The following is a 57,671-nucleotide window of genomic DNA, read 5'->3' on the forward strand; positions in this document are numbered from 1 at the left end:
TGTAGTCGATCCGGTAGACCCCGGAGTTGTCGTTGTTGCCGCCGAAGCCGCTGCCCCACTCGATCATGTAGAGCGCACCGTCGGGGCCGAACTCGAAGTCCATCGGACGGATGAAGCTCATCCCGTCCAGCAGGCGGTTGATGTCCACCAGGGACTTGCCGTCCGCGGTGAGCTGCATGGTGTACATCCGCGACTGGTTCCACTCACCGAGCAGCGCCTTGCCGTCGAAGTACGCCGGCCACTTGCGGTCGGAGTTCAGGTCGGCGTCGTACCGGTAGACCGGGCCGCCCATCGGTGCGCCGCCGCCACCGATCTCGGGGAACAGCGGGTTGGCGGCGTAGCCGTAGTCGACAGTGGCCGAGACGGCCGGCGGCAGGTTGGTCAGGCCGGTGTTGTTGGGCGAGTCGTTTACCAGGTTCGCGCAGTCGAACTTGGCACCGCTCGGCCCGGACGGGAACTGGTAGTCGTTGTACGCCTTGTTCGCGCCGTGGCAGTACGGCCAGCCGAAGTTGCCCGGCTTGTCGATGATGTTCCACTCGACGAGACCCTCCGGGCCCCGGTTCGGGTTGGCGGAGTTGGCGTCGGGCCCGTAGTCGGCCACGTAGAGCACGTTCGTGGCGAGGTCGATGCCGATCCGGAACGGGTTACGGAAGCCCATCGCGTAGATCTCGGGACGGGTCTTCTCGGTGCCCGGCGGGAAGAGGTTGCCCTCCGGGATGGTGTACGTCCCGTCGTCCTCCGGGTGGATCCGGATCACCTTGCCGCGCAGGTCGTTGGTGTTGCCGGAGCTGCGCTGCGCGTCGTAGTCGGCGCGGCCGGGCCGCTCGTCGATCGGCGTGTAGGCGTCGGAGGAGAACGGGTTGGTGTTGTCCCCGGTGGCCAGGTAGAGGTTGCCGTCCGAGTCGAAGACCATCGTCCCGCCCGCGTGGCAGCAGGTGTTGCGCTGCGTGTCGACGCGCAGGACCTGCTTCTCGCTGGCCGGGTCGATCGAGTCGCCGGTGACGGTGAACCGGGACAGCAGGTTGCGCGCGATCCCGTCGTTCGGGGCGTAGTAGAGATACACCCAGTTGTTCGTGGCGAAGTTCGGGTCGAGCCGGATGCCGATCAGGCCGTCCTCGTTGCCGGTGAAGACGTCGAGGTCGAGGGCGGTGACGGTGCTACCGGTGTCCGGCTTGATGATCTGGACCCGGCCGTCGCGCTCGATGTAGAAGACCCGGCCGTCGGGGGCGATGTCCAGCTCCATCGGGTTGCTGGTGTTGCTGTCCAGCGTGACCTTCTCGAAGCTCGACGTCAGCGTGGCGCGGCAGTCGGCGCTGCTGACCCCGGCCGCGGTGCGGATGCCGCCGAGCAGATGCTGGAGGAACTCCGGCTCGGCGTACGACTCGCGGGTGTGGCCGCCGCCGGTGTACCAGGTCCGGCCGCCGTCGTAGTCCCGGCACCAGGCGATCGGGTGGTCGTGACCCATCGCGCCCGCGCCGGGGGAGTAGCTGCGCTCGTCGAGCGTGGCCAGCACGTGCACCTTGCCGCGCGGGTTGGTCCGGAAGTTGTACCACTCGTCGTAGCGGGACCAGCGCTCCGGCAGGTGGGCGGTGGACTCGTGGGCCGGGTCCTCCACCTTGACGGTGGCCGTCTGGTTGGCCGGGTGGTTGGCGAAGTACGCGCCCACCAGCTCGCCGTACCAGGGCCAGTTGTATTCGGTGTCGGAGGCGGCGTGGATGCCGGCGTAGCCGCCGCCGGCCTGGATGTAGCGCTCGAACGCCTCCTGCTGCTCGGCGTTGAGCACGTCGCCGGTGGTGGAGAGCCAGATCACCGCCTCGTAGCGGGCCAGGTTCTCATCGGTGAACGCGGCGCCGTCCTCGGTGGTGTCGACGGTGAACCCGTTTGTGGCACCGAGCTGCTGGATCGCGGCGATGCCGGTCGGGATCGAGTCGTGCCGGAAGCCGGCGGTCTTGGAGAAGACCAGGACCGAGAAGTCCTCGGCTGCGGCGTTCGCGGCGGGCGCGGCCTGCTTGACGGGGGCGCTCTGCGCGACGGCCTTTACGCTCGGCGCGGCCTGTGCGGCAGGAACGCCGACGAGGCCGGTCGCGGCGATGCCGAGGGTGAGAAGTGTGGCGGTGATGGGTACGCGGGCACGGGGTGGTCGGGACACTCCGGTCTCCTCTGTCCTTGCTGGACGGGGTCGCGGGGGCCGGCTCGCCGAAGACCGTCCCAGATGGAGCAGGTCCGGACACCTCGCCGGTGGTGTCCGTTCCAGCATTATGTCGATTCGCTGAACAAATTAGCCCCGCTGAAACGGTTTATGGCAACACTTCGATTGATAACGTTTCGGTAACTGCGCGTGACATTCCTGGTCAGTTCGCTCAAAGGCCGTATCTCCGACATGGAGCGGCCGGCCCGTACCTCCGGGTGGAGGTACGGGCCGGCCCCTGGCTGTCGGCTACCCGGGCGTGAGCCGGAAGTAGTCGAACGCCGCCGTCTTCGAGGCGGTCTGGTTGCCGCTGAGGGTGAACAGGCCCACCTTCGGAGTCGTGCCGACCGCGGTGCTCGTCAACGAGCCCAGGGTCGTCCAAGTCGTGCCGTCCGCCGAGTACGCAGCGGTGTAGGTGCTGCCGCTACGCGTCAGCCGCAGGTGCCAGATCCCCTGCGTCAGGCCGGTCGCCTGCGGTTGGGTGCTCTGCACCACCCCGCCGACCTCGCTGCGGAACTCGATCCGCCGCGAGATCGTCTGACCCGCCGCGTTGTCCGTGACGTAGTCGTACTTCAGGTAGTTGTCGTCGTCGGCGTACACCAGCAGACCGGCCTGCTGGTACTGCTCGTTGAGCAGGCTGCCGTCGACCCGGGTCTGGATCGTCCAGTTCCCGGCCGGGCTGTTCTGGAGGATGAAGTTGGTCGGACCGGTGTTGGTGGTGCCGTAGATGTCACCGTTCGGCACGTCGATGCGCAGCGCGCCGTCGGTGACCCGGTAGCGGGTCGCGTCCTCCCGCACGATGGCGTTCCACCGGCACTTCTCCAGGCTGCTGCCGGTGAACTCGTCCGAGGGCGTGGTGCTCGTGCCGGTGGTGGCCTCCGGGGTGATCCGGAACCAGTCGAACTCGGCGTTCACCACCGGCGCGGTGGTGCCGCCGTTGAGGGCGAACAGCCCGATCCGCGGGTTGGTGATACCGGCCAGGGCGGCGGACCGGCCGACCGGGGTGAAGGTCTGACCGTCGGTCGAGTAGGCCGCGGTCAGGTTCGTCCCGTCGCTCGTCAGTCGCAGATGAATGGTGTCACCGGTGGGAGCGGCGGTGGCGTCCGCGCTGTCGTTGCGCGGCGTCCCGGAGCTCTCCCGGATGAACTCCACCTTGCGGTTGCCGCCGTAGACCAGGTCCAGCTTGGCGTAGTTGTCGTCGTTGCCGTAGAGGATCAGGCCGGCCTGCTGGTAGTCGGCCCGGGCCGCGACGGTGACCCGGGTGGTCGCCTGCCAGGCCCCGCTGGGTGCGGGCTGGAGCACCAGGTTTGTCGCGTCGTTGCGGGTGCCGTACAGGTCACCCGCGGCGGTGGGCAGGCGTAGCGCACCCCCGGAGACCGAGAGCGACTGGTTGTCCCGCACCACGCCGCTCCACCGCTGACGATCCAGCGAGGTACCGGTGAACTCATCGGACCGTACTGGCCCCTGCTGCACCTGGCAGGGCTCGTTGCCCCCGGTCTCGTCGACCCGGATCGGCACCGTGGCCTGCGCCCGCGCGCCCCGGCTGTCGGTGACCGTCAGGGTGGCGGTGTAGGTGCCAGGCGTGGTGTACGTGTGGGTGGCGTTGAGCGTGGTCGCCGTCGCACCGTCGCCGAAGTCCCAGGCGTACGACAGCGGGGTGTCCCCGTCCGGGTCGGTCGCCGTACCGGTGAAGGTCACGGGCAGTGGCGCGGTCCCGCTGGTCGGGGTGCCCGTGGCGGTGACCGTCGGTGGGGCGTTGCCGCTCACACCGGGGCCGACGAAGTTCATCCAGTTGACGTTGAACAGGGTTCCGGTGCCCCGGTTGGGGTCCCGGGCGACGAAGAACAGCCCGCCCTCCGAGGAGGCGCCGTTGGGAATCTGCGCGGTGACGTCGGTGTACGTCTGCCACCCGCTGGTGCCGGCCACGGTGGCGGTGGTGATCAGTGGCCCGTCCGCGGCGCCGGCGCGTACCTCGATCCGGCCGCCGGAGGTGGCCGAGGCGACCCGGAACTGGATCGACGTGACGCCGGTCAGGCTGGCCGGGGTGACCGACCACCAGTCGCCGTCCTCGATCCAGCCGATGTTCTGCCCGCCGCCGGCGGTGTCACCGGTGGTCTCCTTCTCGACCCCGGCGGTGCCGCCGCCGGTGGCACCCGCCACCCGGCCGGTGGCCGAGAAGTACTCGGCCTCCTTGCGCTTGGGCTGGAGGATCTTCAGTGCCCGGCCGGTCTGCGGCTCGGCCCCGTCGGATCCGCCCTTGTCGGTGTAGGTCGCCTCCAGCACGGTGAAGACGTTGGCGTCCGCTCCGTGGCCGTCGGCGAGCTGGGTCTGCACCGTGCCGGTGCAGCCGGTGTGCCGCTCCAGCGGGTGGGCGTGCTCGTCGTGACCGAGCAGGACCTGGAGTTCGACGTCGGCGCAGTCGATCGTGCCGTCCTCCGGGTCGGTGACGCTGATGGTGTAGGCGACCTGGTCACCCCAGGCGAAGAAACCACCGTCCGGCGGGAACTCGATGGTGACGGTCGGTGCCGTGTTGCCGACGGTGATCGGCACGTTCGCCACCGCGGTCCGCCCCGCCGGGTTGGTGACCCGAAGCTGCGCGGTGTAACTGCCGGACCGGGTGTACGTGTGGGTCGGGTTGGCCTGGGTGGAGGTGCCACCGTCACCGAACGTCCAGGCGTAGGTGAGCGCCCCGCCGTCCGGGTCACGGGAGCCGGCGCTGGAGAAGCTCACGGCAAGTGGTGGCGCTCCCGAGGTCGGGTTCGCCGAGGCGACCGCGATCGGGGCACGGGCACCGGCGGTGTAGTCGATCCGGTAGACCCCGGAGTTGTCGTTGTTGCCGCCGAAGCCGCTGCCCCACTCGATCAGGTACAACGCGCCGTCGGGGCCGAACTCCATGTCCATCGGCCGGACGAAGGTCATCTGATCGAGGATCCGGTTGATGTCGACGAGCGTCTTGCCGTCCTTGCTCACCTGCATGGTGTACATCCGCGACTGGTTCCACTCGCCGAAGATCGACTTGCCGTCGAAGTACGCCGGCCACTGGCGGCGGGACGAGATGGTCGGGTCGAACCGGTAGACGGGGCCGGCCATTGGCGCTCCACCGCCACCGATCTCCGGGAAGCGGCTGTTGCCGCCGTAGCCGTAGTCGACAGTGGCCGGAATGGCCGCCGGCAGGTTGGTCAGGCCGGTGTTGTTGGGGGAGTTGTTCACCGGCGCGGAGCAGTTGAACTTCGCCCCGCTCGGGCCGGACGGGAACTGGTAGTCGTTGTACGCCTGGTTGTTGCCGTGGCAGTACGGCCAGCCGAAGTTGCCGGGCCGGTCGACGATGTTCCACTCGACCAGGCCCTCCGGGCCCCGGTTCGCGTTGGTGGTGGTGGCGTCCGGGCCGTAGTCGGCGACGTAGAGCACGTTGGTGACCGGGTCGACGCCGATCCGGAACGGGTTGCGCAGGCCCATCGCGTAGATCTCGGGACGGGTCCGCGCGGTGCCCGGGGCGAACAGGTTTCCGCTCGGGATGGTGTACGTCCCGTCGGCCTGCGGCCGGATCCTGAGCACCTTGCCACGCAGGTCGTTGGTGTTGCCGGCGGTGCGCTGCGCGTCGTAGTCCGACCGGCCGGAACGCTCGTCCAACGGGCTGTAGCCACTGGACTCGAAGGGGTTGGTGTTGTCCCCGGTGGCCAGGTAGAGGTTGCCGGCCGAGTCGAAGGTCATCGTCCCGCCCATGTGGCAGCAGGTGTTGCGCTGCGTGGGCACCTCCAGCACGACCCGTTCGCTCGACGCGCTGATCGTGTCACCGGTGACGGTGAACCGGGACAGGTAGTTGCGGGAGCCGCCCGCGCTCGGGGCGTAGTAGAGCCAGACCCATCCGTTGCTGGCGAAGTTGGGGTCGAGTCGGATGCCGAGCAGGCCGTCCTCGTTGCCGGCGAAGACGCTCAACCGCAGTGCGGTGACGGTCTGGCCGCTGTCCGGCTTGATGATCTGCACGCGGCCGTCGCGCTCGATGTAGAAGACCCGGCCGTCGGGCGCGATGTCCAGCTCCATCGGGTTGCTGGTGTTGCTGTCCAGCGTCACCTTCTCGAAGCTGGCGGCCCGGCCGGCGCCGCAGTCGGAGTGCACCACACCGGCCGCGGTCTGGATGCCGCCGAGCAGGTGTTGCAGGAAGGCCGCGTCGGAGAAGGACTCCTGGGTGTGCCCACCGCCGGTGTACCAGGACCGGCCACCGTCGTAGCCCTGGCACCAGGCGATCGGGTGGTCGTGCCCCATCGCCCCGCTACCGGGGCTGTAGCTGCGCTCGTCGAGCGAGGCCAGCACCTGCACCTGACGGGCGCGGGGGTTGGTGCGGAAGTTGTACCACTCGTCGTACCGGGACCACCGCTCCGGCAGGTGTCGGGTCGACTCGTGGGTGTAGTCCTCGACCTTCACGGTCGCCGTCTGGTTCGCCGGGTGGCTGTTGAAGTACGCGCCGACCAGTTGGCCGTACCAGGCCCAGTCGTATTCGGTGTCGGAGGCGGCGTGCACGCCGACGTATCCACCACCGGCGCGGATGTAGCGCTCGAAGGCCGACTGCTGGCTGGCGTTGAGCACGTCACCTGTGGTCGACAACCAGATGACCGCCTTGAACCGGGCCAGGTTGGTGTCGGTGAAGGCGCCGCCGTCCTCTGTGGTGACGACTGTGAAATTGTTCGCGGTGCCGAGTTGCTGGATCGCCCGGATGCCCGCGGGGATCGAGTCGTGGCGGAACCCGGCGGTCTTGGAGAACACCAGGACGGAGTACGGGTCAGCGGCGGCAGCGGCTGCGGTACGGCCGGCGGCCTGGGCGGCTGCGGGCCCGGCGATCGGAGCGGGCGCACCGGTCAGTACGAGTACGAGGGCGAGCAGCGCCACGGTCAGTAGACCGGGCGTTGCTCGTCGACGGCGGGTTCGGGGCACGAAAGTCTCCTCTTCCGGGTGGGACGGGTCGGAGCGGGCGGCGGTGACTACTCCGGTTCGGTCCGAGCGCTCGTACCTGACGGTGAGGGTCTGGCTGCCGAGGAACTGAGCCGATCATTCAATTTGTGTTTGTCGATCGGTGTCGGGCAAGACTCATTGATGTAACAGATTGGTAACGAGAGCTTGGGCAATTGGCATGAGTCACTGCATATCGGGGGTTTTTCCGGTCGCCGCGTCCCGGCGAGTCGGATTGACGCGGCTGCCCTCGGCCCGGCTCGTGCGGCAGGACGGGGGTTGGCGGCACAGCCGAAACAACGTACGGTGACACCCAACGAACCCACGGGAGCCCGGTGTACCGGGCTGAGAGGGGGGCTGCCAGCCCCCGACCGTCGAACCTGATCCGGGTAATGCCGGCGCAGGGAGGAGAGTTGCCGTGCCGTCCCTCGGACGACTGCATCTGATCACCGACACCCGCCCTGGGCGGGATGCGCTCGCCGTGCTCGCCGCCGCACTGCCGGTGGCCCACACCGAACTGGTCGTCCAGGTCCGGGTCGAGGACACCACCACCGACCGCGAGGCGTACGAGCTGACCCGGCAGGTGCTGGTGCTCTGCCGCCCGTACGGGGTCACCTGCCTGGTCAACGACCGGTTGCACGTGGCGCTGGCGGCCGGTGCGTCCGGCGGCCACGTCGGTGCCGACGACCTGCCGGTGGCGACGGCCCGGCGGGTGCTCGGCTCGGATGCGGTGCTGGGCGCCACCGCGCGCGAGCCGGTGTCGGCGGCCGAGGCCGTCGCCGCCGGCGCAAGCTATCTGGGCGTGGGCCCCTGCCACGCCACCACCACCAAGGACGGCCTGCCGCCGGCGATCGGCGTGGCGGGCGTCCGGGCGGTGGTCGAGGCGGTCACCGTGCCGGTGATCGCCATCGGGGGAGTGACGGCGGAGGACGTGCCTGTGTTGCGGTCCGCCGGCGTGTACGGGGTGGCGGTGGTCGGCGCGCTCTCCGGAGCCGCCGACCCCGCCCACGCCGCAGCCGAGTTCATGGATGCACTGGCGTGTTAACAAGGGGCCCTTCCTCTACCGGAGGCGTTAACAAGGGGCCCTTCCTTGCACCGCAGGTGACGGTGGTGGGGGCGGGGCCGATCGGGTTGGCGATCGCGTGGCGGTGCGCGGCACGCGGGCTGCGCGTCGTGGTGCACGATCCGGCGCCCGGCTCGGGTGCCTCGCACGTCGCTGCGGGCATGCTGGCGCCGGTGGCCGAGGCGTACTTCGGCGAACACGAGTTGACCGGGCTGCTCACCGAATCCGCCCGACGCTGGCCGGGCTTCGCCGCCGAGCTCACCGAGGTGACCGGAGTCGACATCGGATACCGGACCGAGGGCACCCTGATGGTCGGGCTCACCGCCGACGACCTGGCCGAAGCGCGCCGACTGTGGGCGTACCAGCAGGGGTTGGGTCTGCCGGTGACCCCGCTGCGCCCCTCCCAGCTGCGGGAACACGAACCGGCGCTGGCACCGCGGGTTCGCGGCGGCGCGCTCGCCGCCACCGACCACCAGGTCGATCCGCGCCGTCTGGTGCCGGCGCTGCGCCTCGCCGCCGCGCGGGCCGGCGCGATGCTGGTCACCGAGCCGGTCCGGCAGCTGTCCGAGCCGTCGGGCGGGGTGACAGTGGTCGCCGCCGGCTGCGGCGCCGCCGCCCTCACCGGGCTGCCGGTCCGTCCGGTCAAGGGCCAGGTGCTGCGGCTACGCACCCCCGACGGTGGCCCGCCGGGCTTCCGGCACGTCATCCGGGGGTACGCCGACGGCGAGCACGTCTACCTGGTCCCGCGCGAGTGCGGTGAGGTGGTCGTCGGCGCCACCGTCGAGGAACGCACCGACGTGGCGGTATCCGCCGGTGCGGTGCTGCGGCTGCTGCGGGCCGCCGTCGACCTGATGCCCGAGCTTGCCGAGTACGACCTGGTGGAGACGATCGCCGGGCTGCGTCCGGGCACCCCGGACAACGCGCCGATCCTCGGGCCGCTCCCGGGCCGACCGGACGTGCTGGCGGCCACCGGCCACCACCGGCACGGGATCGTGCTCACCCCGGTCACCGCGGATCTGATCACCGGCCTGATCACCGGGGAGGGGACGGACGACCCGCTGCTCACCCCGTTTCGGGCCGACCGGTTCCACCCGGACAGCAAGGAGGACGACCTGTGGAGTTGACGGTGAACGGCGTCGAGCGGGACGTGCCCGACGGTGCCACGGTCGCCGACCTGGTTCGGCAGGTCACCCCGCAGCAGCGCGGGGTGGCGGTGGCGGTGAACGGTGAGGTGGTGCCGCGTACCGGCTGGCCGGCGACGGCGCTGCGCGGTGGCGACCGGGTCGAGGTGCTCAGCGCCGCGCAGGGCGGGTGACCATGGACTCCGACAGCTTCGAGATCGGCGGTACCCGGTTCGGGTCACGGCTGATCCTCGGTACCGGTGGCGCGGCGAACCTGCACGTGCTGGAGCAGGCGATCCGGGCCTCCGGCACCGAGCTTGTCACTCTGGCACTGCGTCGGGTGGACACCGTCCCCGGTGGCTCGGGCGGTCTGCTGGATCTGCTGGACCGGTGCGGGGTACGGCTGCTGCCGAACACGGCCGGCTGCTACACCGCCGGGGAGGCGGTGAAGGTGGCGCACCTGGCGAGGGACGCGTTCGACACCGACTGGGTCAAGCTGGAGGTGATCGGCGACGAGCGCACCCTGCTGCCCGACGGGGTGGAACTGCTGCGCGCCGCCGAGGAACTCGTCGACGACGGGTTCACCGTGCTGCCGTACACCTCGGACGATCCGATCCTGGCCCGCCGGCTCGCCGACGTGGGCTGCGCGGCGGTGATGCCGGCCGGCTCGCCGATCGGGTCGGGGCTCGGGGTGTCCAACCCGCACCACATCCGGCTGATCCGGCAGAGCGTCGACGTGCCGGTGATCCTGGACGCCGGGATCGGTACCGCCTCCGACGCGGCGCTGGCCATGGAGTTGGGCTGCGACGCGGTGCTGCTGGCCAGCGCGGTGACCCGGGCCGCCGATCCGGTGGCGATGGCCACCGCGATGCGCCACGCGATCACCGCCGGTCGTCTCGCCGCCGGTGCCGGCCGCATCCCCCGCCGCTTCCACGCCCTCGCCTCCACCCCCGACGAAGGTCGCCCCGACCTGTGATCCCGCACCCTGGCGAGGGCGGCCTGTCGGGTTCCCCGACCGTCTCGGGGGTCGTGGTGCTCACCGACCGGCGGCTGGCCCGCAGGCCGCTTGTCGACGTGGTGGCGGCAGCCGTGGCCGGGGGCGTGCGCTGGGTGGTGCTGCGCGAGAAGGATCTGCCCCGCGCCGAGCGGTCGGCCCTCGCCGCCGAGCTGCGGCCGATCCTGACCGGGGCCGCCGGCACCCTCATCGTCGCCGGACCGGACCCCCTGCTGGACAGCAAAGCAGAGCAGAGGGGCAGGGGAGTAGGTGGTGACGGCCGGTTGGCGCTGCATCTGTCGGCGACCGACGCCGGCCCGCCGCCGGGCGCCGAACTGGTCGGCCGGTCCTGCCACGACGAGGCGGAGCTGCGCCGGCTGCGTACCGAGGACTACGCCTTCCTCTCGCCGGTCTATCCGACAAGCACCAAACCCGGGTACGGGCCGCCGCTGGGGACGGTGGGACTGGCCGCGCTGATCCGCCTGAGTCCGGTACCGGTGCTGGCCCTCGGCGGCATCGAGACACCAGCCCAGGTACGCGCCTGCGTGCGGGCGGGCGCGGTCGGCGTCGCCGTGCTCGGGGCCGTCATGCGGTCCCCCGACCCCCGACAGACCGCAGCCGAACTGACAAGCGCCTTCGCGGCGGCCATCGGGCAGCCGCGCGGCCTCACCATCGAGGAAGACAGATGACCCCGACGACCGTGCTCACCGTGGCCGGCTCGGACTCCGGCGGCGGCGCCGGCATCCAGGCCGACCTGAAGGTCTTCGCCGCGCTCGGCGCCTACGGCACCAGCGTGATCACCGCGGTGACCGCGCAGAACACCCGAGGCGTGGACGCCGTCCTGCCGCTGCCCCCGCAGACGGTCACCGACCAACTCGACAGCGTGCTGTCCGACTTCGCGGTACGGGCGGTCAAGACCGGAATGCTCGGTACCCCGGCGGTGGCGGGGGCGATCGCCGACGCCGCGGCGGCCGGGCGACTTCCGCAGCTCGTCGTCGATCCGGTGCTGGTGGCCACCAGCGGGCACCGGCTCGGCGTGGTGGCGGCGGTGGAGCGGCTGTTGCCGTACGCCCGGGTGGCGACGCCGAACAGCGCGGAGGCCGCGGCGCTCACTGGCGCTGCGGTGACGGACCTGGCGGAGATGACGACTGCCGCCCGGGCCCTGGCGTCCGGCGGACCGGAGTGGGTGATCGTGACCGGCGGTGACGTCGACACCGGCGGCGAGGCGCTGGACGTGCTGCACGGCCCGGACGGGACGACGGTGCTGCGGGCCCCCCGGGTGCCGACCCGGCACAGCCACGGGACCGGGTGCTCGTTCTCGGCGGCGACCGCGGTGCGGCTGGCGATGGGCGATTCGGTGCCGGTGGCGGTCGCCACCGCCAAGGAGTACGTGACCCGCGGGCTGACCGGCGCGCGGGCCTGGGAGTTGGGCGCGGGACGCGGCCCGTTGGACCACTTCGGCTGGTCCGCCTGAGCAGGAGGTAGTCATGCAGGTACGGCGCAAGGTGTACGTCGAGGGATCGCGGCCGGAGATCCGGGTGCCGTTCGCGGAGGTGGAGCTGACCGGGGACAACCCGCCGGTGCGGCTCTACGACACCTCCGGTCCGGGCTCCGATCCGCAGGTCGGGCTGCCCGCGCTGCGCGGGCCGTGGATCGCCGAGCGGGGAGATGTCGCCCCGGCACGCGGACCGGGCACCCCGCTGGCCGGGGCGGACGGGAAACGGCCGACCCAGCTCGCGTACGCCCGGGCCGGGGTGGTCACGCCGGAGATGGAGTTCGTGGCGATCCGGGAGGGCATGTCGCCCGAGTTCGTCCGGGACGAGATCGCGGCCGGGCGGGCGGTGCTGCCGCTCAACATCAACCACCCGGAGTGCGAGCCGGCCATCATCGGCAAGGCGTTCCTGGTCAAGGTCAACGCCAACATCGGTACCTCGGCGGTCAGTTCCTCGGTGGCCGAGGAGGTGGAGAAGCTGACCTGGGCGACCCGGTGGGGCGCGGACACGGTGATGGACCTGTCCACCGGCAAGCGGATCCACGAAACCCGCGAGGCGATCGTGCGCAACTCGCCGGTGCCGATCGGCACGGTACCGATCTACCAGGCGTTGGAGAAGGTCGGTGGCGACCCGGTCAAGCTGAGCTGGGAGGTGTTCCGGGACACCGTGATCGAGCAGGCCGAGCAGGGCGTGGACTACATGACCGTGCACGCCGGGGTGCTGCTGCCGTACGTGCCGTTGGCGGTGAACCGGGTGACCGGAATCGTCTCGCGCGGTGGGTCGATCATGGCGGCCTGGTGCCTGGCGCACCACGAGGAGAACTTCCTCTACACCCACTTCCGGGAACTCTGCGAGATCCTGGCCCGCTACGACGTCACCTTCTCCCTCGGCGACGGGCTGCGGCCCGGCTCGATCGCGGACGCCAACGACGAGGCGCAGTTCGCCGAGCTGCGCACGCTTGGCGAACTGACGAAGATCGCCTGGGAGTACGACGTACAGGTGATGATCGAGGGTCCGGGTCACGTGCCGATGCACAAGATCAAGGAGAATGTGGACCTTCAGCAGGAGTGGTGCCACGAGGCGCCCTTCTACACGCTCGGCCCGCTGACCACTGACATCGCGCCCGCGTACGACCACATCACCTCGGCCATCGGCGCCGCCATGATCGGCATGTTCGGCACCGCGATGCTCTGCTACGTGACCCCGAAGGAGCACCTGGGGCTGCCGGACCGCGACGACGTGAAGGCAGGCGTGATCGCGTACAAGATCGCGGCGCACGCGGCGGACCTGGCCAAGGGGCACCCGGGCGCGCAGGCCTGGGACGACGCGCTGTCCAAGGCGCGGTTCGAGTTCCGCTGGGAGGACCAGTTCAACCTCTCGCTCGACCCGGAGACGGCACGGTCGTACCACGATGCGACGCTGCCCGCCGAACCGGCGAAGACGGCCCACTTCTGCTCGATGTGCGGGCCGAAGTTCTGCTCCATGAAGATCACCCAGGATCTCAAGGAGTACGCCGCCCGGGGCATGAAGGACAAGTCCGACGAGTTCCTCGCCGCCGGTGGGCGCGTCTACCTGCCGCTGGCCTGACCTCCTGCCTGCCTGATCTGCGCTTGCCTGACCCGTCGCGCGCTCGGCCGGCAGGGCACCGTCAGTCCCGGTGGTGCCGGCCGGTCGAGCGCAGCGAACGACGGGACTTCTTCGGCGCGGGTTCGTCGTCGGCCACCGGCCGGCCGAGCCCGGTCACCCAGTCCACGTACTCCTCGTCCTGGGCCGCCAGCGGCTCCTCGCCGCCCTCGGCGTTGTCCGGGCGGGACTTGCCGCGCCGAAACAGGCCGCGCAGGCCCTTGTCACGTTCGCCGCTCGGCTGGACGTCCTCAGGGGCGACGGCGGGCGGCTTGGTGAAGGCGGCGGAGAGGTCGCGGGCGGTGGCTGCCGGGTCGCTGGAGAGGCTCGGCACGGCGGCGAAGGCGGCCGAGACCTCCCGTGCGGTGGTCATCGGGTCGAGCCCCGCAGGCGAAGCGGCATCCAGCCCGGCGGGCGAGGCTGCCACCGGACCGGTGGGTGCCGCTGCCGGCCCGGCGGACGGCGCGGGGTCGGTTCCGCCGGTTGCGCCGGTTCTGTCGTGACCGGTCGGCGTCGGCGGCTCGATGGCGGCTGGACCGCCGGCAGCGGGACGCTCGTGGACGGCACCGGTCTTCTCGTCGCCCGGTTGCGGATCGGCCGGCCGGGTCGGCGCGAAGGCGTTCCAGGGCGTCGTCGCGTTCAGTTCGGGCAACGACAGGCGGTGCCGGGGGCGCGGTGTCGGCTCGGGTCGCACGTTGGCGGCGCTCCCGCCGGTGCCACCGCTCGGCCAGGGTGAGCCTGCAGTGTCGGCGTCCGGCTTGGTGTCGACGGACGGGGTGGCCTTGGCGTCCGGCCTGGTGTCGGCGACGGGCTCAGCGGCGACGGGCTCAGCGGCGACGGGTTGGGTGTCGGCGGGCGAAGTCGGGTTGGCGTCGGGCGCGACATGGGCGGGCGCGGGAGGTTGCCCGTCCTCGGACGGCTGGTCCGAACCCGCGGCCGTCGTGCTGGTCCGGGGTTTGCGCGTCCGCCGGGGCGTGGGCGTCTTGCCCGCCGGTGCCGCGTCCGCGAGCGGGCCTGGAGCCGGAGCCGGGCCCGAAGCCGGGTCTGAAGGCGAAGCCTGGACTGGGGGCGTAGCCAGGCCCGAGGCCGGAGCCAGGCCCGAGGCCGGAGCCAGGCCCGAGGTCAGGTCCGAAGGCGAAGCCGGGCTCGGCGCCGAAGGCCGGGCCGTTGCCCGTGATGACCTGGCGGCCCGCCCGGCCCGGCGGATGTCGCTGCCGTCTCCCACCGGCATCGGGTCGACCGCGAACTCGACGTCATCCGGCGCGGCAGGGGCCTCCGCTGAGGCGGGGGTCTCGGGACGCAGGGGCTCGACGGTCGTCGTGGCGGCGTCCGCTGGCGCGGGTGTCTCCGCCGTCGACGTGCGGCCGGTGGTTGCCGGGGCGGGGTGGCGGTCGTCAGCTGCCGGCGACTCCTGCGCTTCGAGCCCCGCACCGGTCGCGACACCTACCGTTGCCGGCGGTGCGTCGACTGACGTCCCGGTCGCGGCTGAGCTGGTGGCCTCCGCGCCGACGGTGTGCTCGGCGGGGCTGGAGAAGGCCGGTGCGTTGATCGACGGTGTGTCGGCGCGGGTGGGTGCCGCCCCGGCGGCCGTGGGCAGGGAACTCGTCCGCTGGTCCGGCCACTGCCAGTGCGGTGGCGGGTCCGCCGGTTGCTGCCCGGCCGGACGGGTCGGCGAGGTGGGCAGGGCCGGGGTCGGGGGCAGCGGCTGGAGAATAGCGGTCGGCTCGATGGCCTGGGTGTCGGGACGGGCGCGGCCGGTCAGCGGCCAGGGCAGCAGGGCGGCAGCGGTCGAGCCGAGCGCGCCGACGGCGATCGCGATCAGGGCACCGTAGTACGGGGCGAGTTGATAACGGTCGGCCGAGTCGCCCGGCCCGGCGGCCAGGTAGGCGAAGGCCACCAGCACCGGCCCGGCGACCCCGCTCGGTCCGCTGACCAGGGGCGGGTGCCCGCGCCACCGGGCCGCCCACCCACCGGCGATGCCGGCCAGCAGGGTGGTCAACGGCAGGATCAGCAGGGCCAACCGCTGCGCGGTGTCGGCGGAGAACCAGACCGGCTCCAGCACACCGAGGCGGACCGGGATCAGCGGCCCGCTGGCACCCAGTGACGGTACGACCGACAGCAGCGCGATCAGCCACATCGCTGCGGCGACGGCGGCCATGTTCCAGGCGAACGGTGGCCGGACGAGTACGGCCAGCGCGGCACCCGCGCCGACGACCGCACCGAGGACGGCGCAGATGGCCACGGCCCAGACCGGATCGACGGAGATGAGCTCGGCGCTGCGGGCCGGTTGCATGCACAACGGTGCCACGACCGTGGCACCCAGCGCGGCGCTGCCGGCGACCGCCAGTTGCCGGCCGGTGCCGGTGAGTTGGCGGTCCTGCCGGGCCGTCCGCTCGGTGAGCACGGCACCGATCACGGCGGCGTTCGCCGCGAACCAGCCGACCCAGACGAGCTGGGCCGGCCACTGGTTGACAGTGGCGCCGCTGAAGGCGCCGGTGAGCCGGACGATGCCGAAGCCGAAGGCGAGGCCAAGCTGACCGGCTCCGGCCAGCAGGCTGACGCCGAACGCCGTGAGCAATAGGCGGCTCAAGGTCCGATTGGCCATGTCCGGCACGTTACGGTCCGTTGCCACCGATCGCCACCGGCGCGCCGTGAACGCCGTCCGACCTGGTTGCGGTAGGTCTACTTGAGTTCGACCAGCCGGGCCAGGTATGTCGTGTCACCGACATTGGTAAGCATGTGCACCGCGCCGGGGTCGCGGTAGACCACCCCACCGGTCGGCTCGTCCGCGTCGATCCGTACGCCGTCGACGGTCTGGATCACGTTCTTCGCACCCTGCACGGCCACCACGAGGTAGGGGTGGTCGTGGCGGTGCAGCGGCTGCTGCTCGCCCGGCTCGAGCCGGATGTGCCAGACCCGTACCCGGTCGTTCTCCAGGACGATCTCCTGGCCCACCGGGCCGAGCACGAGATCCTGGTCGGTCGCCGGGGTGGTGGGGGAGTTGCCGGTCATCGGGTCGCCTCCAGTCGGGGGAGCACCTCGCTGGCGATGAGCTCCAGGTGGTCGAGGTCGGTGAGGTCGATCAGACGCAGGTGCACCCGCTGGGTGCCGATCGCCGCGAACTCGCCGATCCGGTCGACCAGTTGCTGCGGCGAACCGATCACCGCGTCCTCGGGCGGCAGGGCGCTCTTGACGTGCAGGGGCGCGGCCCGCCGTGCGGCCTCCGCGTCGGTACGCCCGACCGCCACCACGATGCCCGCCGAGAGCACCAGCGGGGCACGTCCGCTGTCGGCGCGGCCGATCCGCTCGCTGGCCTGCCGGGCCCGCTCGTACGCGTCACCGGTCTGCTCAAGGCTGGTGAACGGAACGTTGAACTCGTCGGCGTACCGGGCGGCCAGTTCGGGGGTACGCCGGGGACCACGCCCGCCGACGATGATCGGCGGGCCCGGGGTCTGCACCGGCTTCGGCAGCGCGGGGGCGTCGGCGAGCTGGTAGTGCTCTCCGGCGTAGCTGAAGGTCTCGCCCGATCGCGTGGCCCACAGCCCGCTGATCACTTCCAGCTGCTCGGCGAACCGGTCGAAACGTTCGGTGACCGAGGGGAACGGAATGCCGTACGAGATGTGCTCCCGGGCGTACCAGCCGGCACCGATGCCCAGCTCGACCCGGCCGCCGCTCATCTGGTCCACCTGGGACACCATCACGGCCAACGGCCCGGGCAGCCGGAAGGTGGCCGAGGTGACCAGGGTGCCGAGCCGGATCCGGCTGGTCTCCCGGGCGAGCGCGGCAAGCGTCAGCCAGGCGTCGGTCGGGCCGGGCAGGGCCGGTTCGTCGCCCATCGCCTGGTAGTGGTCGGCGCGGAAGAAGCCCTCGAACCCACCTTCCTCGGCGAGCCGGGCGAAGCGGAGCTGGTCGTCGTAGCTGGCGCCCCGGTGCGGCTCGGTGAAGACGGTGACCCGCATCCTCATCGCCCTTCGGGGCCGGCGGCCACCGGCTGGTCGCGTTCCATCAGCAGCTCGTGCAGGTCGGCGCTGACCTGGGCGACCTCCGCCAGGTGGGCGTTGCGGCCGAGCGTACGCGGGCGGGGGATGTTCACCTCGACGATCTTGCGAACCCGGCCCGGACGCGGGCTGAGCACCACCACCCGGTCGGCGAGCAGGACGGCTTCGTCGATGGAGTGGGTGACGAAGACGACCGTGGCCCGGCTGCTCATGTGCACCCGCTGGAGTTCCCCGGACAGCTCCTCCCGGGTGAGCGCGTCGAGGGCGGAGAAGGGCTCGTCCATCAACATCACCCGGGGGTTGCCGATCAACGACCGGCACAGCGACACCCGCTGCTGCATGCCGCCGGAGAGCTCGTGCGGCAGCCGCTTCTCGAAGCCGGCCAGGCCGGCGACGTCGAGCAGTTCCCGGGCCCGCTCGCGGTGGTCGGCCCGCTTCCAGCCGAAGATCTCCACCGGCAGCAGGACGTTGTCCAGTACGGTCCGCCACGGCAGCAGGGCCGGGCGCTGGAACAGCATGGCGATGTCCTGGCGCGGCTTGGTGATCGGCGTACTGCCCACAGTGATCTCACCGGAGCTGACCGGGATCAGCCCGGCGATCAGTCGCAGCAGAGTGGACTTGCCGCACCCGGATCGGCCGAGGATCGCGATGAACTCGCCATCGCCCACGTCGAGGTCGATGCCGCGCAGCGCTTCGACCCGGCCGGTGCGGCCGTCGAAGGTGCGGGACACCTCGGACAGACGGATCATCTCCGGGGGCCTCCGCTGAGTAGTTGATCAGGAATCCGCCACAGGCTAACCGGCCTCGTCCCGAAAAGCACCGTCCGGGGTGGACATGACTTTGTTTCCGTTCCGCAACCCGATACGCCTGGCGGCACAAAGGTGGACCTCTCGTACGCTGTGCCCGCGCAGAATCCCCTCGATGCGCGGTGTCGGCTCCCCTTCCGGCTGCCGGCGCCGCCCGACACACTCCCTCCCGGCGGCCCGACGCCCCGGTTGGAAAGGACAAGGTGCACTGATGAAAAGGCTGACCCGTACGGTCGCCGCGGCCACCATGGCCACCGCGCTCGCCCTCGTCGCCGCGTGCAGCAGCGGCTCGGACGACACCGACGACACCAACAGCGGCGGAGGCGCGGCCCTGGAACAGGTGACCTACCTCACCTCTTTCGGCAACTTCGGGCGCGACTCCTACGCGTGGGTGGCGAAGGAGAAGGGCTACTTCAAGGAGGCCGGCTTCGAGGTAGACATCAAGCCCGGCCAGGGCACCAACGCCGTGATCCAGACGATCGTCGGCGGCCAGGCGCAGTTCGGCCCGATCGACCTGACCGGTGGCCTGCTCCAGCTCGGCAACGGCGAGGCCAAGGACTTCGTCGCGGTCGCGGCGATCCAGCAGCGCACCATGGCCGCCATCGCCACCGTCGAGGGCACGGGGATCAACACCCCCAAGGACCTGGAGGGCAAGAAGCTCGCCGACACCCCCGGGTCCGTCGTGCGTAACCTCTTCCCGACGTACGCGCGGATGGCCGGCATCGACTACGAGAAGGTGACCTGGGTCAACGGTGAGGCGCAGACCCTGATGGGCATGCTCGCCGCCAGCTCGGTCGACGGCATCGGCCAGTTCGTCGTCGGTCAGCCGACCGTCGAGGCGGTGACCAAGAAGAAGGCGGTCCTGCTGCCGTACAGCAACGTGATGCAGGACCTCTACGGCAACGTGCTGATCACCTCCAAGCAGTACGCCGCTGACAAGCCGGAGTCGGTCAAGCGGTTCACCGCAGCGCTGCTCAAGGGCCTGGAGTACGCCCTGGCGAACCCGCAGGAGGCGGCCGACATCCTGGCCAAGAACGCCGAAGCGGTGAACCCCGCTGCGGCCGCCGCCGAGCTTCAGCTGATGGCGGGGTACGTCCGCTCCAGCAACTCCGGTACCGCTCTGGGCACGCTGGACAGTGGCCGGGTCGCCAAGAGCATCGCGATCCTGCGCGGTGCGGGTGCGCTGAAGTCCGACCTGACCCCCGAGCAGGTCATCGACTTCAACCTCGCCCCCAAGGCCTGAGCAGCCCCACCACGTCGACGGCGGGTACGCCGCACCGGTTGTCCGGTGCGGCGTACCCGCCTCGGCACCGAACCACGAAACGTAGGAGGATCCAATGACCGACGTCCGCCCTCGCCAGACGGCGGGGAGCGTGCCCGAGCCGCTCCATGCCGTACCGCGCGGCCGACGAGTGCGCGCCGGTGACCTGCGGCTCGCCACCGTCGCGGCGTTGCTGCCGGCCGTTGGTCTGCTTGTCGCATTCGGTCTCTGGTGGCTGGTCGCCCGGCTGGAGCTGATCCACCCGGCCGCCCTACCGCCGCCGGGCAGCGTGCTGTCGGCGTTCCTCGAGCGGCCGGACCGGCTGCTGGAGCACACCGCCGTCACCACTCGCGCGATCCTGATCGGCTTCGCGCTATCCGCTGCGGCGGGAGTGCTGATCGGTCTGGCGTTGGCCGCCTCGCGGACGGTCGAGCGGATGTTCACCCCACTGCTGGTGGCCGTCAACGCGGTGCCGAAGATCACGTTGGGTCCGCTGCTGGTGGTGGCGCTCGGTTGGGGTCAGAAGCCGATTCTGACGATGGTCTTCCTGCTCTGCTTCTTCCCGATCGTGCTGTCCACCGCGACCGGTCTGACCACCACGCCGGCCGAACTGGCCGAACTGGTCCGGTCGTACAACGCCTCCCGCTGGCAGTCGTTCCGGAAGATCCGCTTCCCGGCCGCCCTGCCGCAGATCTTCGTCGGACTCAAGGTGGCCATGCCGCTGGCCGCGATCGGCGCGGTGATCGGCGAGTTCCAGGCCGGCGAGGGCGGCCTGGGTTACGTGATCCAGCAGTACGCCGGCGTCGGCGACACCGCCACGGCGTGGGCCGCGATCATCCTGATCGCCCTGGTCAGCATCCTGCTCTACGCCGCGCTGGTGCTCGTCGAGCGGTTCAGCCTGCCCTGGCTGCGCGAAACCACCTCCAGCCGCTGACCCTCATCTCAGAGCGGACGGGCGACAGCTCGCGGACCGCAACCCAGGACAGAGACCCCCACCCAAGCTGACCGCGTCCGTCACCCTTCGACGGACGCAGGTGTGGCCCCAGCACAACCGGCGCAGGGATCAAGCCTGACCGCCCGGAGCCGGTTGTGCTGGGGCCACACCCACCGAGGCCACAGAGACGGACCTCAGCTGGCCAACCGCCAGCGGCCGTTACGGGCGACCAGGGTGGTGAGCGCCTGCGGCATCAGCCCGGAGTGGTTGTCCGGCGTCATCCGGATCGGCCCGGACAGCCCGTCCATCTGCGAGGTCTCCAGCACGTCGCGCAGCCCCTCCCGGTCGACAGTTGCCGGGGGACCACCCGCGCGCAGTTCGGCGTCGACGATGAGCTGCACGGCGTCCGCCGCGAACGACGACGAACCGTGGTACCCGCCGAAGCGGGCGGTGTAGTCCTGGAACCACTGGCGGCGCGCGGCCTTCGCGGGGGTGGTGGCGATGACGTCGTCGATCACCATCGTCTGGGTGAAGACGAGCGTCGCCCGCTCGGCGGCCCGGCCCGACGCACCGAGGAAGAGGTCACCCGCGGCGGACGCGTCGAAGTACAGCGGACCGGTGAAGCCGGCCTGCTTGACCGCGGCGGCGGCGAGCATGGCCTGCTCCGGCGGGGTCCAGATGACCAACGCCTCGGGTTCGGCCGCGGCGAGCGTGCCGGCCTGCCGGTCCACCTCGGTGTCGGTGGTACGCAGCGACGCCTCGGCGGTCAGCTGGATGCCGGCCTTGCGGAACTCGGCGCGCAGGGCTTGGACGCCCTCCCGGCCGTAGGCGTCGTCAGTGCGCAGCAGGCCGACGGAGGTGACCTTCCGGCGGACGAGTTCGACGGTGAGAGCGCTGGCATTGTCGGCTGCATTCGGTGCCAACTTGAACACGTAGCGTCGATCTGCGACCGGATTGGCCACTGCGCTGGCCGAGGCGAGTGCGACGGTGGGGATCTGCTTCTCATTGATGGTGCGCGCTGCGCCGATCGCGCATTCGTTGCAGCCGCCCATGATGATGGCGCTGACCCGTTTATCGTTGCCGAAGTCGGCGATGTTGCGCAGTGACTCACTGGCGTCGGAGCGGTTGTCCTTCAACAACAGTTCGACAGTCCTGCCGTTCAGGGCACCGGAGTCATTCAGCTGTTGGACTTTCAACTCCAGTGCCTGCCGGTACGCCTTGCCGACGCCGGCGGCCGCCCCGGACAGTTCCAGGTCGGCGGCGATGACGATCGGCGAGGTGTCCTGCTCCTGCCCGCCGAACTGGCAGCCGGTGAGGGTGGTGGCCAGCATGGCTGATGCGGCCGCCAAAGCGGTCGCGGAGCGGAAGGGGGTCAACTCGGTCCTCCTGATGCGGCGCGGGCGGGGCCCGGTCACCGGCGGCAGCCAGATCCTCAGTGGATATTCTGGGTAGGTCTGCCGTACCGTGTGCGCGAAGCCTGCAAAACCTTGCCAATGCCGGGCGCTGGGGTCAAGCGGAGTCGCCGGGGAGCGTTTCGGGACGTCAATCCCACATGTTGGCGTAACCAGATGTTTTCGTATGCTCACGCTGGCGACATGAATGACCACTCTGGAGTGACATGCCCTGATCAAGGGCACTGTGGAAATGTAGGTATTAGTTGAGCGGACAACAGGATGCGTGTCCACCAACCGTTTCCTGCCTCACTGCGGCTTCCCAAACCCGATCTCGTCTGATGAAATCGCGGCCGTGCCGCGCGTGGCGCCGGCCGTCGTTCCAACTACGGGTCGACGGGTCAGGCGCGGAGAAAACGACGGAGGCGATGTCGTGAGCACCGGACCGACGACCCTGCCCGCCAGCGGCGACGCCGAGCACAACGGACGGCGCAGGCTGCCCCGGCTGCGCGACGCCCGGATCCGGTCCAAGCTGGCGTTGATCCTGGTCGTTCCGGTGGCTGCGGTCATCGCATTGGCCACAGTCCGTCTGGTCGCCGTCGGTGAAGGCGCCTACGAGGCTTCCCAGGCTCGCTCGCTCACCGTCCTGTCGACGAAGATCTCCGCCTTGGCCAACGACCTGCACGCCGAGCGGATGGCGGCTGCCGCCTACCTGGCCTCGACGCAGCAGCAGGTCGACGCGTACAACCTGCGGGTGCGTCGGACCCAGGAACGGGTCGATGCGTACCGCGCGGAGCGAGCCCGGATCGGCGACGTCCCCACCGCGGTCCGCGACCGGCTGACGGCCATCGACCGGCACCTGGACACCCTCGACGGCACCCGACAGGAAGTGCTCGACCGCCAGCAGATGCAGGTCGCCGAGGCCGCGTTGCGCTACGGCGTAATCCTGGCCGACCTGGTCGGCTACAGCGACGGCCTGGCCCAGTTGCCGGGCGAGGAGAGCCTGGCCGACAACCGGCGCGCGGTCGCCGCCTTCGCCCGCGCCAAGGCGGCCGTGGCCGAGGAAGAGGCCGTCGCGTTCACTGCGCTGACCACCGGACGGCTCGACACCGAGCAGTTCTCCGCGTTCGTGGCCACCCTGACCGGCCAGCAGGAAGCGCTGCTGTCCTTCTCGTTGGCCGCCGACCCGACCCAACGGGCGCTTGTCGAGAGCACCGTCTCCGGTGACGCCGTGGTGCTGGCCGACCGGATCGCCACCGACATCACCCGCTCGGTCGGCCGGGGCTCGCCGGTCTCCGCCCAGGACGCCACCGCAGCGATCGGCGCGGTGCACGAGCTGATGCGGTGGGCCGAGGGCGAGCTGGAGAACCGGCTCCTCGCCAAGACCGAGCAGGCCCGGTCGGACGTCATCCGGCAGGCGATCGTCGAGACCACGCTCGTGTTGCTCACCCTGGTCATCGCGGTGACCCTGGCCGTGGTGCTGGCCCGCTCGCTGAACCACTCGCTGCGTCGGCTCCGCGAGGGTGCGCTCTCGGTGGCCAACCACGACCTGCCCGAGGCGGTGCGCCGCCTGCAGGGGATGGGCAACGTCAGCGACGGCAGCGTCGACGAGATCGTCCGCGAGGTACGAGACCCGATCCAGCTCAACAACCGTGACGAGGTGGGCCAGGTCGCCTCGGCGTTCAACGTCGTGCACCGGGAGGCCGTCCGGGTCGCGGCCGAGCAGGCGGCCCTGCGGAGCAGCGTCTCGGCGATGTTCCTCAACCTGGCCCGCCGCAGTCAGACGCTTGTCGACCGGATGATCGGCGAACTCGACGCGATCGAGCGCGGCGAGGAGGACCCGAAGCGCCTCGCCCAGCTCTTCGAGCTCGACCACCTCGCCACTCGAATGCGCCGCAACGACGAGAACCTGCTGGTGCTGGCCGGGGCCGACTCCGCCGTGCCACGCCGCGACGACGCGTTGCTCGTCGACGTGCTGCGGGCCGCGCAGTCCGAGGTGGAGCTCTACAACCGGATCGAGTTCGGCACCGTCGACACCGACGTGTCGGTGGCCGCGCACGCGGTCAACGACGTCGTCCGGCTGGTGGCCGAACTGCTCGACAACGCCACCCGCTTCTCGCCGCCGAACACCACGGTGGTTGCCGACGGCCGGCGGATCCGCGACTACGTGCTCATCCAGATCGAGGACCGTGGTCTCGGCCTGACCGACGAGCAACTGGACTCGCTGAACAAGCGACTCGCCGCTCCCTCCACCGTGGACGTCGCGGCGTTCCGGCTGATGGGTCTGGCCGTGGTCAGCCGGCTCGCGGCCCGCTACGGCATCCGGGTCGAGCTGCGCCGTAACGTCGAGGGTGGCACCGTCGCCCAGATCACGCTGCCGGCCGCCACGGTGATCCTGCCGAGCCTCCGGGGCCGCGACCAGGCGATCACCCGCCCGCGTCAGCCGCTCGCGGTCGAGCAGTCGCCGGCCGGTGCCGGTGAACCGCTCGCCGGAGCGGGGCGCAGCACCACTGCCACCCTCAGCGACAGGTGGCGCAGCGCGCCGGCCGCCACGCCGTGGCCCGCCGCCGACCCCACACCGCAGCACACGCCACCGGCGCACACGTCTCCACCGGCGTACGCCGGCGGGTTCAACGCCGGTACGCCCACCGTCGCCTCGCCGACCATCGACCCGCTGTCCTACCGGACAGCGAACACCCCCAGCGACCCGCAGCCGGCCGCACCCGTGCTGCCGGTCGGTCCGGTCGCCGGTGCCCCGGTCACCACCGCGAACGGGTTCGCGCCCGCCGCCCCGAACGGCTTCACACCGGCGGCGGCGCCGAGCGGGTTCACGCCGACGGCGGCGCCGAGCGGGTTCGCGCCGGCCGCGGGTCAGGGGTCGGGCGGTGGTCAGGACGCCCCGATGTTCGGTGGGCTGGGTGCCAGCCTGGCCGCGACCGCTCCGATGGCCAGCGCACCGATCACCGCGCCGCCGGAGCCGCAGGCCGAGGCGCCGATCTTCCGCGAGATGGAAGCGGTCTGGTTCCGGTCGCACGGCAACGACGTGACGGCCATCTTCAGCCGGCCGCAGTTCGACGAGTCACCCGCGACCGCCGGTCCGCCGGCCGCCAGCCCGTCGGCACCGGCCGTCGAGCCGACGAAGGGGCGCACTCCGCTGCCCACCCGTACACCGGGTGCTGCTGCCGGCGACGCCTCCCTGTCGCCACCGTCGTACCCCACCTCGTCCGCCGCGTCGACAGGTACCCCGACTGCGGCGCCCCCACCGGCCGCGCCCCCGCCGGCGGCGCCACCGACGCCGGCTGCCGCCCCGTCCGCCGCTGCCGACGACGACGCCTGGCGGACCGCGGCCGACGAGGGCTGGACGCGCGCCAGCCAGGCCGCCGAGCCCACCCCGGCCGGTACGACCCGGTCCGGCCTGCCGAAGCGGGTGCCGCAGGCGCAACTCGTGCCCGGCGGGATCGAGCCCCGGAGCGGACGGGAACACAGTCGGCGTACGCCGGACGAAGTACGCGGTCTGCTGTCGGCCTACCACCGCGGCGTCCAGCGCGGCCGAACGGCCGGCGCGACTCAGAACAGCACCTCGACCAAGGAGACGAGCCGATGAACAGGCCCGCGGCCATGCAGGACATGGGTTGGCTACTCACCAACTTCGCCGACAGCGTGGCGGGCATCGCCCACGTGGTGGCGGTGTCCGCGGACGGGCTGCTGCTCGCCTCCTCCCGCGACCTGCCGACGGACCGGGCTGATCAGCTCGCCGCCATCACCTCAGGTGTGGTCAGCCTGACCGAGGGCGCGGCGCGGATGTTCAGCGCCGGCGGGGTGTTGCAGACCGTCATCGAGATGGACAGCGGCTACCTGTTCCTGATGTCGATCAGCGACGGTTCGTCGATGGCGGTGCTCGCGGCGCGCAGCTGCGACGTCGGTCAGGTGGGTTACGAGATGGCGTTGCTTGTCGAGCGCGTCGGCGCGGCGCTGGTGCCGTTGCCCCGGGACGCGGTGCGGTCATAGCGCGCACGGTGCGACGGCGGACGGGAGAGGAGGTGATTGCGGATGGATCCGCGACGTGACCCGCGGGGTGCTCTGGTGCGACCGTACGCGGTCACCAGGGGCCGCACCGAACCGCTCCAGGACATCGCCCTGGAGGCGGTGCTGGTCGCCAGCCCCACCCAGATCGCCGAGTCGCGGTTTGCCGGGCACGACAAGCATCGCATCGCCATGGTCTGCGAGGGCCGCCCCGAGTCCCTGGCGGAGATCGCCGCGTACACCCGGCTACCGCTGGGTGTCGCCCGGGTGCTGGTCGCCGACATGGTGGCCGACGGCCTGTTGACGCTACAGACGGCTGCTCCCGCCACAGGTTTCGAGGAGCGGATGGAAATGCTGGGAAGGGTGCTGAGTGGACTTCGCGAGCTATGACCCCGCCGGGGCCCGCCAGAGCCGGGGAATCATCTCCGCGAAGATCGTCGTCGCGGGTGGCTTCGGTGTCGGCAAGACCACGTTGGTCGGTGCGATCTCGGAGATCACACCGCTGACCACCGAGGCGGTGATGACCGCGGCGGGCGTCGGGATCGACGACTCGTCAAAGGTGCCGGGCAAGGAGACCACCACGGTCGCCATGGACTTCGGCCGGATCACCATGGCGCAGGATCTGATCCTGTACCTCTTCGGCACACCTGGGCAGACCCGGTTCTGGTTCATGTGGGACGAGATCATCCGTGGTGCGGTGGGGGCTGCCGTCCTGGTGGACACCCGCCGGATCACCGACGCGTTCGCCCCCCTGGACTACTTCGAGAACCGCAGGCTGCCGTACGTGGTCGCGCTGAACCGGTTCGACGGCGCGCCGCAGTACGAGTTGGACGAGGTACGTGAGGCGCTGGCCATCTCGCCGGACGTACCGCTGGTGATGACCGACGCCCGGCGGCGTGAGTCGGTCAAGCAGGTGATGGTGACCGTCGTCGAACACGCCATGGCGCGGCTTCAGGCCGAACACGACAGGGGTTTCCCGACCCCGGTCGGCTGACCTCCGACGAGCACTCGTCTCGCCAGCCCGGCACTGTCCGGTACTGGCGGGACGGGTGCTCGTCGCATGTTAAGCAGGGGCCCCTGTACTACTCCAGGCGTTAACGAGGGGCCCTTCCTTACACGTCAGTCGACGCGGAGGCGGTAGCCGCGCTTGACGACGGTCTGCACCACCCGGGGAGCCTTCAGGCCGGCGCGTAGCCGCGCCACCGCCATCTCCACCGCGTGCTCGTCGGCACCGCGCGGCAGCGTCCGCAGCAGGGCGGTACGCGACAGCACCCGACCCGGAGACTGGGCCAGCGCCCGCAGCACCGCCATCGGCGCCGGCGCCAACGGACGCAGTTCCCCGTCGATCACGGCGGCGTGCCCGCGCAGCGTGAGCAGATGCCCGGCGACCTTGATGGTGACCGTACGGCGGGGCAGTTCGTCGACGATGGTGCGCACCAGCGCGCCCAACCGGGCCCGGCTCGGTGCACTCACCGGTACGCCCCGGCGGACCAACGGCTCGGCGGTCACCGGGCCGACACAGCTGGCCAGCACGTCGCTGCGCAACGCGGCCAGGACCGCCTCCGTCCGGTCGCCTGCGGCGCGCAGCAGTGCCTCCGCCGCCGGTGCCGAGGTGAAGGTGACCGCGTCCACCAGCCGGCCGGCCACCAGGTCGACAAGCCGGTGCAGGGGCGCCGGATCGGTGGGTGGCGCCCAGCGGTAGACCGGGATCTCGATGACGGTCGCCCCGGCCTCCTCCAGGGCCCGGGTGCACTCGGGCTGCCGATCGCCGTGCAACTGCATGGCGATCACCTGCCCGGCCACCCCCCGGCGGCGCAGGTGCTCGACGACCTCGTCACAGCTCTCCGATTCCGGAGACCACTGGTCGTACAGGCCGGCCGCGCGGATCGCGCCACGTGCCTTCGGGCCCCGGGCCACCACGTACGCGTCGCTGAGCACCGAGCGCAGCGGCTCGGCGACCCCCCAGCCCTCGGCGGCCTCCAGCCACCCGCGCATGCCGATCCCGGTGTTGGCCATCAGCACGTCCGGTGGCCGGTCCAGGCAGGCCCGGGTGGCCTCGCGCAGCGCGCTGTCGTCCGCGAGCGGCACGATCCGCAGCGCGGGCGCGAGCACCACCCGCGCGCCGCGCCGCTGGAGCAGCGCGGCGAGTTCGTCCCGCCGCCGGTCGGCGGTCACCCCGATGGTGAAGCCGGCCAGTTCCTCGCGCATTCACTCCTCCTGTCGCAGCCGCACCTCGACCATGCCGTCCCGGCAACGGATCTCGTGCCGGGCAACACAGACACCTGGCAGGTCGAGACAGTCCCCCGTACGCAGGTCGTACACCTGCTTGTGCAGCGGCGAGGCGACCGTGGGCACGCCGCGGCGGCTGCCCACGATGCCCCGGGACAGCACGTACGCGCCGGTGACCGGGTCTCGGTTCTCGATCGCGTACAACCCGTCGGCGGTCCGGAAGAGCGCGACCTGGACGCCGTCGATCAGGGCGGCGACGCCCCGGTCCAGGTCCAGTCGGCTCAACGGGCAGACGGTGTGCCAGCGCACGGTCGTCACGGTGTTCATCGCCGTACCTCCGGCAGTCCGAGGGTGACCGGTTGACGGCCGTCGGATGCGGCGGGTCTGCCGCCGGCGGGTACGGGTTGCCCGCGTTCGGTGACGAAGGTGATCGACGGGTCGGGTACGTCCGGCGCGTTGACGAAGGAGGTGAACCGGCGTAACCGGTCCGGGTCGTCGAGCACGTCACGCCATTCGTCGGAGTAGGACGTGACGTGCCGGGCCATCGCGGCGTCGAGGTCGGCGCAGAGGCCGAGCGAGTCGTCCACGATGACTGCTCGCAGGTGGTCCAGGCCGCCGTCCATGGCTTCGATCCAGGCGGCGGTGCGTTGCAACCGGTCGGCGGTGCGGATGTAGTACATCAGGAATCTGTCGATGAGCTGGATCAGTGCTTCTGTGGACAGATCAGTGGCGAACAGGTCGGCGTGCCGGGGCCGGAAGCCACCGTTGCCGCCGAGGTAGAGGTTCCAGCCGGTCTCGGTGGCGATGATGCCGAAATCCTTGCTGCGCGCCTCGGCGCACTCCCTGGCACAACCGGAGACCGCCGACTTGATCTTGTGTGGGGCGCGCAGTCCCCGGTAGCGCAGTTCCAGCGCGACGGCGAGGCCGACCGAGTCCTGCACGCCGTACCGGCACCAGGTCGAGCCGACGCAGGACTTCACCGTCCGCAGCGCCTTGCCGTACGCGTGACCGGACTCGAACCCGGCGTCGACCAGCCGCCGCCAGATCTGCGGCAACTGTTCCACCCGGGCCCCGAACAGGTCGATCCGCTGGCCACCGGTGATCTTCGTGTAGAGCTGGAAGTCCCGGGCCACCTCGCCGATGACGATGAGCTTCTCCGGGGTGATCTCACCGCCGGGGATCCGGGGCACCACCGAGTAGCTGCCGTCGCGTTGCAGGTTCGCCAGGAAGTGGTCGTTGGTGTCCTGCAACGCGGCCTGCTCGCCGTCGAGGATGTGCCCGTTGCCGAGCGACGCGAGGATCGAGGCGACGACCGGCTTGCAGATGTCACAACCCCGGCCCCGCCCGTGTTCGGTGATCAACCGGGAGAAGGTCCGGATGCCGCGTACCCGCACGATGTCGAACAGCTCCTGCCGGCTGAGGTCGAAGTGCTCGCACAGCGCCCGGGACTGGGTGACACCGGCCGCGTCGAGCAGTTGCTTGAGCATCGGCACGCAGGAACCGCAACTGGTGCCGGCCCGGGTGCACGCCTTCAGGGCGGCCACGTCCGCGCAGCCGTCCGCGATGGCCGAGTCGATGTCCGCGCGGGTCACCGCGTTGCAGGAACAGACCTGCGCGGACGCCGGCAGCGCCCCCACCGACGCGCCGTCGGCACCGGCCGGGGCGAGCAACGCCAACGGGGGTGCCGGCAGCGGCCCGCCCACACTCGCCCGCAGGGTCGGGTACGCGCTGGCGTCACCCACCAGCACCCCGCCGAGCAGCGTCGTCGCGTCGTCGGAGAGGACCAGCTTGGCGTAGACCCGGGTGGCCGGATCGGTGTACGTCACGTCCAGGCAGCCCGGCGTGGTGCCGTGCGCGTCACCGAACGAGGCCACGTCGACGCCGAGCAGCTTGAGCTTGGTGGCGGTGTCCGCGCCGGGGAAGGTGGCCGCCCCGCCGACCAGCCGGTCGGCCACCACCTCGGCCATCGCGTACCCGGGTGCCACCAGCCCGTAGCAGGTGCCCTCGACCGCCGCGCACTCGCCGACCGCGTAGATCCGCTCGTCGCTGGTGCGGCAGGAATCGTCCACCAGCAGCCCGCCGCGCGGGCCGACGTCGAGTCCGGCCGCGCGGGCCAGCTCGTCGCGGGGGCGGATGCCGGCGGCCACCACCACCAGGTCGGCGTCGAGCAGCGTGCCGTCGGCCAGTTCCAGGGCGGCGACCGTACCGTCCGGGCCGGGTCGCAACGCAGTGGTCGCCACCCCGAGGTGACAGCCCACCCCCAGTTCCTCGACGTACCGGCGCAGCAGCGCACCCCCGGCGGTGTCGATCTGAGCCGGCATCAGCCGGGGCGCGAACTCCACCACGCTTGTGGCCAGGCCGAGCAGGCGCAGGGCGTTGGCCGCCTCCAGGCCGAGCAGACCGCCCCCGATCACCGCGCCGGTGCGCCGGCCCCGCGCGTGCTCCTCGATCGCGGCCAGGTCGTCGAGCGTCCGGTAGACGAACACCCCGGGCAGGCCGACGCCGTCCACCGGGGGCACGAACGCCGACGAACCGGTGGCGAAGACCAGCACGTCGTACGGGTACTCGCCGCCGGCCGTGGTCACCACCCGGCGCTCCCGGTCCACACCGGTCACCGCCTCGCCGAGGCGCAACCGCACCCCGTCGTACGCGGTGTGCAGGTTCAGGTCGTCGGCCGAGACGCCGTCGAAGTACGCCGAGAGCCGCACCCGGTCGTACGCCGGCCGGGGTTCCTCGGCGAGCACGGTGACCCGCCAGCGGCCCTGCGGGTCCCGCGAACGCAGTGCGTCCACGAACCGCTGCCCGACCATGCCGTTGCCGATCACGACCACGTTGCCGCCGGTCATCGTCCCACCTCCACCGGATCCGCTCTGGACAACCAGTCGACGATGCCGGCGACCGCGTCCCGGCAGCTGCCGCAGCCGGTACCGGCCCTGGTCCCGGCGACGACCTCGTCGAACGTGCGCGCCCCGCCCCGCCAGCAGGTCACCAGCGCGCCCTTGCTGACCGTGTTGCACTGGCACACGGTGGCCGTGTCGGGCATCAACGCCGGGGAGGCGGCCGGAGCCGCGACAGCCCCGCCCACGGCCCGGCCGAGCAGCAGTGCCCGCCGGTCGGTGGGCACCGGATGACCCCTGTCGAACAACTGGATGACCGTGCCCACCGACGGGTTGTCGCCGAGCAGGATCGCGGCGGCCAACCGCTCGTCGTGGATGCGCAGCCGGGCGTAGGTGCCCCGGGCCGGATCGGCGAAGGTCAACTCCTCGCCGGGGCCGCTCGTCGGGTCGCCCATCGCCGCGAGGTCGATGCCGGCCGCCTTCAGCCGGGTTACCACCGGCCGGGGGTGGTAGCGGGCCTGCGGGTCCTGCCCGGTCAGCAGTTGGGCCACCACCCGGGCCTGCGCCCAGGCCGGTGCGACCAGGCCGGTCGGGGCCGTGCCGTGCTGCGCGCAGTCGCCGATCGCGGAGATCCGTGGGTCGCTTGTGCGCAGCCGGTCGTCGACAAGCACGCCCCGGTCCACCGTCAGGCCGGCCGCCTCGGCGAGCGCGGTGTCGGGGCGTACCCCGCAGGCGAGGACCAGCAGGTCGGCGTCGAGCGTACGACCGTCGGACAGGCTCAGCCGGACCCCGCAGGCGTCGGTCGTCAGGCCGGTCGGAGTGACGGCCAGATGGGTGGTCACGCCGAGTTCGGCGAGGGTGCCGGCCAGGATCTCACCGGCCATGGCGTCGAGTTGGCGTTCCATCAGGTACGGCACCCGGTGCACCACCGCGACTTCCAGCCCTCGGGCGGCCAGCCCGCGGGCCGCCTCCAGGCCGAGCAGCCCGCCGCCGAGGACCAGGGCGCGGTGCGCGCCGTCGGCCAGGGCGAGGATGCGCCGGCAGTCGGCCAGGGTCCGGAAGGCGACCACCCGTTGCGGCGGCGAGGTCGGGTCGAGGCCGGGCAGCGCCGGCACCACCGCCCGCGCACCGGTGGCGAGCACCAGGTGGTCGTAGCCGATCCGGTCGCCGTCGTCGGTGCGTACCTCCCGGGCGGCACGGTCGATGGCCCGTACCGCGACTCCGGTGCGCAGGTCGACGCCGCGACCGGTGGCCTCCGTCAGCTCCACGTCCGGCTCACCGATCTTCCCGGCGAGCAGCGTGGACAGCATGATCCGGTTGTACGCCCGGTGCGGCTCCGCCCCGACCACTGTGACCTTGTCCTGGCCGCGGGCGTGCAACTCGGCGGCCAGGCGGGCCCCGGCCATCCCGTTGCCGACCACCACCACCCGCTCGCCGCGCATGGCGTCGGGCCGGCGGTCGGCTCGCTGGCGCTCGCTCACGACGCCACCCGCTCCACCCGGACCGCGCAGATCTTGAACTCGGGCATGCCGGAGATCGGGTCGACGGCGTCGTTGGTGACGGAGTTGGCCCGGGCGGCCCCACCCCAGTGGAACGGTGCGAAGACGGTGTCCGGCCGGATCGCCGGGCTGAGCCGGGCCGGCGCGCGGAACTCGCCCCGCCGGGAGAGCACCCGCACCGGTTCGCCGTCGGCCACTCCGAGCCGCCCGGCGAGGTCGGGGTGCAGCTCCACGAAGGCGTCGGGAGCGGCCTGACGCAGCGCGGCCACCCGGCGGGTCTGGGTGCCGGACTGGTACTGGGCGAGCACCCGGCCGGTGGTGAAGTGCAGCGGGTACTCCGCGCAGACCTCCTCGGCCGCCGGTCGGTGCTCCACCGGATGGAACCGGGCCCGCCCGTCGGGGGTGGCGAAGCCGTCGGCGAACAGTCGCGGCGAGTCCGGCCCGTCCTCGCGCGGGCACGGCCAGAACACGCCGTCGGCGGCGTCGATCCGCGCCCAGTCGATCCCGGCGTAGTCGGCGATCCCACCGGCCGAGGCCCGCCGCAACTCCGCGAAGACGGTACGCGGGTCGGCGGCCAGCGCCTCGCGCTCACCGTCGACGGCCGCTTCGACGTCGCTGTCGGCTGCTTCGGCAGCGCTGGCGGTTGTTAACAGGGGGCCCTTGCTATGCACGAGGCGATAAGAAGGTGCCCTTCCTTTCAACCGGGTGGTGAGGGTGGCGAGGATGGCGAGGTCGGTGCGGACGCCGGGCGGGGGCGGGCGCAGCGCACGGCGACGCAGCACCCGACCCTCCAGGTTGGTCATGGTGCCGTCCTCTTCGGCCCACTGGGCGGTGGGCAGCACCACGTCGGCAAGCGCCGCCGTCTCGGAGAGCAGCAGGTCGGTGACGACGAGCAGGTCCAGGTCGCGCAGCCGGCTCTCGATCTGCGCCGCCCGGGGTGCGGAGACCACCGGGTTAGAGCCGAAGACCAGCAGCGCGCGGGGACCGTCCGACGTGCCCAGCGAATCGAGCAACTGGTACGCGGGCACGCCGGGGCCGGGCAGGTCGTCGGCGGACACGCCCCACACCTGGGCGACGTGGGCGCGGGCCGTCGGGTCGTCGATCCGGCGGTAACCGGGCAGCTGGTCGGCCTTCTGCCCGTGCTCGCGGCCACCCTGCCCGTTGCCCTGCCCGGTCAGGCAGCCGTACCCGGAGCCGGGGCGGCCGGGCAGGCCGAGCGCCAGGGCGAGGTTGACGAAGGCGGTGACCGTGTCGACGCCCTTGGCGTGCTGTTCCGCGCCCCGCGCGGTGAGGATGATCGCCCGTTCGGCGGTGCCGAGGGCGCGGGCGGTCGCCTCCAGGTCGGCCACCGGCACGCCGGAGAGTGCCTCGGCCCGCGCCGGCCACCAACCCGCCACCGTGCGCCGGACGTCGGTGAAGCCGGTGGTACGGGTGGCCACGTAGTCGTCGTCGACGTAGCCCTCGGTCAGGGCGATGTGCAGCAGCGCGTTGGCCACCGCCAGATCGGTGCCGGGCAGCGGTTGCAGGTGCAGGTCGGCCTGCCGCGCGGTGGCGGTGACCCGTGGGTCGACCACGATCAGCGTGCCGCCGCGCTGCCGCAACTCGGTGAGCCACCGCACCAGCGGGGGCATGGTCTCCGCCGGGTTCGCGCCGACCAGCAGCAGGGTGTCCGCGTGCCCGAGGTCGGACAGCGGGAACGGCAGTCCACGATCGACACCGAAGGCGCGCATCCCGGCGGCTGCGGCCGACGACATGCAGAACCGTCCGTTGTAGTCGATGTTGCGGGTGCCCAGCGTGACCCGGGCGAACTTGCCCAGCGCGTACGCCTTCTCGTTGGTGAGCCCGCCGCCACCGAAGACGGCGACCGCATCGCGGCCGTGCCGTCGCTGCACCTCGCCGACGCCGGTCGCGATGCGGTCCAGCGCGGCCTCCCAGCTGGCCGGGCGGAGTTCGCCGCTGGTCGGGTCGCGCAGCAGCGGGGTGGTCAGTCGGTCCGGGTGGGTCAGCAGCTCGGCCGAGGTCCAGCCCTTCTGGCACAGGCCACCGCGGTTGGTGGGGAACTGCCGGGGGAGTACGGACACCCGGCCGTCCTGCTCACGCAGCGTCATCCCGCACTGAAGGGCGCAGTACGGGCAGTGCGTCGCCACCTCCCGGGGTGTGCGCCCCGGTGCTGTCGCCGACCGTGCACCGTCTGTCATGTCGGCAAAGCGTGCCGCCGCCCAGTTTCCGGCCCGCGTCCCGTTTGTTTCGGTCCTGTCAAGTGCCGCTCACACCGCACGGCGGCGGCGCACCGGATCGCATGGCCTGGCATGTGGAACGAGTCTCCCGCATACCGGGAAATCGGAGTGGTCGACATGGATGTGACCGAGGCGTTCGGCGCCGCAGCCGGTAGCGACAGTGTACGGATCGGATGACTGTCGGTCATACCAGCGGTATTCTGTCTGGCATGACAGCCAAGGTGACTCTGTCGTTCTCCGACGAGACGATCGCCGACGCCCGACGGTTCGCCGAGCGGGAGGGGCTCTCCCTCTCCGCCTGGATGGACCAGGCCGCGCGGGAGAAGGCGCTGCGCGAGGTCTTCGCGGCCCATGCCGCCGCGGTGGGTCGGGCCGGGCTGGATCTGGAGTCCGCCTCGCTGGCCGACGCGCAGGAGGTGGGCCTGGTCGACGATCTGCTCTTCGGCGGTCGCCCACGTGCTGCGTAGGGGCGAGGTCTGGCGGATCGAGGGGGCCCGCGAGCGGCTCGGGCTGGTGATCAGCTCCGACGTCTACAACTCCACAGCCGTGCCCATCGTGATCGTCGCCGAGGTGGTCGAGGCGGCACTGCTGCGTGACTCACCGCTGGCGGTGCCGATGGGTGGCTGGGTGGTGATGCCCGACCGGATCTCCTCGCCGATGAAGAAGTGGTTCACCGAGTGCGTGGACGTGACCGACGCCGAGACGATGCGCCACGTCGACCGGGCACTGCGCATCCTCCAGCAACTCTGAACGGCGCGTCTCACCGCGTACCCCGGCCGGTGGTGCGCGTCCCGTTGCCGGGTCGACCCGAAGGACGAACGCCACGGTAACTGTCGATTCCTAGCTTCGGCGCCATGACCACCACGAGCGCGCAACCCGAGGCCGTCCAGGAGGAGACCCTGGACCGCCGTCCCGGCCGCTGGATCGGGCACTGGGCACCGGAGGACCACACCTTCTGGCGTACGACCGGCAGCCGGATCGCCCGCCGCAACCTGATCTGGTCGATCTTCGCCGAACACATCGGCTTCTCGGTGTGGCTGCTGTGGAGCATCGTCGTCGTCCGGCTCGGTGACGCCGGTTGGCAGCTGACCACCAGCCAGGCGCTCTGGCTGACCGCAGTACCGAGCGGGGTCGGCGCGTTGCTGCGGTTGCCGTACACCTTCGCGGTGCCGGTGTTCGGCGGCCGGAACTGGACGATCGTCTCGGCACTCCTGCTGATCGTGCCCTGCGCGGGCCTGGCCTGGGCGGTCGAGCGCCCGGAGGTCGGCTTCCCGGTGCTGTTGCTGATCGCCGCCACCGCCGGGTTCGGCGGCGGCAACTTCGCCTCCAGCATGGCGAACATCTCGTTCTTCTATCCGGAACGCGAGAAGGGCTGGGCGCTGGGTCTCAACGCCGCCGGCGGCAACATCGGCGTGGCGGTGGTGCAGTTCCTGGTGCCGCAGATGATCGTGCTCGGTGGCGGGCTCGCGTTGGCCCGGGCCGGGCTGATGTACATCCCGCTGGCGGTGATCGCCGCGGTCTGCGCGTACCTGTTCATGGACAACCTGGTGGAGGCCAAGGCCGACGTACGGCCGGTCTGGTCGTCGCTGCGGCATCGGGACACCTGGATCATGTCCCTGCTGTACATCGGCACCTTCGGCTCGTTCATCGGCTACTCGGCGGCCTTCCCGACCCTGCTCACCTCGGTGTTCGGTCGGCCGGACGTCGCACTGACCTGGGCGTTCCTCGGCGCGGCGGTCGGCTCGTTCTGCCGGCCCTTCGGCGGCCGGCTCTCCGACGTGGTGGGCGGTGCCCGGGTGACGATGGTCAGCTTCGTGCTGATGGCCGTCGGCGCCCTGGCCGCGCTCTGGTCGGTCGAGCAGCGCAGCCTGGGTGTCTTCTTCGTGGCCTTCCTGCTGCTGTTCGTGGCCACCGGTGTCGGCAACGGCTCGACCTACCGGATGATCAGTCGGATCTTCCAGGTCAAGGGGGAGGAGTTGGGGGGCTCGCCGGAGGTGATGCTGGCGATGCGCCGGCAGGCCGCCGGCGCGTTGGGCATCATCTCGGCGGTCGGTGCCTTCGGTGGTTTTCTGGTGCCGATCTGTTACGCCTGGGCCCGGTCGACCTACGGTGGGATCCAGCCGGCGCTCCGCTTCTACGTGGGCTTCTTCCTGGTGCTGCTCCTGCTCACCTGGGCGGCGTACCTGCGTCCGGGGGCCCGATTGGCGCGGGCGGGGGTGTGATCAAGGCCATTTCCGGTGCCGTCGGCGCGCCTGCCGGACCCCGTTTTGACCGGCCGGTCGGGCTGCGGGTATCGTTGCCTGCTGTTGTACGACATCTGTGGGCGTGCCGCCTGAGGTACGCTTGGTCGTTCGTGCGCGCTGGTCCGGCTGGGATGTCCTGGTCACCTCGGCGCGCGACCCCAGACCGACGACGAGACAAGGTAGACCTGTGCGTACGTACAGCCCGAAGCCGGGTGAGATCGAGCGTCAGTGGCACGTCATCGACGCCTCTGATGTCGTGCTGGGCCGCCTGGCCACCCACGCCGCCACGCTGCTGCGGGGCAAGCACAAGCCGACTTTCGCGCCGCACGTCGACACGGGCGACTTCGTCGTCGTCGTGAACGCGGGCAAGGTTGCGCTGACCGGCAACAAGCGCCAGCAGAAGATCGCTTACCGGCACTCCGGTTACCCGGGTGGCCTCAAGCAGGTCGGCTACGAGGAGCTGCTGTCCAAGCGCCCCGAGCGGGCCATCGAGCTGGCTGTGAAGGGGATGCTCCCGCACAACAAGCTCGGCCGTCAGCTGATCAAGAAGCTGAAGGTCTACGCCGGTGCAGAGCACCCGCACGGCGCGCAGCAGCCGGTGCCGTTCGAGATCAAGCAGATCGCGCAGTGAGCGCGGGCGAAGGAAGCAGCATGACCGACATCACCGCCACCGAGGTTGCCCCCGAGGCCACCGAGGCGCCGGCGCCCGTCGCCCGCGCGCCTCGTGGTGACCGTCCGATCCAGACCGTGGGCCGCCGCAAGGAGGCCATCGTCCGGGTGCGGATCGTGCCGGGCACCGGCAAGATCACCTGCAACGGCCGGGACCTTGAGGCCTACTTCCCGAGCAAGGTGCACCAGCAGCTGATCAAGGACCCGCTGGTCACCGCCGAGAAGCCCGAGGCGTTCGACGTAATCGCCAACCTGCGTGGCGGCGGCACCACCGGCCAGGCGGGTGCGCTGCGGCTGGCCATCGCCCGGGCGCTGATCGTCAACGAGCCGGACGATCGCCCGGCCCTGAAGAAGGCCGGCTTCCTGACCCGGGACGCCCGGGTCAAGGAAAGCAAGAAGTACGGCCTCAAGAAGGCCCGCAAGGCTCCTCAGTACTCGAAGCGCTGATCTTCAGCCGCACCTTGTACTTCTGACGGACGGCCGGTCCGCCTCCCCTCGACTCGGGAGGTGGGCCGGCCGTTTCCGCCTCTTCGGGACAGGGCAGGTTCCGCCCCTTCTCACAGGGCAGTTTCCGTCCCCCTTTCCAAGGGCAATTTCTCCCACGACGGCAAGTTTCATCGGAGGTTGGCGGGTATGGGCCGGTTGTTCGGCACGGACGGCGTACGCGGGCGGGCGAACGCCGATCTCACCCCGGAGTTGGCACTCTCGGTGGCGGTCGCGGCTGCCCACACCCTTGCCGAGTCGGATCGAAGTCATGCCCCGCTGGCCGTCGTCGGGCGGGACACCCGGGCCAGCGGCGAGATGCTGGAGGCGGCCGTCGTCGCCGGGTTGACCAGCGCGGGTGCGACGGTCGTCCGGGTCGGTGTGCTGCCCACCCCGGCCGTGGCGTTCCTCACCGCGGAGGCCAAGGCGGACCTCGGGGTGATGCTGTCGGCCTCGCACAACCCGATGCCGGACAACGGGATCAAGCTCTTCGCCGCGGGCGGGCACAAGCTGCCCGACGAGATCGAGATGCGGATAGAGGCGACCGTCGAGGCCAACGGCAGCGTCGCCTGGCAGCGCCCGGTCGGCGCGGGAGTCGGTCGGGTGCACGACCTGCTCGATGGTGCCGACCACTACGTGCAGCACCTCGTCGGCACCGTGCCGCACCGCCTCGACGGGATCAAGGTCGTGGTGGACTGCGCCAACGGCGCCGCAGCCGAGGTGGCGCCGGCGGCGTACCGGGAGGCCGGTGCCGAGGTCATCGCGATCCACGCCGAGCCGGACGGGCTGAACATCAACGACGAGTGCGGGTCGAACCACATCGCGACCCTGCGTCAGGCCGTGGTCGAGCACGGCGCGCACCTGGGCATCGCGCACGACGGCGACGCCGATCGGTGCGTCGCGGTGACCGCCGACGGCGACGAGGTCGACGGCGACCAGGTGATGGCGATCCTGGCCCTGGCCATGCGGGAGGCCGGCACGCTGACCGGGGACACCCTGGTCGCCACCGTGATGAGCAACCTCGGCCTGCGCCTGGCCATGTCCGCCGAAGGCATCCGGCTGATCGAGACCAAGGTCGGCGACCGGTACGTGCTGGAGGAGTTGCGCGCCTCCGGGCTGGCGCTCGGTGGCGAGCAGAGCGGACACATCGTGATGCCCGCGTACGCGACCACCGGCGACGGGGTGCTGACCGGGCTGCACCTGATGGCCCGGATGGCGGCCACCGGTCGTACCCTGGCCGACCTCGCGGCGGTGGTGACCAAGCTGCCGCAGGTGCTGATCAACGTGCCGGTCGGGGACCGCACCGTGGGTGCCGCCGCGCCGGCGGTCCGCGCCGAGGTCCAGCGGGCCGAGGTCGAGCTGGGCGAGACCGGCCGGGTGCTGCTGCGCCCGTCGGGCACCGAGCCGCTGGTGCGGGTGATGGTCGAGGCGGCCAGCGAGGCGGTCGCCCAGGAGGTCGCCGAACGCATCGCCGCTCAGGTCCGCACCGCCAGCCCGGCAGTGTAAGGAAGGGCCCCTTCTTAACGTCTCGGGTAGAGAAAGGGCCCCCTATTAACAACCGCAGCCAGCGGTCCGGCTGAGAGCGGGCGGAACTGGTGGGTCAGCGCTCCCAGGTCGCGCCACCCAGGCGGGACACCGCCTCGGCGAGCAGTTCTGGGCGTTTGCAGAATGCGAAGCGGATCAGGTGCCGGCCGGCCTGCGGGTCGTCGTAGAAGACCTGAGTGGGTACGGCCACCACGCCGCAACGCTCGGGCAGGGAACGGCAGAACTCGACGCCGTCGGAGCCGCCGAGGGCGGTGATGTCGGCGGTGACGAAGTAGGTCCCCTCCGGGGTAAGCACCTCGAAGCCGGCGTCGACCAGCCCGCCGATCAGTTGGTCCCGGCGGGCCTGCATGCCGGCGCGGAACTCGGTGAAGTAGGCGTCGGGCAGACCGAGCGCGACCGCCACCGCCGGTTGCAGGGGTGCGGCGTTGACGTAGGTGAGGAACTGCTTGACCCGCAGCATCGCGGAGACCAGCGCGGCCGGTCCGCTCGCCCAGCCCACCTTCCAGCCGGTGCAGGAGAAGGTCTTGCCGGCCGAGGAGATGCGCAGGGTGCGCTCCCGCATGCCGGGCAGGCTCGCCAGCGGGACGTGTTCGCTCGCCGCGTCGGTGAAGACCAGGTGCTCGTACACCTCGTCGGTGACCGCGTACGCGCCGTGCTCCTGGCAGAGTTCGGCGATCAGGGCCAGTTCGGTCGGGGTGAAGACCTTGCCGGTCGGGTTGTGCGGTGAGTTCAGCAGCACCAGCCGGGTACGCGGGCCGAACGCGGCGCGCAGCGCGGCCGGGTCGAAGGCGTACCGACCGTCGGGGCCGGGCCGCAGGGTGACCGGTCGGCGCACCGCACCGGCAAGCGCGATCGAGGCGGCGTACGAGTCGTAGTACGGCTCGAAGCAGAGCACCTCGTCACCGGGCTCGCAGAGGGCGAGGATCGCCGCGGCGATCGCCTCGGTGGCACCGGCGGTGATCACCACTTCGCCGTCCGGGTCGTACTCCAGGCCCCAGAAGCGGTGTTGGTGGGCCGCCACCGCCGCGCGCAGCTCGGGGATGCCGGGGCCCGGCGGGTACTGGTTGCGGCCGGAGCGCAGCGCGTCGGCCGCGGCGGCGAGCATCTCCGGCGGGCCGTCGGTGTCGGGGAAGCCCTGCCCGAGGTTCACCGCGCCGGTCCGGACGGCGAGGGCGGACATCTCGGCGAAGATCGTCGTCCCGAACGGGCGCATTCGGCTCACCAGGGGGTCGACATCAGTGCTCGTCACGCCCGTCAGGGTACGGGTGCGCGCCATCACGACGCCTTGCCCAACCTGAGTGCTTTGTGAGCCCGATCACCTGATCCTGCCTAATCGCTCAAGTTCAGTGATTGTTTACCCGGCTTTCGCGCAGACAACGTGAGCGAAACTGGTTAGGCTGCCACCCATGTGTGGAATCGTGGGTTACGCCGGTGCCCGACCGGCGCTCGGCATCGTGCTCGACGGTCTGCGGCGACTGGAGTACCGCGGCTACGACTCGGCCGGCGTCGCCGTCGCCTGCGACGGACAGCTGTTGACCGAGAAGAAGGCCGGCAAGCTGGCCAACCTGGAGAAGGTGCTCTCCGAACGCGCCGCCGAGGACCCGGACGGTTGCGGCGCCAGCCCGCTCGGCATCGGTGACGGCACCACCGGCATCGGCCACACCCGCTGGGCCACCCACGGCGGACCCACCGACCGCAACGCCCACCCGCACCTGTCGCCGGACGGCCGGGTCGCGGTCATCCACAACGGCATCATCGAGAACTTCGCCAAGCTCCGCACCGAGCTGGAGGACGACGGCGTCACCTTCGTCAGCGACACCGACACCGAGTGCGCGGCGCACCTGCTCGGCAAGGCACTTGCCGAGCTGCGCGCGGCCGGTCAGCCGGACGGGCCGCACCTGCTCTCCGCCGCCATGCAGGTGGTCTGCCAGCGGCTGGAGGGTGCCTTCACGCTGCTCGCCGTGGACGCCGCGATCCCCGGTGCGGTGGTCGGCGCCCGCCGCAACTCGCCCCTGGTGGTCGGCCGCGGCGACGGGGAGAACTACCTGGCAAGTGATGTCGCCGCGTTCATCGAGCACACCCGCGACGCAGTCGAGCTGGGCCAGGACCAGATCGTCCTGATCACCGCCGACTTCATCGAGATCACCGACTTCGCCGGTCAGCCCGCCAGCGGCAAGGACTTCCACATCGACTGGGACTCCTCGGCCGCGGAGAAGGGCGGCTACGACTGGTTCATGCTCAAGGAGATCGAGGAGCAGCCGCAGGCCGTGGCCGACACGCTGCTCGGCCGGCTGACCGAGAACGGCGAGATCATGCTCGACGAGGTGCGCCTCAGCGACCAGGATCTCCGCGACGTCGACAAGATCTTCATCGTGGCCTGCGGCACCGCGTACCACTCCGGGCTGGTCGCCAAGTACGCCATCGAGCACTGGACCCGGATCCCCTGCGAGGTGGAGCTGGCCAGCGAGTTCCGCTACCGCGACCCGGTGCTCGACCGGTCCACCCTGATCGTGGTGATCTCGCAGTCCGGCGAGACGATGGACACCCTGATGGCGCTGCGGCACGCCAAGGACCAGAAGGCCCGGGTGCTGGCCATCTGCAACACCAACGGCTCCACCATTCCCCGCGAGTCCGACGCGGTGCTCTACACCCACGGCGGGCCGGAGATCGCCGTCGCCTCCACCAAGGCGTTCCTCACCCAGTTGGTCGCCTGCTACCTGATCGGCCTGCACCTGGCCCAGGTGCGCGGCATCAAGTTCGCCGACGAGGTGGCCGCCGTGGTGGAGCAGTTGCACCAGGTGCCGGACAAGCTGCGCGAGCTGCTCGGGCGCATCGAGCCGGTGCGGGAGCTGGCCCGCGAGCTGGCCGACCAGCCGACGGTGCTGTTCATCGGCCGGCACGTCGGCTACCCGGTGGCGCTGGAGGGTGCGCTCAAGCTCAAGGAATTGGCGTACATGCACGCCGAGGGCTTCGCCGCGGGCGAGCTCAAGCACGGCCCGATCGCCCTGATCGACCAGGGCACCCCGGTGATCTGCGTGGTGCCCTCGCCGGTGGGTCGCGGCCTGCTGCACGACAAGATCGTCTCGAACATCCAGGAGGTACGCGCCCGAGGCGCCCGCACCATCGTGATCGCAGAGGAAGGCGACGAGTCGGTGGTGCGTTACGCCGACCATCTGATCTACGTGCCGCGGACGCCGACGCTGCTCGCGCCACTGCTGACGACCGTGCCGTTGCAGATCTTCGCCGCCGAGATCGCCGCCGCCCGGGGACACGACGTGGATCAGCCGCGCAACCTCGCCAAGTCCGTCACCGTCGAGTAGCCGGTCGCGCCGGGCGGTCACCGCTGACCGCCCGGCCGCCGCGCTTGTGTCGAAGCGCCGGCACCGTCCGGCCGCCGCGCTTGTGTCGAAGCGCCGGCACCGTCCGGCCGCCGATTCTGCCGCCGAAGCGCCGTCACCGGCCGAGGACGATCCGGGCCATGCCGTCCAGCGCCGGATTGTCCGGATGCCAGTAGCCGCTGTGGCCGTACCGGCCGCTGGGGAAGCTCCGGCCGCCGAAGGACGCTTCGACCGGGTCCCGCCCGAACCAGAGTTTGTCGTCGTCGCCGGTCAGCAGCCCGACGATCCCGGCCGCGGGGGAGAGGCTGAGCACCGCGTGCCGAGCCAACTCTCCCGGCGACCGGGCCAGGCGGATCACGTCGTCGGGCGCGCGGCTGGCCCACACCTGCCCGGCCGGTACGCCGAGGTCGGCGGCGTGCTGCACGCCGACTCCGGGCGACCCGACGAAGACCAACGCGTCGGCGGCGAGCCCGTGATCCCGGGCAGCACCGCCCACCACCAGCGACCCGTAGCTGTGCCCGAGCACGGTCTGCCGGGCGGCCGGCCCGTCGTGGGTGGCCCGCAACCCCTCCTGGAACCGGTGCAGCGCGTCACCAGCCGCGTGGGCCTGCCGGTCCCAGGCCGCCTCGTGCAGGAAATCCGGGGCGTCGTAGTCCAACCAGAGCACCGCCGAGGTCTCCTGCCCCGGTGCCAGGTCGGCGCAGCGGGACAGCACCCGGGCGGCGCGGCCCAGATCGTCGGTGGCGTCGTGCAGCCCGGAGGTCGTGCCCGGTACGTGGGTCAGGATGCTGGCGGCCCGATCCGGGTTGCCCAACGCCACCACCGTCCGCCCCTCACCGCCGACGTCCAGTCCGAGCAGGTACGCGCGTGGTGCGTCCGGCGACGCCAGCCGAGACGTCAACGCGTCCAGCCCGCTCAGCGCGGCTTCGACGCTGCGCAGCCCGACCATCTCGGCGGGGCCTCGGGGCATCCGGGCCAGCAACTCCTCCCAGCGTTGCAGCAGCGCGGCCCGGCGTACCTCCAGCAGCAGTCGGTTCGCCTGGTCGCGGGCGGCGGCCGGAATGCCGTCCAACCCGCCGATCAGCTCCGGTTCGTGCCCGACCAACCAACGGCGCTGCGCGGGGCTGAGCCCGCTCCACCAGCGGTTGACCTGGGCGGGATCGGAGTGCGGTGCGGGTCGGTCAGCCGGCGGTCGGCTCAGCCAACCCGACTCGGCGTCCGCGGTCAGTTGATCGAGACGGTCGGCGGCTTCCCGATCCGCCGCGGTGGCCAGGTCGAGGGCGTCGCGCAGCGCCGTCGTCACCGGCGTCACCGTCTGGACGGCCCGGTGGGCCGGCACCCGGCTCGGATCGGGGCTGGTCCGACCCCACCGGTCGATGAGCACTCCGACGCTGGCGGCCAGGGTCACCGCCGCCGCCAGCCGTGCCCGGGCCGCGGTCAGCCGGGCGGCGAACTCGGCGAGCACCTGGTCGATCTCGATCGCCACCGGGGCCAGGGCGAGCAACTCGACCCGCAGGTCGGACACCTGCTTCTCGGCTGCGGTCGCGGCCAGACCCGACCACTGCGACCGCAACGCCGCCGCGTCGTCCGCCAGCTCGGTGGCCCGGCGCCGGGTCGGGTCGACCAGTCCCGCCCAGGCCGTCCCGGTGGCCCGCCAGCGCGTCGGGTCGGCCGTCGAGAGCTGGGCGTAGCCGACCTGGTCCGACTGGACCACTGCCGGCCGGGTCACCGGGGCAGGGCGGAGAGCCGGGCCGCCGCCCGACCGTCCACCGACTCGTAGGCCCGAGCGGCGGCGCGTACCGCGTCACCGGTCCGGGTGACCCGGGCGCCGAGCCGCCCCGACCAGGAGTGCACGGCCGCCTCCAGGGTGCCCAGCGCGACCCCGGCCGACCAGCCGGGGGCCGGTGCCGTCAGCCCCGGTATCCCGGCCAGCCCACTGGCCAACCGATGGCCGTGCTCACCAAGCGATCGCCCGGTCCGGTGCAGCCGTTCCGGCTGCACGGTCAAGTCCTGCTCGCTCATCGCCCCTCCCACCCCGTACCGCCAACGGGCAGGACGCTAGGCGGTGCCGGGCGGCGCGACGGTGCCCTGTGGACAACCGCTGTGGGGCGGACCGTCGGGTTGTCCACAGGCGTTGCCCGGTCGACGGCGGAGGGCTATCTTGCGACCCGCGCGCCGGTAGGGTGGGCCGGGTGAGACCAGTCTGGCGGGTCGCGGACGTACGGGCGGCAGAGGCGGCACTGATGGCCGGACTCCCGCCGGGCACGCTGATGCAGCGCGCCGCCGCCGGGCTGGCGCGACGCTGCGCGCTGCTGCTCGCCGAGCGGGGCGGGGTGTACGCCGCGCCGGTGCTGCTGCTGGTCGGCTCCGGCGACAACGGCGGCGACACTCTGTACGCCGGTGCGCGCCTGGCCCAGCGGGGTGCGGCGGTGTCGGCGTTGCTGCTCACCCCGGATCGTGCGCACGCCGACGGGCTGGCCGCGTTGCGCGCCGCCGGCGGACGGGTCGTGGAGCACCCCCCGGCCGTGGTCGACCTGGTGCTCGACGGCATCGTGGGCATCGGCGGGCACGGCGGGCTGCGGGAGACAGCCGAGCAGTTGGCGGCGAGCCTGCTGGACCACGCCGGGCGCGACGGTGCCCGGGCGACGGTGGTGGCGGTGGACGTGCCCAGCGGGGTGGTGGTGGACACCGGCGACGTCCCGCTGACCGCCTCCGGTCGACCCAACGCGGTGCGCGCCGACGTCACGGTCGCCTTCGGTGCGCTGAAGCCGGCCCTGGTGGTCGGTCCGGCCGCCGCGCTGGCCGGGCAGGTGGAGCTGGTCGACATCGGGCTCACCCCGTGGCTGCGCGGCACCCCGGCGCTGCAGGTGGTGGAGTGGTCGGACGTGGCGCAGTGGTGGCCCCGGCTCGGTGCCGCGTCGGAGAAGTACACGCGGGGCGTGGTCGGGGTGGCCACCGGTTCGGCGACGTACCCGGGTGCCGCCATGCTCTCCGTCGGTGGGGCGCTGGCCGGGCCGACCGGTCTGGTCCGCTACGCCGGTGGCGCCCGCGACGACGTGGTACGCGCGCATCCATCGGTGATCGCGACCGGCCGGGTGGCCGACGCCGGCCGGGTGCAGGCCTGGGTGTGCGGGTCGGGGTTGGGCACCGACGAGCGGGCGACGACGGAACTGCGCACGGTGCTGGCCGCGCCGGTGCCCGCGGTGCTTGACGCGGACGCGCTGACCCTGCTGGTCGACGGGTCCCTCGCCGATCAGTTGCGCCGACGTGACGCCCCGATCGTGGTCACGCCGCACGACCGGGAGTTCACCCGACTCTGCGGCGAGACGCCGGGCGCCGACCGGGTCGCCGCCACGCTCCGGCTGGCCGCCTGGATGAACGCCGTGGTGCTGCTCAAGGGCGACCGCACGGTGGTCGGCACGCCGGACGGCCGGGCGTACGTCAACCCGACCGGCACCCCGGCGCTGGCCACCGGCGGGACCGGGGACGTGCTGGCCGGGCTGCTCGGCTCGCTGCTCGCGGCCGGGCTGCCGGCGGAGCGGGCCGCCGCCGCGGCGGCGTACCTGCATGGCCTGGCCGGTCGGGAGGCGGCCCGGTCCGGGCCGGTCACCGCGCCCGACGTGGCCGCCGCGCTGCGGCCGGTGCTCGCCCGGCTGCCCTGACGGTCCCCCCGAGTCCGCCCACCGGGGCAGTCGACCGGCCGGACCTGGCCGGGTCGCCCTGCGGTGATCAGCGCGGAAAGTAGGGTGGAGGCATGTGGCAGGCTGAGGTGCGCGTGGATCTCGACGCGATCCGGGAGAACGTCGACCGGATGCGCGCCGGCACCAGCGCCGAGCTGATGGCGGTGGTGAAAGCCGACGGCTACGGCCACGGAATGGTCCCGGCCGCCCGCGCCGCGCTCGACGCCGGGGCGGCCTGGCTCGGTGTCTGCACGCTTGACGAGGCGTTGGCGCTGCGCGCGGCCGGCATCGACGCCCCGGTGCTCGCCTGGCTGCTCGCGCCGGGACTGCCGCTGCACACCGGCGTCGCGGCCGACGTGGATCTGGGCGTGGCGAGCCTGCCGCAGCTGGACGAGGCGGTCGAGGCGAGCCGCCGGGCGCAACGGCCCGCCCACATCCACCTGAAGATCGACACCGGGTTGTCCCGGAACGGGGCGACGGTCGCCGACTGGCCGGCCCTGCTCGACGCCGCGGCCAAGGCGCAGGCCGACGGTCTGGTCGAGGTGGTCGGGGTGTGGAGCCATTTCGTGTACGCGGACATGCCCGGCCATCCGACCACGGACCGGCAGCTGGCCGTCTTCCACGAGGGGCTGGCCATGGTCGAGCGGGCCGGGCTGCGCCCCCGTTACCGGCACCTGGCCAACTCTGCCGCCACCCTGACCCGACCCGACACCCACTTCGACCTGGTCCGCCCGGGGCTGGCCGTCTACGGCCTCTCCCCGGTGGCCGGTGAGACCTACGGCCTGCGGCCGGCGATGACCGCCCGCGCCCGGGTGATGTTGACCAAGCGGGTTCCGGCCGGCACCGGCGTCTCGTACGGCCACACGTACACCACCGAGCGCGAGGCGAACCTGGCTGTGGTGCCGCTCGGGTACGCCGACGGGGTGCCGCGGCACGCCTCGAACACCGGCCCGGTGCAGCTCGGCGGACGCCGCCGGACCATCTCCGGGCGGGTCTGCATGGACCAGTTCGTCCTCGACTGCGGCGACGACCCGGTGGCCGCCGGTGACGTGGCCACCCTGTTCGGCAGCGGTGCCGACGGTGAGCCCACCGCCGACGACTGGGCCGAGGCGGTCGGCACGATCAACTACGAGATCGTCACACGCTTCGGCAGCACCCGGGTTCCTCGCGTGTACGACGGCACCGGTTCATGAGTCGACACCTCATCCCCCGGCCACGGACGGCGGCGGGGCGGGCCGCCGGTCTGGTGGGTGCGGCGCTCGGGGTGGCCGCCGCGGTGACCGCCGCCGGGGTCGCCACCGAACGGGCCCTGGTCCGCCGGTTGAAGGCGGACCCGACCGATCCGTACGCCGGTGAGGTCTTCGGTCAGCAGCGGTACGACGAGGCGTACCGGCTGGAGATGCCGGACGGCACCGACATCCACGTCGAGGTGGTCGAGCCGACCCGTCCCGTCGAGGGCAACCCGACAGTGGTGCTGGTGCACGGTTTCTGCCTGGACATGGGCACCTTCCACTTCCAGCGCAAGCTGCTCGCCGAGCGGGGCGAGCACCGGGTTGTCGCGTACGACCAGCCCGGTCACGGCCGGTCCGGTCGGCTGGAGAGCGGCGAGTACGACCTCGACGCGCTCGGCCACACGCTGCGCCGGGTGATCGACGAGGTGGCCGCCGAGGGGCCGCTGGTGCTGGTCGGCCACTCGATGGGCGGCATGACCATCATGGCGCTCGCCGAGTTGTATCCGGAGATGTTCGACGACCGGGTGGTGGGCACCGTGCTGATGGCCACCTCGGGCGGGTTGCTGGCGGAGACGAAGCTGGTCGCCCCGGCCCTGCTCGGACGGGTGGGCAGTCCGGTGCTCTACGTGGCCGGCAACGTCACCCGCTACACCGGACCGGTGATCGACCGGGCCCGCAGGTCGACCACGAACGTGGCCTGGCTGCTCACCCGCAAGTACGGCTTCGGCACCCGCAATCCGAGCCCGGCACTGGTGTCGTACGTGGAGCAGATGAACTCGCGTACCTCGGCCGACACGGTGACCCGCTACCTGCGGACCATCGCCACCCACTCGCGGTTCCCGGCGCTCGTGGCGTTGGAGGACACGCCCGTGCTGGTGATCGTCGGGGACAAGGACATGATCACTCCGGTGACCCATTCCGAGGAGATCGTCCGGCGGTTGCCGCACGCCGAGTTCGTCAAGATCAACGACAGTGGGCACGTGGTGATGCTGGAGCACGCCGACGAGGTGAACGAGGCGCTGCTGGCGTTCCTCGGCACCTGCGGGCGGTAGCGACCGGCTCGCCGGGGGTGCGCAGCGGCTGAGGGCCCGGGGCCGAGGGTCGTCGTACCCTCTGCCTACAGTGCCGGGGACCGACCTCGCCACTGAAAGGCCGCCGATGCCCGACGACGTTGTCACCCTGGACCTGCCGGCACTGCTACCGCACGAGTGGCGGGAGGTGCTCACCCCGCACCTCGACCCGGCCCGCACGGCCGCGTTGGGCGAGTTCGTCGCTCGGGAGTACGCCACCGGCACGGTCTTCCCGCCGGTCGAGGACCTGTTCTCGGCCTACCGGCTCTGCGCCCCGTCGGCCTGTCGGGTGCTCATCCTCGGCCAGGACCCCTACCACCGCGTCGGCCAGGCGCACGGGCTCAGCTTCAGCGTGCGCGAGGGCGTGTCCGTGCCGCCGTCGCTGCGCAACGTCTTCAAGGAGCTGGGCGAGGACCTGGGGGTGCCCAAGCCGGCCAGTGGCAACCTCGACGGCTGGGCGGCGCAGGGTGTGCTGCTGCTCAACTCGGTGCTGACCGTGCGGCAGGGCACCCCGGGCTCGCACGCCAACCGGGGCTGGGAGGAGTTCACCGACGCCACCATCCGGGCGCTCGACGCGATGGAGTCGCGGGTGGTCTTCCTGCTCTGGGGCGGCTACGCGCGCAAGAAGGCCGCGTTGGTCGGCAACCCGCAGCACGTGGTGCTGGAGGCCGGGCATCCGAGCCCGATGAACCCGCGCGGCTTCCTCGGCAGCCGGCCGTTCAGTGCGGCGAACAAGGCGCTCGCCGACGCCGGCCTGCCCACCATCGACTGGGAGCGTACGGCGGACTGATCGTGCAGAGCGGTTGCACGTTCACCCCTTCGATGCCGGTGGAGTGATTGACGCGTTGACATTCCGTAGTCGGACAGTCGACCATGCAACTAGTTGGTGAGGGTCGATCCCTTCGGCTCGTCGCCGACCTGCCACCACCCGCATCAAGGAGGACTGCATGCGCCCGTCGAAGTCTGTCCGGACCGCCCTGCTCGCCACCATCGGTGCCGCCGCGATCGCGGTGACCGGAGCCCCTGCAGCTGCGGCCGAATCCCGCAGCTGCACCTACGTCGACGGCACCCTGTGCCTGCACGAATCCAAGTGGTTCAACGGTGCCACGGTCGAGTACCCGGCACCCTTCGGCACCGACTGCGTGAACAGCTCGATGGGCTTCCTGGGCTGGGTGAACCTCACCGACTACTCGCTGCGGGTGTACGAGGGCGCCAACTGCACCGGGATCAGCTACTACGTGCCGAGCGGTGACCTGCACAACGTGCAGGCTCCGCTGAGCAGCTTCAAGGTCGTCTGACCTCGGCACGCCCACGACCGACGGCGCCGTGTTCCGTGCGAACACGGCGCCGTCGGCAGTCGGCCGTCCAGCCTCGCCAGCTAGGCGCCCGCCGACGCCGGCCTGCCCACAATCGACTGGGGGCGGTCGGCCGGCTGAGCCGTGTGCTCCTGCCTCCACACTGCCCGCACCTACCAGGTGATGGCAGCCGCCTGGTAGTTCCGGAAGTGCCGGTCGGACGACATTTCTTGACTGGCGTCGATATTTAGATAACGATATCGAAGACATAGATGCTTGCTAACTTTTTCAGTCTGGGGGTCAGTGACGACGCAAAGTAGCAGTAGCAGTGGAGCACCCACACAACCGACAGTCCGGAAGTTCATACACCCAAGGCGCAGCATCGACGCGCGGTGACCGTCCCTCGACCACACACCCCGTCGATTACGCCACGCCGCCTCTCTCAAGGAGAAGCACGCCACCATGAACGAAGTCCCCACTCACCGCAAGAGTCGCCGACGCGGCCGCATCAGAATGCTGGCTGCCGCCGCCTTCGCCGCAGTGTTGGCCACCACCGGCACCATCGCGATCTCGGCCAGCCCCGCCCACGCCGAGGCAGACCGGCAGGTCTGCTCGAACACGGAAGGCACCCACAACGGGTTCTTCTTCTCGTTCTGGAAGGACAGCGGCGACGCCTGCATGGTGTTGCGCGAGAACGGCCGCTACTCCAGCTCTTGGGGCAGGAGCACCAACAACTGGGTCGGTGGCAAGGGCTGGAACCCGGGAACCCGCCGCACGATCACCTACTCGGGCAGCTACAACCCGGGCAACAACAACAGCTATCTCGCCCTGTACGGCTGGACCCGTAACCCGCTTGTCGAGTACTACATCGTCGAGAACTTCGGCAGCTACAACCCGAGCAGCGGCGCCACCCGGCTCGGCAGCATCACCACCGACGGCGGCACCTACGACATCCTGCGCAGCCAGCGGGTCAACCAGCCCTCGATCGACGGCACCGCGACGTTCTACCAGTACTGGAGCGTCCGGCAGCAGAAGCGCAGCAGTGGCACCATCACCACCGCCAACCACTTCGACGCCTGGGCCCGCGTTGGCCTGAACCTCGGCAACCACTACTACCAGATCATGGCCACCGAGGGTTACCAGAGCCAGGGAAGCTCCGACATCACCCTCCGGGAAGGCGGCAACTCCGACCCCGGCAACCCGGGTAACCCGGGCAACCCGACCACCCCGCCGCCCAGTGGCGGTAGCGGCCAGATGATCGTCGGTCAGCAGTCCGGCCGGTGTCTGGACGTGCCGAACTCGAGCACCAGCAACGGCACCCAGCTTCAGTTGTACGACTGCTGGGGTGGCGCGAACCAGCGGTTCACCCACACCTCGAGCCGGCAGCTGACGGTGAACGGCAAGTGCCTGGACGCCGCGAATCAGGGCACCAGCAACGGTACGCGGGTGACCATCTACGACTGCCACGGCGGCGCGAACCAGCAGTGGAACATCAACTCCAACGGCACGATCACCGGAGTGCAGTCAGGGCTGTGCCTCGACGCCGGTGGCAGCGGTAACGGGGCGCTTCTCCAGCTGTACAGCTGCTGGGGTGGAGCCAACCAGCAGTGGAGCCGCCGCAACTGATCCGCCGCAACTGATCTGTCGCAACTGATCTGTCGCAACTGATCTGTCGCCCCCGGGGCCAGGCGCTGACGCGCCTGGCCCCGGGCCTCGTTGGGAACCACAGCAAGATCGACTGCTCTGTGCAATCACAGCGCCGGTACCCGGTGCGACTGACGCCGTCCAATGTCCTGACCACCCACCGTCATGGGTGCGGTGCGCGCGAGCGCTACGGCGATGGCGGGCGGGCGTCCAAGGGCCGGAGGCGGTGCGGCTAGGCTGGGTCATTGTGCTCGTACTGGTGGTGGACAGCTCGACCCCGGCGGTGACCGCGGCGCTCGTCGAGGCCACCGTGAGAGGCGGCACGCCCCGGGCGGTCGCCGCAGCCAGGCCGGCCCGGCCGTGAGCGCCGTGCGGCTCGACCGGTTCCGCTGGTGGCACATCGACGAGGTGCTGACCATCGAGGCGGACCTCTTCGGCGCCGAGCAGTGGTCCGCCGCGATGTTCTGGAACGAACTGGCCAACGGGCACCACTACCGGATCGCGACCGACGACGACGGTACGGTGCTCGGCTACGCCGGGCTGGCCGTCGCACCCCCCGACGAGGCGTGGGTGCAGAACATCGCGGTACGCCGGGACGCGCAACGCCGGGGGATCGGGCGGCTGCTGCTGGAGGAACTGCTCGCCGAGGCGGCGCGGCGCGACCTGCGTGCCGTGCTGCTGGAGGTCGCGGTGGACAACGCCCCGGCACAGCGGCTCTACGCCGGGTACGGGTTCGAACCGATCGGCGTACGCCGTGGCTACTACCAACCGAGCAACACCGACGCGCTGGTGATGCGGCGCATCGAGGACTGAGACCGCCATGGCTGACGGCCATGCCGACGACCAGGGTCAGCGGCTGAGGGAGGACGGCGACGTGATCGTACGGATGTGGGAGGCGCGGGCCGAGCCGTACGGGCTCGCCGAGCTGATCACCTGGGTCTGCGACACGGCCCTACCCGAGTTCGAGCACGATCCGCTGCACGTGTCCAGCGAGGTCTTCTCCTCCACGGATCACCGGGTCGTGGTGATCTCCAAGTGGCGCAGTAACCCGCGCCCGCTGCCCGAGCCGCCGGTGATGCTGCTCGCCCGGCCACCACACTCCTGGGACTTCACCCAGGTCGACCGCTGAGCCCACGGCCCGGCGCGGGATCAGCGGATGGTCACCGTGGTGGTGGCGGTGGACCTGTCGATCTCGCTGGTCCGGGCGGCGATGCGCAGCGTCCAGTCACCGGCCACCGGAAAGTGGATCTCGGCGCTGCCGTGGTGCGGCTCCAGCGCGAAGACCTCGACGGTGATCGGTTCGATGCCGGCCTCGGGCAGCGCCGCGGTGATCGTCCACTCGGCGACCGGCAACTCCCGCGCCTGCGGCGTGTAGACGTAGGCGTGCAGGCTGTTCGTGGTGCCGGCGGCGGCCGGGTAGATGTCGAACTGCAGCGTGAACAGGTCGGTGGTCAGCGACTGCGCGACGCCCTCGCGGGTGACCCCGGCCGCTGCCGTGCCGGCCGTACGCCCCGGCGGGGTCTGCACCAGCAACGCGGTCAACGCCAGGACCACCGCGGTCACCGCGAGTTCGACGCCGGCCGCCCGGGCGACGCGTCGAGGCTGGGCTGCGGCGGCCCGCCGGCGGATCAGTCGCCGCTGTCCGGCGGCCACCGCCAGTACCACGGCCAGCAACGCGGCCTTGGCACCGAGCAGCCGCCCGTACGCGGTGTCCAGCAGCGCCGCCGGTCGGCCGAGTTCGATGGCGGCCTGGATCAGTCCGGCGGTCACCAGCCAGGCCACGGCCACCGTGGCCCACCGCGACCAGGCAGGCAGGATCCGGGCGAGGACCCGCTCGTGGGTGCCCCGCAGCAGGAACACGGTAAGCGCGAGCAGGCCGCCCAGCCACACGGTGATCCCGGCGACGTGCACGGTGGTGAGCACGATGCTCACCTGTGGTACGGGTGCGGCGACCGGATGCCCGGCCAGTGGCCAGGTGGCCAGCCCGGCCACCCCCACCATCGCGAGCGCAGCGGTGCGACCGCGTCCGGCGGTGCCCCGGGTGACCGCCGGCAGCAGCGCCGCGGCGAGGCCGACAAACGCCAGGCGTACGGCCAGCACCAGCCCGATGTCGCTGTCCGCGACCGCGCGCAGATCCGCCAGGGACAGCCGCCCGACCGGTGCGCCGACCACCTGCGCCGCCTGCCCGATCCAGGTGCCCACCGTGGTGGCGGCGACCAGTCCGAGCCCGACCAGCGCCATCACCGTGGCACCTCGCCGGGACCGTCGGCGGGGCCACATCGACGCGGCGAGCAGCGGCGGGCCGACGGCCAGCAGCAGGCCCAGGTAGCCGACGTACTTGGCCACCGGCACCAGGATTCCCGCCGGTGACCCGGCCCCGGCGTCGGCCGGCAGTGGCGGGGTGGCCGACGGGGCGCCGGCGGCAAAGGTGAAGCTGCCGGAGATCGGGTGGCTGTCTGCCGAGACGACCCGGTAGCTGACCAGGTAGGTGCCGAGCGGTCGGTCCGCCGCCCGCAGCGCGATCCGCATGGTCCGGTCGCGGACCTCCGGGTCACCGACGTTGATCCGCTTGCCGTCGGGGGCGAGCACCTGTACCCGACCGGGCACGACGGCGACCGGCTCGCTGAAGGTCAGCAGCACCTCGCGCGGGGCGTAGCCCAGCACCTCGTCACGCTGCGGCGTGGTGGCGACCACCACGGCGTGCGCCGCCGCCGGGCCGGCCGCCCCCAGGACCGCGCCCAGGGTGGTGCAGAAGGTGGCCAGGAGCAGCCCGAGCAGGACCCCGGCCCGGGTACGGGTGGGCATCGCGCGGGATCAGTTGCGGCGCAGCAGGCGGTAGCTGAGGAAGCCGCCGGTGCCGATGGCACCGAGGAAGACCACCCAGATCACCGTGTTGCTGATGCCGATCTGCGGACCGGTGTTTGCCGACGCGGCGGCGATCAGACCGTCGTTGCCCGGCGCGGGCAGGGCGGCCGGCGGCAGTTCGGCGTACCTGACCAGACCGGTGCTCTCCAGCATCAGCATGTGGTCGCCGACGAACTTGTTCGTGGCGTTGGCCAGGTCCCGGATGACGTCGTTACGGGTGCTGGCCCGCACCGCGCCGACCACCGGGAAGATCTTGCCGTGGGCCACCCTGAGGCGGGTGACGAAGATCTGGTCGAAGCGGGCCCCGGTGGCGTCCTTCATCTCGGTCAGCCACTGCTGCTGTTCGGCGGTCGGCTGGTTGGGGATGGTGGCGCCCAGCTTGTTGGCGGCCTCCACGGTCAGCCGGTCCAGTTCCTCGTGTTGACGGGCGATCTCCGCGCCGATCTCCCGGACCACCCGGGACTGGCCCTTCTCGGCGGCCATCTGCCCGGCCGGCATCTCCCAGAGCCCGGCCAGCCGTACGCCGTCGAGCAGGGCCTGATCGGCGGCGGCGAGTTGCTGACCTGCGGGCGCGCCCAACGCCAACCCGGGCAGCACGACGAGGGCCGCGGCGATCGTGGTGAGCAGCACCGCCAACCGCGGGGACCGATTGCCCTGCCGGCGACGAGCGGAATCCAGCGATGCCATGTCTGCGGTGCCTCCTCGGTCGAGAACCGATCATCTGCCCGACGGGCGTCCGCACGCCGTTGGCCGCCCGTCCGCACACTGGTACGGATCGACCGGCCGATCAGTTCATCGTTCGCGAATCCACCTCACGGCGGTGGGTGACGGACAGCTCAGCCGACGTCGAGGGGGTCGGCGAGCAGCCGGTCGAAGGCCAGTTCGGCGGCGCCGATCAGCGGGGCGTCCGCGCCGAGCATGGGGGTGCGCAGGCGTACGTGCTCCAGGCAGGCGGGCAGCCCGTTGGAGTTGAGCCGGCTGCGTACCTGTGCGGCGGCGGCCAGGTACAGGTCACGCATCGTGCCACCGAAGATGACCATCTCCGGGTTGAAGATGTTGACCAGGTTGGCCACCCCGAAGCCCAGCCAGTCGCCGGCCTGGCGTACCGCGGTCTGCGCCCGGGCATCGCCCCGGTCGGCGGCGTCGAAGACCGCCAGCAGCGCGTCGCGGCCCCGGGCGTCGGAGCGCCCGGCGGCGCGCAGCAGGCCGTGCTCGCCGATCTCGGTCTCCCAACAGCCCCGGTTGCCGCACTCGCAGCGTGCCCCGTCGCGGGCCACCACCATGTGACCGACCTCGCCGCTGTAGCCGCCGTGCCCGGTCAACCGTCGACCACCGGCGATGATCCCAGCGCCGACGCCCACGTCCCCGTAGAGGTAGATGACGTTGTCGCAGCCGGCGGCGGTGCCCCGGGCGTGTTCGGCGAAGGCTGCCACGTCCGCCACGTTCCCGACCGTGACCGGTACGTCGACGCCGAGTTCGGCGCTGACCGCCGCCCCGATCGGCTCGTCCACCCAGCCGGTGGCCGGCCCGAGCCGGACCAGGCCGTCGTCGCGGCGCACCATGCCGCAGACCGCGATGCCGGCGCCGACGCAGACGGCATCGGCCGGCAGCGCCTGCCGCATCTCCTTGACCGCCCCGGCCAGCAGCGGCGCGGCCTCCGCGGCGGAGAGACCGCGCGGCCGGTCCAGTTCCCGGCGGTCGAGCACCGCGCCGCCGAGACCGACTCGCGCGGCCCGCAGCCGATCCACCTCGATGCTGTACGCGTACGCGAAGATCCGGTCCGACTCGGGCCGGACGACAAGCGACGGTCGTCCGGCCCGGCCGGTTTCCTTCGGCGCCCCCTCGGTCACCAGGCCGGCCGCGGCGAGGTCGGCGGTGAGCGCGCCGATGGTGCTCCGGTTCAACCCGAGTGCGTTCGTCAACTCGGCGCGCGTTGTCGCCCCGTGCAGGTGCACGTAACGCAGCAGCGCGCCGAGATTCTGCCGGCGGATCTCGTCCTGGCTGGGTCCTACGCGCATCGGGTGGTTACTACTTTCGGTGGTGCGTTCAGCGGTTTCCGGTGGCCGAAGCTCGTCGTCGGGACAGCGCGTCGACACTGGCCGCGAGCAACAGCACGACGCCGGTGACCACGTACTTGACGCCGGAGCTGTAGCCCATCAGACCCATCCCATTGTCGATCACGGCCACGACGGCGCCACCGAGGACCGCGTCCAGGATGCGCCCCTTGCCGCCGAAGAGGCTGGTGCCACCGATCACCGCCGCGCCCACGGCGTAGAGCAGCACGTTGCTGCCGCCGGTGTTCGGGTCCACGGAGTTGGCCCGGCTGGCTGCCACGATCCCGCCGACCGCGGCCATGGTCGAGCAGATCATGAAGGCCGAGATGCGGATGCGGTCCACGTTGATGCCGGCCCGCCGGGCCGCTTCCCGGTTGCCGCCGACCGCGTAGATGTGCCGGCCGTAGCTGGTGCGCTGGAGCACGAAGGTCAGGACCACCAGCAGTACGGCGACGATCGGCACCACGATCGGCACCCCCTTGAGGGAGGTGATCAGCACGTTGAGGCTGCGCTCCAGGTTGAGCACGTAGACGGCGAGGCCCAGGACCAGCGCCAGGGCGGCGATGCGACCCAGCACCACCGGGAACGGATCGTTGATCAGGTTCCGGGCGGCACGGCTGCGGTAGCGCAGCAGTTGCACCACGGCGAATCCGGCGACCGCGATCGCGGCGAGGGTCCAGCCGAGCGCGACCGGCATGTTGCGGTTGACGATCGCCACCACCACCGGCTCGCGGACGGAGATGTTGCGGCCCTCCTTCATCAGCAGCAGCACCACCCCCTGGAAGGCGAGGAAGCCGGCGAGGGTGACCACGAAGGAGGGGATGCCCACCTTGGCGACCAGGAAGCCCAGGATGGTGCCGATGACCATGCCGGTGAGCAGGGCGGCGAGCACCGCGACGTACCACGGGTAGC

Annotated in this window: 47 protein-coding genes, 1 pseudogene and 1 riboswitch (1 of these 49 running past the window's edge); of the genes and pseudogenes, 29 read left to right on the forward strand and 19 right to left on the reverse strand. The window is 71.5% G+C overall.

The window, feature by feature from the left end:
* On the reverse strand, positions 1 to 2,149 hold a 2,149-nt coding region (locus tag C1A38_RS16875), incomplete at its 3' end, for a ThuA domain-containing protein (protein ID WP_199180229.1).
* Positions 2,150 to 2,437: 288 nt separating this feature from the next.
* Positions 2,438 to 7,117, reverse strand: a complete 4,680-nt coding sequence (locus tag C1A38_RS32210; RefSeq protein WP_102658779.1) for a ThuA domain-containing protein — start codon at positions 7,115 to 7,117, stop codon at positions 2,438 to 2,440.
* Between the two features lie 329 nt (positions 7,118 to 7,446).
* A riboswitch (TPP riboswitch) is annotated at positions 7,447 to 7,556 on the forward strand.
* On the opposite strand from C1A38_RS32210, the gene thiE reads away from it, so the two are divergent.
* The 7 genes from thiE (at position 7,551) to thiC (ending at position 13,390) form a co-directional block, all read left to right on the forward strand.
* Positions 7,551 to 8,177, forward strand: a complete 627-nt coding sequence (gene thiE / locus C1A38_RS16885; RefSeq protein ID WP_102658780.1) for a thiamine phosphate synthase — start codon at positions 7,551 to 7,553, stop codon at positions 8,175 to 8,177. Its footprint overlaps the riboswitch before it by 6 nt.
* On the forward strand, positions 8,171 to 9,319 hold the full coding sequence (gene thiO, locus C1A38_RS16890) for a glycine oxidase ThiO (protein ID WP_102658781.1): 1,149 nt from the start codon (positions 8,171 to 8,173) through the stop codon (positions 9,317 to 9,319). Before thiE ends, thiO begins: the two co-directional genes overlap by 7 nt.
* A complete protein-coding gene (gene thiS, locus C1A38_RS16895) occupies positions 9,310 to 9,510 on the forward strand; it encodes a sulfur carrier protein ThiS (protein WP_013735919.1) in 201 nt (66 codons plus the stop codon). Before thiO ends, thiS begins: the two co-directional genes overlap by 10 nt.
* Positions 9,511 to 9,512: 2 nt before the next feature.
* Entirely contained in the window at positions 9,513 to 10,292 is a 780-nt protein-coding gene (locus C1A38_RS16900; protein WP_102658782.1) for a thiazole synthase, read from the forward strand.
* On the forward strand, positions 10,292 to 10,999 hold the full coding sequence (locus C1A38_RS16905) for a thiamine phosphate synthase (RefSeq protein ID WP_377678278.1): 708 nt from the start codon (positions 10,292 to 10,294) through the stop codon (positions 10,997 to 10,999). Before C1A38_RS16900 ends, C1A38_RS16905 begins: the two co-directional genes overlap by 1 nt.
* The gene (gene thiD / locus C1A38_RS16910) at positions 10,996 to 11,784 is read left to right on the forward strand and encodes a bifunctional hydroxymethylpyrimidine kinase/phosphomethylpyrimidine kinase (protein WP_102658783.1); all 789 of its coding nucleotides are present in this window, start codon (positions 10,996 to 10,998) and stop codon (positions 11,782 to 11,784) included. Before C1A38_RS16905 ends, thiD begins: the two co-directional genes overlap by 4 nt.
* A gap of 13 nt (positions 11,785 to 11,797) precedes the next feature.
* Positions 11,798 to 13,390: a phosphomethylpyrimidine synthase ThiC gene (gene thiC / locus C1A38_RS16915; protein WP_102658784.1), complete on the forward strand. Its 1,593-nt coding sequence runs from the start codon at positions 11,798 to 11,800 to the stop codon at positions 13,388 to 13,390.
* 61 nt (positions 13,391 to 13,451) lie between these two features.
* On the opposite strand, the gene C1A38_RS16920 is transcribed toward thiC, so the two are convergent.
* From C1A38_RS16920 to C1A38_RS16935, 4 genes are all read right to left on the reverse strand, one after another.
* Positions 13,452 to 16,031, reverse strand: coding sequence for a hypothetical protein (locus C1A38_RS16920; RefSeq protein ID WP_146017571.1), 2,580 nt, complete (start codon positions 16,029 to 16,031; stop codon positions 13,452 to 13,454).
* 77 nt (positions 16,032 to 16,108) lie between these two features.
* On the reverse strand, positions 16,109 to 16,438 hold the full coding sequence (locus C1A38_RS16925; protein ID WP_102658786.1) for a cupin domain-containing protein: 330 nt from the start codon (positions 16,436 to 16,438) through the stop codon (positions 16,109 to 16,111).
* Positions 16,435 to 17,385 carry an LLM class F420-dependent oxidoreductase gene (locus tag C1A38_RS16930; RefSeq protein ID WP_102658787.1) on the reverse strand — a complete coding sequence of 317 codons (951 nt, stop codon included), beginning with the start codon at positions 17,383 to 17,385 and terminating at the stop codon, positions 16,435 to 16,437. Before C1A38_RS16930 ends, C1A38_RS16925 begins: the two co-directional genes overlap by 4 nt.
* 2 nt (positions 17,386 to 17,387) lie before the next feature.
* Entirely contained in the window at positions 17,388 to 18,173 is a 786-nt protein-coding gene (locus C1A38_RS16935; RefSeq protein ID WP_102658788.1) for an ABC transporter ATP-binding protein, read from the reverse strand.
* A 268-nt stretch (positions 18,174 to 18,441) separates the two neighbouring features.
* Between C1A38_RS16935 and C1A38_RS16940 the strand changes: the two genes are divergently transcribed.
* Positions 18,442 to 19,473, forward strand: coding sequence for an ABC transporter substrate-binding protein (locus tag C1A38_RS16940; protein WP_102658789.1), 1,032 nt, complete (start codon positions 18,442 to 18,444; stop codon positions 19,471 to 19,473).
* A gap of 94 nt (positions 19,474 to 19,567) precedes the next feature.
* Complete coding sequence (locus tag C1A38_RS16945) at positions 19,568 to 20,425, forward strand: ABC transporter permease (RefSeq protein ID WP_102658790.1); 858 nt, start codon at positions 19,568 to 19,570, stop codon at positions 20,423 to 20,425.
* Between the two features lie 194 nt (positions 20,426 to 20,619).
* Here C1A38_RS16945 and C1A38_RS16950 read toward each other — a convergent pair whose 3' ends face one another.
* The gene (locus C1A38_RS16950; RefSeq protein ID WP_102658791.1) at positions 20,620 to 21,801 is read right to left on the reverse strand and encodes an ABC transporter substrate-binding protein; all 1,182 of its coding nucleotides are present in this window, start codon (positions 21,799 to 21,801) and stop codon (positions 20,620 to 20,622) included.
* Between the two features lie 448 nt (positions 21,802 to 22,249).
* On the opposite strand from C1A38_RS16950, the gene C1A38_RS16955 reads away from it, so the two are divergent.
* Genes C1A38_RS16955 through C1A38_RS16970 form a run of 4 tightly spaced genes read left to right on the forward strand, consistent with a single transcriptional unit; the run spans position 22,250 to position 26,833 of the window.
* Complete coding sequence (locus C1A38_RS16955) at positions 22,250 to 25,420, forward strand: sensor histidine kinase (protein WP_102658792.1); 3,171 nt, start codon at positions 22,250 to 22,252, stop codon at positions 25,418 to 25,420.
* Entirely contained in the window at positions 25,417 to 25,824 is a 408-nt protein-coding gene (locus tag C1A38_RS16960) for a roadblock/LC7 domain-containing protein (RefSeq protein ID WP_067313320.1), read from the forward strand. The genes C1A38_RS16955 and C1A38_RS16960 overlap by 4 nt, the downstream gene beginning before the upstream one ends.
* A 42-nt stretch (positions 25,825 to 25,866) precedes the next feature.
* Positions 25,867 to 26,229: a DUF742 domain-containing protein gene (locus tag C1A38_RS16965; protein ID WP_102658793.1), complete on the forward strand. Its 363-nt coding sequence runs from the start codon at positions 25,867 to 25,869 to the stop codon at positions 26,227 to 26,229.
* Positions 26,210 to 26,833, forward strand: a complete 624-nt coding sequence (locus C1A38_RS16970; protein ID WP_013735905.1) for a GTP-binding protein — start codon at positions 26,210 to 26,212, stop codon at positions 26,831 to 26,833. The genes C1A38_RS16965 and C1A38_RS16970 overlap by 20 nt, the downstream gene beginning before the upstream one ends.
* A 125-nt stretch (positions 26,834 to 26,958) precedes the next feature.
* Here the strand turns inward: C1A38_RS16970 and C1A38_RS16975 are convergent, their stop codons facing one another.
* Genes C1A38_RS16975 through C1A38_RS16995 form a run of 5 tightly spaced genes read right to left on the reverse strand, consistent with a single transcriptional unit; the run spans position 26,959 to position 34,602 of the window.
* Positions 26,959 to 28,047 carry a uroporphyrinogen-III synthase gene (locus C1A38_RS16975; RefSeq protein WP_102658794.1) on the reverse strand — a complete coding sequence of 363 codons (1,089 nt, stop codon included), beginning with the start codon at positions 28,045 to 28,047 and terminating at the stop codon, positions 26,959 to 26,961.
* Entirely contained in the window at positions 28,048 to 28,395 is a 348-nt protein-coding gene (nirD, locus tag C1A38_RS16980) for a nitrite reductase small subunit NirD (protein ID WP_013735903.1), read from the reverse strand.
* On the reverse strand, positions 28,392 to 30,914 hold the full coding sequence (nirB, locus tag C1A38_RS16985) for a nitrite reductase large subunit NirB (protein ID WP_102658795.1): 2,523 nt from the start codon (positions 30,912 to 30,914) through the stop codon (positions 28,392 to 28,394). The genes nirD and nirB overlap by 4 nt, the downstream gene beginning before the upstream one ends.
* Complete coding sequence (locus tag C1A38_RS16990) at positions 30,911 to 32,347, reverse strand: FAD-dependent oxidoreductase (RefSeq protein WP_102658796.1); 1,437 nt, start codon at positions 32,345 to 32,347, stop codon at positions 30,911 to 30,913. Before C1A38_RS16990 ends, nirB begins: the two co-directional genes overlap by 4 nt.
* Positions 32,348 to 32,382: 35 nt before the next feature.
* A complete protein-coding gene (locus C1A38_RS16995) occupies positions 32,383 to 34,602 on the reverse strand; it encodes a molybdopterin oxidoreductase family protein (RefSeq protein WP_102658797.1) in 2,220 nt (739 codons plus the stop codon).
* Between the two features lie 248 nt (positions 34,603 to 34,850).
* Here C1A38_RS16995 and C1A38_RS17000 point away from each other — a divergent pair, with 248 nt between their 5' ends.
* The 6 genes from C1A38_RS17000 (at position 34,851) to glmM (ending at position 39,542) form a co-directional block, all read left to right on the forward strand.
* Positions 34,851 to 35,108 (forward strand): hypothetical protein, encoded by a 258-nt coding sequence (locus tag C1A38_RS17000; protein ID WP_102658798.1) that lies wholly within the window; start codon positions 34,851 to 34,853, stop codon positions 35,106 to 35,108.
* Positions 35,098 to 35,391 carry a type II toxin-antitoxin system PemK/MazF family toxin gene (locus C1A38_RS17005; protein ID WP_102658799.1) on the forward strand — a complete coding sequence of 98 codons (294 nt, stop codon included), beginning with the start codon at positions 35,098 to 35,100 and terminating at the stop codon, positions 35,389 to 35,391. Before C1A38_RS17000 ends, C1A38_RS17005 begins: the two co-directional genes overlap by 11 nt.
* 104 nt (positions 35,392 to 35,495) lie before the next feature.
* Positions 35,496 to 36,863: an MFS transporter gene (locus tag C1A38_RS17010; protein WP_102658800.1), complete on the forward strand. Its 1,368-nt coding sequence runs from the start codon at positions 35,496 to 35,498 to the stop codon at positions 36,861 to 36,863.
* Between the two features lie 208 nt (positions 36,864 to 37,071).
* The gene (gene rplM / locus C1A38_RS17015) at positions 37,072 to 37,515 is read left to right on the forward strand and encodes a 50S ribosomal protein L13 (protein WP_013735896.1); all 444 of its coding nucleotides are present in this window, start codon (positions 37,072 to 37,074) and stop codon (positions 37,513 to 37,515) included.
* A 20-nt stretch (positions 37,516 to 37,535) separates the two neighbouring features.
* The gene (gene rpsI, locus C1A38_RS17020; protein WP_102658823.1) at positions 37,536 to 38,000 is read left to right on the forward strand and encodes a 30S ribosomal protein S9; all 465 of its coding nucleotides are present in this window, start codon (positions 37,536 to 37,538) and stop codon (positions 37,998 to 38,000) included.
* 186 nt (positions 38,001 to 38,186) lie between these two features.
* Positions 38,187 to 39,542 (forward strand): phosphoglucosamine mutase, encoded by a 1,356-nt coding sequence (glmM, locus tag C1A38_RS17025; RefSeq protein WP_102658801.1) that lies wholly within the window; start codon positions 38,187 to 38,189, stop codon positions 39,540 to 39,542.
* A 94-nt stretch (positions 39,543 to 39,636) separates the two neighbouring features.
* On the opposite strand, the gene C1A38_RS17030 is transcribed toward glmM, so the two are convergent.
* The gene (locus C1A38_RS17030; RefSeq protein ID WP_102658824.1) at positions 39,637 to 40,830 is read right to left on the reverse strand and encodes a pyridoxal phosphate-dependent aminotransferase; all 1,194 of its coding nucleotides are present in this window, start codon (positions 40,828 to 40,830) and stop codon (positions 39,637 to 39,639) included.
* Positions 40,831 to 40,987: 157 nt separating this feature from the next.
* Between C1A38_RS17030 and glmS the strand changes: the two genes are divergently transcribed.
* Positions 40,988 to 42,901, forward strand: a complete 1,914-nt coding sequence (glmS, locus tag C1A38_RS17035; protein WP_102658802.1) for a glutamine--fructose-6-phosphate transaminase (isomerizing) — start codon at positions 40,988 to 40,990, stop codon at positions 42,899 to 42,901.
* Between the two features lie 133 nt (positions 42,902 to 43,034).
* Here glmS and C1A38_RS17040 read toward each other — a convergent pair whose 3' ends face one another.
* The gene (locus C1A38_RS17040) at positions 43,035 to 44,648 is read right to left on the reverse strand and encodes an alpha/beta hydrolase (RefSeq protein ID WP_102658803.1); all 1,614 of its coding nucleotides are present in this window, start codon (positions 44,646 to 44,648) and stop codon (positions 43,035 to 43,037) included.
* Entirely contained in the window at positions 44,645 to 44,941 is a 297-nt protein-coding gene (locus C1A38_RS17045; RefSeq protein ID WP_102658804.1) for a hypothetical protein, read from the reverse strand. The genes C1A38_RS17040 and C1A38_RS17045 overlap by 4 nt, the downstream gene beginning before the upstream one ends.
* 170 nt (positions 44,942 to 45,111) lie before the next feature.
* Here C1A38_RS17045 and C1A38_RS17050 point away from each other — a divergent pair, with 170 nt between their 5' ends.
* From C1A38_RS17050 to C1A38_RS17090, 9 genes and pseudogenes are all read left to right on the forward strand, one after another.
* The gene (locus C1A38_RS17050; protein ID WP_102658825.1) at positions 45,112 to 46,581 is read left to right on the forward strand and encodes an NAD(P)H-hydrate dehydratase; all 1,470 of its coding nucleotides are present in this window, start codon (positions 45,112 to 45,114) and stop codon (positions 46,579 to 46,581) included.
* Positions 46,582 to 46,673: 92 nt separating this feature from the next.
* Complete coding sequence (gene alr / locus C1A38_RS17055; RefSeq protein WP_102658805.1) at positions 46,674 to 47,792, forward strand: alanine racemase; 1,119 nt, start codon at positions 46,674 to 46,676, stop codon at positions 47,790 to 47,792.
* Complete coding sequence (locus C1A38_RS17060; protein WP_102658806.1) at positions 47,789 to 48,883, forward strand: alpha/beta fold hydrolase; 1,095 nt, start codon at positions 47,789 to 47,791, stop codon at positions 48,881 to 48,883. Before alr ends, C1A38_RS17060 begins: the two co-directional genes overlap by 4 nt.
* 106 nt (positions 48,884 to 48,989) lie before the next feature.
* The gene (gene ung, locus C1A38_RS17065; RefSeq protein WP_102658807.1) at positions 48,990 to 49,691 is read left to right on the forward strand and encodes a uracil-DNA glycosylase; all 702 of its coding nucleotides are present in this window, start codon (positions 48,990 to 48,992) and stop codon (positions 49,689 to 49,691) included.
* Between the two features lie 157 nt (positions 49,692 to 49,848).
* Positions 49,849 to 50,199, forward strand: coding sequence for a hypothetical protein (locus C1A38_RS17070; RefSeq protein ID WP_102658808.1), 351 nt, complete (start codon positions 49,849 to 49,851; stop codon positions 50,197 to 50,199).
* A 459-nt stretch (positions 50,200 to 50,658) separates the two neighbouring features.
* Positions 50,659 to 51,822 carry a glycoside hydrolase family 11 protein gene (locus C1A38_RS17075; RefSeq protein ID WP_199180231.1) on the forward strand — a complete coding sequence of 388 codons (1,164 nt, stop codon included), beginning with the start codon at positions 50,659 to 50,661 and terminating at the stop codon, positions 51,820 to 51,822.
* Between the two features lie 265 nt (positions 51,823 to 52,087).
* A pseudogene (locus tag C1A38_RS32625) lies at positions 52,088 to 52,198 on the forward strand (tRNA (adenosine(37)-N6)-threonylcarbamoyltransferase complex dimerization subunit type 1 TsaB); the annotation flags it as partial.
* Between the two features lie 2 nt (positions 52,199 to 52,200).
* Positions 52,201 to 52,653: a ribosomal protein S18-alanine N-acetyltransferase gene (gene rimI / locus C1A38_RS17085; RefSeq protein WP_199180232.1), complete on the forward strand. Its 453-nt coding sequence runs from the start codon at positions 52,201 to 52,203 to the stop codon at positions 52,651 to 52,653.
* Between the two features lie 61 nt (positions 52,654 to 52,714).
* Positions 52,715 to 52,969, forward strand: a complete 255-nt coding sequence (locus C1A38_RS17090) for a hypothetical protein (RefSeq protein WP_043725801.1) — start codon at positions 52,715 to 52,717, stop codon at positions 52,967 to 52,969.
* 20 nt (positions 52,970 to 52,989) lie between these two features.
* Here the strand turns inward: C1A38_RS17090 and C1A38_RS17095 are convergent, their stop codons facing one another.
* From C1A38_RS17095 to C1A38_RS17110, 4 genes are all read right to left on the reverse strand, one after another.
* A complete protein-coding gene (locus C1A38_RS17095) occupies positions 52,990 to 54,645 on the reverse strand; it encodes a copper resistance CopC/CopD family protein (RefSeq protein WP_102658810.1) in 1,656 nt (551 codons plus the stop codon).
* Positions 54,646 to 54,654: 9 nt separating this feature from the next.
* Positions 54,655 to 55,392 (reverse strand): DUF4142 domain-containing protein, encoded by a 738-nt coding sequence (locus C1A38_RS17100; protein ID WP_102658811.1) that lies wholly within the window; start codon positions 55,390 to 55,392, stop codon positions 54,655 to 54,657.
* 149 nt (positions 55,393 to 55,541) lie between these two features.
* Positions 55,542 to 56,723 (reverse strand): ROK family transcriptional regulator, encoded by a 1,182-nt coding sequence (locus C1A38_RS17105; protein WP_102658812.1) that lies wholly within the window; start codon positions 56,721 to 56,723, stop codon positions 55,542 to 55,544.
* A 28-nt stretch (positions 56,724 to 56,751) separates the two neighbouring features.
* A protein-coding gene (locus tag C1A38_RS17110) for a sugar ABC transporter permease (protein ID WP_102658813.1) crosses the window boundary here: on the reverse strand, positions 56,752 to 57,671 show its 3' portion. 340 nt of this gene lie beyond the right edge of the window; the window shows 920 of its 1,260 coding nt (coding positions 341–1,260); its start codon lies off the right edge, out of view; the stop codon is at positions 56,752 to 56,754.

The organism is Verrucosispora sp. ts21 (assembly GCF_002879555.1).
GTDB classification, from domain to species: Bacteria; Actinomycetota; Actinomycetes; order Mycobacteriales; family Micromonosporaceae; genus Micromonospora; species Micromonospora gifhornensis.

Bases quoted from the DNA above. Each gene is read 5' to 3' on its own strand.
- C1A38_RS16900 (WP_102658782.1), top strand. From the start codon at position 9,513: ATGGACTCCGACAGCTTCGAGATCGGCGGTACCCGGTTCGGGTCACGG.
- thiD (WP_102658783.1), top strand. From the start codon at position 10,996: ATGACCCCGACGACCGTGCTCACCGTGGCCGGCTCGGACTCCGGCGGC.
- thiC (WP_102658784.1), top strand. From the start codon at position 11,798: ATGCAGGTACGGCGCAAGGTGTACGTCGAGGGATCGCGGCCGGAGATC.
- C1A38_RS16920 (WP_146017571.1), bottom strand. From the start codon at position 16,031: ATGGCCAATCGGACCTTGAGCCGCCTATTGCTCACGGCGTTCGGCGTC.
- C1A38_RS16925 (WP_102658786.1), bottom strand. From the start codon at position 16,438: ATGACCGGCAACTCCCCCACCACCCCGGCGACCGACCAGGATCTCGTG.
- C1A38_RS16930 (WP_102658787.1), bottom strand. From the start codon at position 17,385: ATGCGGGTCACCGTCTTCACCGAGCCGCACCGGGGCGCCAGCTACGAC.
- C1A38_RS16935 (WP_102658788.1), bottom strand. From the start codon at position 18,173: ATGATCCGTCTGTCCGAGGTGTCCCGCACCTTCGACGGCCGCACCGGC.
- C1A38_RS16940 (WP_102658789.1), top strand. From the start codon at position 18,442: ATGAAAAGGCTGACCCGTACGGTCGCCGCGGCCACCATGGCCACCGCG.
- C1A38_RS16945 (WP_102658790.1), top strand. From the start codon at position 19,568: ATGACCGACGTCCGCCCTCGCCAGACGGCGGGGAGCGTGCCCGAGCCG.
- C1A38_RS16960 (WP_067313320.1), top strand. From the start codon at position 25,417: ATGAACAGGCCCGCGGCCATGCAGGACATGGGTTGGCTACTCACCAAC.
- C1A38_RS16965 (WP_102658793.1), top strand. From the start codon at position 25,867: ATGGATCCGCGACGTGACCCGCGGGGTGCTCTGGTGCGACCGTACGCG.
- C1A38_RS16975 (WP_102658794.1), bottom strand. From the start codon at position 28,047: ATGCGCGAGGAACTGGCCGGCTTCACCATCGGGGTGACCGCCGACCGG.
- nirD (WP_013735903.1), bottom strand. From the start codon at position 28,395: ATGAACACCGTGACGACCGTGCGCTGGCACACCGTCTGCCCGTTGAGC.
- nirB (WP_102658795.1), bottom strand. From the start codon at position 30,914: ATGACCGGCGGCAACGTGGTCGTGATCGGCAACGGCATGGTCGGGCAG.
- C1A38_RS16990 (WP_102658796.1), bottom strand. From the start codon at position 32,347: ATGCGCGGCGAGCGGGTGGTGGTGGTCGGCAACGGGATGGCCGGGGCC.
- C1A38_RS16995 (WP_102658797.1), bottom strand. From the start codon at position 34,602: ATGACAGACGGTGCACGGTCGGCGACAGCACCGGGGCGCACACCCCGG.
- C1A38_RS17000 (WP_102658798.1), top strand. From the start codon at position 34,851: ATGACAGCCAAGGTGACTCTGTCGTTCTCCGACGAGACGATCGCCGAC.
- C1A38_RS17010 (WP_102658800.1), top strand. From the start codon at position 35,496: ATGACCACCACGAGCGCGCAACCCGAGGCCGTCCAGGAGGAGACCCTG.
- rpsI (WP_102658823.1), top strand. From the start codon at position 37,536: ATGACCGACATCACCGCCACCGAGGTTGCCCCCGAGGCCACCGAGGCG.
- glmM (WP_102658801.1), top strand. From the start codon at position 38,187: ATGGGCCGGTTGTTCGGCACGGACGGCGTACGCGGGCGGGCGAACGCC.
- glmS (WP_102658802.1), top strand. From the start codon at position 40,988: ATGTGTGGAATCGTGGGTTACGCCGGTGCCCGACCGGCGCTCGGCATC.
- C1A38_RS17045 (WP_102658804.1), bottom strand. From the start codon at position 44,941: ATGAGCGAGCAGGACTTGACCGTGCAGCCGGAACGGCTGCACCGGACC.
- alr (WP_102658805.1), top strand. From the start codon at position 46,674: ATGTGGCAGGCTGAGGTGCGCGTGGATCTCGACGCGATCCGGGAGAAC.
- C1A38_RS17060 (WP_102658806.1), top strand. From the start codon at position 47,789: ATGAGTCGACACCTCATCCCCCGGCCACGGACGGCGGCGGGGCGGGCC.
- ung (WP_102658807.1), top strand. From the start codon at position 48,990: ATGCCCGACGACGTTGTCACCCTGGACCTGCCGGCACTGCTACCGCAC.
- C1A38_RS17070 (WP_102658808.1), top strand. From the start codon at position 49,849: ATGCGCCCGTCGAAGTCTGTCCGGACCGCCCTGCTCGCCACCATCGGT.
- C1A38_RS17075 (WP_199180231.1), top strand. From the start codon at position 50,659: ATGAACGAAGTCCCCACTCACCGCAAGAGTCGCCGACGCGGCCGCATC.
- C1A38_RS17095 (WP_102658810.1), bottom strand. From the start codon at position 54,645: ATGCCCACCCGTACCCGGGCCGGGGTCCTGCTCGGGCTGCTCCTGGCC.
- C1A38_RS17100 (WP_102658811.1), bottom strand. From the start codon at position 55,392: ATGGCATCGCTGGATTCCGCTCGTCGCCGGCAGGGCAATCGGTCCCCG.
- C1A38_RS17105 (WP_102658812.1), bottom strand. From the start codon at position 56,723: ATGCGCGTAGGACCCAGCCAGGACGAGATCCGCCGGCAGAATCTCGGC.